The organism is Chromobacterium sp. W521 (genome assembly GCF_052805975.1).
The window spans coordinates 1-55,914 of the sequence record NZ_JBRBAF010000019.1; the positions used below are offsets into that span (position 1 = coordinate 1).

The following is a 55,914-nucleotide window of genomic DNA, read 5'->3' on the forward strand; positions in this document are numbered from 1 at the left end:
GATACCCACAATTGCTGCGGCTGGGCCGGCACCCTCCCCGCCTTGTGAGCGGGCCGGGACCGACACGGCCGCCATCTGCCACTCCGGCTTTCGCGTGAAGGCCGGTTCCTGCGTACTCCTTCCAGCCGGGACGGCGAAGACCATCCCGGCATGGCGGAGTTACATCTTGTAGCTGGCTTTCACGAAATAAGCGCGGCCCACCGCATCGGTGAAGCGCGGGTCATAGCCCTGGGGCGTGGTTTCGCCCTGATTGCTCCACGGCGGCAGCTGGTCGAACAGGTTCTTGATCCCGGCCGTCACGGTCAACTGCTTGTTCCAGGCGTAGGAACCGGACAGATTCCAGGTGGAGTAAGGCTTGACCATGTGGCTGGGGTCGGAATCGGTGTAACCCGATTTGTAATCCTGAGCCAGGATGCCGCTCCACGACCCGCGCACCCAGTTCAGCGCCAGATTATGCTGCCAGCGGAACGTGGGACTGCCGTTGACGTAAGCGCCCAGATCGCTGTGGTAGTCGCCGCCCTTCTCGTACTGGAAGCTGTGCTTGCTGATGTAGGTGCCGTCCAGGTTCACTGTGAAGTCGCCGATGGAGGTGCGCGGCAGACGGAAGGAGAAGCCCAGGTCGACGCCGGCGGCGCTGGTATTGCCCAGGTTGTCGGTGAGATCGGTCACGTACAGCAGATTGTTCTTCGAATCCCGGACGAACAGATTGGCGTATTTGCCCGGGTTGGCGAAGATGGTCTGCTCGTTCAGCGAACCAATGGAGTTCTGGATATTGGTCCACCAGAAGTCCACGCTGGTGGTCAGGTCCTTGACCGGCTCCAGCACCATGCCGAAGGAGATGGATGAGGATTTTTCCGGCTGCAGGCTCTTGTTGCCGCCGGAGAGCAGGTTTTGCTGAGTCTTGACGCAAGAGGTGGGGCCGGCGCCAGGCTGAGCCACGCCGCCCGGGCACAGTACCGGGTCGGTGTAGTTCTTGGCGGTCAGTTGCTGCTGGGCAGGCTGGTTGATGTCGTACAGCGACGGCGCGCGGAAACCGGTGCTGGCCGAGCTGCGCAGCAACAATTGCGGCACCGGCTGGTACTTCAGCGAAACCTTGGGGTTCACCGAGCTGCCGGAATCGCTGTAGTGGTCGTAACGCACCGCCAGGTTGGCGTCCAAGTGCTTGATCACCGGAATGTCCAGCTCGCCGTACAACGCCTGGGCGTTGCGCTGGCCGCTGCCGTCGTTGGTCTTGGTCAGGCCGGTGCTCATGGTGTCGGAGGACAGCGCATGGTTATAGGTGTGCTCGATGGTTTCGCGGCGTGCCTCGGCACCGATGGCCACCGCCAACATGCCGGCCGGCAGTTGCAGTACCTCCTTGCTCACCTTGAAGTCGGCGAGATCGAGCTTGGACTTGGCCTGCTCGATGCGGCCGGTTGACGAGAACGGCTTCCAGGCGGCCGGATCCGCGCTGCCCGGATCAAAACCGTTATTCAGCGCGTTCTGCAGCTTGCTCTGACTCAGGTAGCCGCCTTGCAGATCGTGGGTGACCTTGCTTTCCGAGTGGCCGAGGCCGGCGCGGTAGTCCCAGCCGGCGATCAGGCCCTCCAGGTTCATTTGCAGACGCTGGGTAGTGGCGGTGGTGCTGTCCACGCGCGCGCCGGCGGGCACCGAGCGGCCGTAAACCGGGAACGGACCGTCCGCCGGATTCTGACCCGGCGCCGTGGGCGAGCTAACGTCGCCGGAGAACGGGGTCGGAGCCACCCAGGTGGTGTTCTTGGTCTCGGTCACCAGGTATTGCAAGGACAACTCGTGGTCGCCGATGCGGGTGGTGCCCTTGAGCACGCCGGTCTGTTGTTCGATCTCAGGCTGGATCGACGGATACAGCGAATACAGCTGCGAACAAGCGCCGCTGCCATCCGGCGTCGAATACGGCGGCGCGCAGTTGGGCGAGCCATTGACCAGGTCGCCGTTGGCGTTCAGATAGTTTGGCGGAAAGCTGTTGACGCTGCGCTTGGTGCTGCTGGTGATCTGGGACGCGAAATCACGCTGGGTGGCCATGATTTTGTTGGTCTTGTGATACTCGTAAGCGCCGTAGATGTTGAAGCCGTCCTTGCCCAGGTCGCCGTAGCCGTAGGACAAGTTGACGCTGCGCTCCTGGCCGCCGGAACGCTGCGGGGACAGCAGTTCGCCGCCGATGGACAGGCCCTGCATGGTTTTCTTGGTGATGAAGTTGATCACGCCGCCGATAGCGTCGGTGCCGTAAATGGCGGAGGCGCCGTCACGCACGACTTCGATGCGGTCAATCACCGTCAGCGGAATGGCGTTGAGGTCGACCGAGGTGCCGTCCATAGGCTGGTTCACGATGCGGCGACCATCCAGCAAAATCAACGTGTACTGGTGACCCAAGCCGCGCAGGCTGGCGTAGGAAGCCCCGCCGGTGGAGGCGCCAACCGCGGCGTTGGCGCCCTGGGAAGACTGGTTGGAGGCCAGGCTGTTGATCACTTGCTCAACCGACGTCATGCCCTGTTTGACCAGATCATCGGTCTTGATGATGGTCATCGGGATCGCCTGCTCCTGCTTGATGGAGCGCTTGATATTGGAGCCGGTGACTTCCACACGGTCCAGGGTTCCGTTGTTCTCGTCCGCGTGAGCCAAAGACGCGGCGCCGACACCGAGCATGGCGAGCGCCAGCACGATTTTCTTCTTGCGACAATTCATGATTCTCCAATCCCTTGTAAGTTCATTTGGCCACTGACCTCGTCGGGTTTATGGCTCTATTGAGAGCATCGTCGTGCTCATTTTTTGATCTGAACCGAAGGCGATCCGAGTGTGCGAATTAATCATGACCAGCGTCAATAAACTTTTCCGCGGCCGCCCCCCTCCATCTTCAGAGCGAGTAGGCACTATGTTTGAAGCAATACTTCTTAACGACTCAAAATCTTTATTAAACAAGCGTCTAACCGAAAAACGAAATCCATCACCCCGCAAAACCAAATGCATATCTAGAGCAGAAACTACAAAAAATAGGCATGTTCAAATCCCATCGGCATGTTGCTTTTTTGCAATTGCGTTAAAACCTGCGCAGTGTAAATACTTCTTATTCTTTGTTTTTAATACTTGTTACATGTAAAAACCTTGCACCAGCCATGAGTTATTTGGATGCCGCTATCTAAACCCGCCACGCCCGTCGGGTTGAGCGCAAAAATGCCGAGTTCGACAAGCTACCGCGCCCCGGTCCCCGCATGAGCCGGGCTCATGCAAACCCTTCCGCCGCCCAGCCAGAGCAGGCGGCGCGACTTAAGAGCGGCTAACAAAAATCAGTTTCACGGCTGAGGCAAGTCGGCGTAAGGCAGCATCAGGCGTTTTGTTGGCCGCTCTAAACGCAGCAGCCGATCCGCCACAGTCCACCCCTGTCCTGATTGCCAATTTCAAAGTTTGTGATTGACCAGCTAAATGATAACGATTATCATTTCTAAAAATTCACCCAGGAGGGATGTCCAATGAATGCCATGCTTGTGGGAGCCGATACCCTCGGCAATATTCCGGATGTGCTGCGCGATTTCGGCATCAACATTCATCGTCACGTCAGCGGCCGCAACAGCTCGCACCAACGCAAGGTGGACCGCCTGCCGGCCGGCACCGACCTCTTGATCCTGTTCACCGATTTTCTCGGCCACAACGTGATGCGCCATTTCCGCGAACTGGCCTCGGAAAACCAGATTCGCTTCATCGCCTGCCGCCGATCGGTCTGTGCGCTCAAGCAATCGCTCACCGGAGCCGGCCTCAACGACAGCCAATGCGCCGCCTGCCCGCATCAATGCGCGGCGGCCAAGAGCAGCGGCGGCAAGCGCAAGCGCTGAGTTTTTTCTTACCACCCTTGAAATTAAAAGCCGGCTTTCGCCGGCTTCTTTTTATCCCGCGCCACGGGCAAGAAAAAACCGGCCAGAAGGCCGGTTGGTCGCTTTGCTTCAAATAAACGATTACTCGCCGCGCCCCGCCCTGCGCGCGGCCTCGCTCAACTGCTTGAGCTGCTGCGAGAAATTGCGGCAATTGCCGCACATGAACAGGTGCACGCGCAGACGCACGTATTCCCACTGACTCAAGGAACGGTCCTGCGAGGCCGAGATCAAACGGCTGGCCTGACGACAACTCAACTTCATACGCTAGCCTCCCGGCTCCAGCGGATCGAAAAACACTCCCGCAAGCTCATGCGGGCGCGATACAGCAATACAGAACAGTTGGTCGCGGTGATCTCCAGATTCTTACAAATCTCCGCAATCTCCATGCCCATCACCTCCCGCATCACGAACACCATCGCGGTGCGGCGCGGCATGACTTCCGAGCACTGCTCGAACACCTCCCAGAACTGGCGCGAGACCAGGGATTGCTCCGGCCCGCTCCAGGCCTTGACCGGCTCGCGCCAGTGGCCATCGCGGCTGAACAGACCGTCAAAATCGCTATCGTCAGCCTCGTCCTCCAGCGATTCGAACAGTTTTTCCTTGCCCTTGCGGCGCAAGGCGTCAATCAGTTTGAAACGCAGGATGGAGGTCAACCAGGTGCGCAGCGTGGATTTGCCGCTGAAGGAGGCCCTGGATTCCAGCGCCGCCAGCAGCGTTTCCTGCACCGCCTCGTCCGCGGCGTCTTTTTCGCGCAATTGCGCCAGCGCGTAGCGGAACAGGTAGGGCCGTTCCGCTTCTATGTCTCGGTCTTCTATCATTCGCTATCCGCTTTCTTAGAGTCTGTTTACGATCTCGCGAGCTAAAGCGAGACAAGGCGAAAACAGCTGAGAAAGCGGAGTGTACACACGGTACATGAGCATTTCGAAGCGGTTTTCAACGCCGTATCGCCGACGCGCAGCAGATCGTAAACAGGCTCTTACCGCTCACTCGCGGCAGAATTCCACCGCCTGATCCAGCCGCTCCACCGCAATTACCTGCAACCCCTCAATCGGCTGGCGCGGGCGGTTGGCCTGCGGCACGATGGCGCGGGTGAATCCGAGCTTGGCCGCTTCCTTCAAGCGCTCCTGGCCGCGCGCCACCGGGCGCACCTCGCCCGCCAGGCCCACTTCGCCGAACACCACCAGCTTTTCCGGCAACGCCCGGTTGCGCAAGGAGGACACCATGGCCAGGATGATGGCCAAGTCGGCCGCTGGCTCGTTGATCTTGACCCCGCCCACCGCGTTGAGGAACACGTCCTGGTCGAAGCAGGCGACGCCGCCGTGGCGGTGCAGCACCGCCAGCAGCATGGCCAGGCGGTTCTGTTCCAGACCCACGGTCAGGCGCTTGGGTTGGAAGCCGTGACAATCGTCCACCAGCGCCTGGATCTCCACCAGCAGCGGGCGGCTGCCCTCCTGGGTGACCAGCACGCAGGAGCCGGCCACGTCGTCCCGGTAGGAAGACAGAAAGATGGCGGAGGGGTTGGACACGCCCTTGAGGCCGCGGTCCGTCATCACGAACACGCCCAACTCGTTGACCGCGCCGAAACGGTTTTTGATCGCGCGTATCATCCGGTAATTGGAGTGGGAATCGCCCTCGAAATACAGCACGGTGTCCACCATATGCTCCAGCACGCGCGGGCCGGCCAGCGAACCTTCCTTGGTGACGTGTCCCACCAGCAAAATGGTGATGCCGGTCTGCTTGGCCATCCGCGTCAGTTGCGCCGCGCATTCGCGCACCTGGGACACCGAGCCCGGCGCCGACGTCACTTGGTCGGTGTACAGGGTCTGGATGGAGTCGATCACCGCCACTTCCGGCCGCTCGCGCTTCAGTGTTTCCAGGATGGCTTCCAGCCGGATTTCCGCCAGCAGGTTAACGCGCTCGGTGGCCACCGCCAGCCGGGTCGCGCGCAGCGCGATCTGCTGCGGCGATTCCTCGCCGGACACGTAGAGCACCTTGCGGCGCGCGCCAATCTCGGACAGCGCCTGCAACAACAGCGTGGATTTGCCGATGCCGGGATCGCCGCCAATCAGAATCACCGCGCCGCGCACCACGCCGCCGCCCAGCACCCGGTCCAGCTCGTCGATGCCGGACGGGTCCCGCGGCACTTCCTCGGTTTGCACATCGGACAGCTTCTGCACTTGGGTGGCGCTGTCGCTCCAGGACTGGAAACGGGCGTTGGCCGCCGGCGCGGCCTGCACCGCCTCGGTCAAGGTATTCCAGGCGTTGCAATGCGGGCACTGGCCCTGCCATTTGGGCGTTTGACCGCCGCACTCGGCGCAACTGAAAACGGTTTTGATTTTTGCCATCAGGACAACGGAAAGAAGTGGACGGGCTCAGCCGTGCGAACCAGGCGCAGGGCTGTTCTTATTGAGTTCATTGATGATGTTGAGCAGGCGTTTCTGCTCCGGCTCCCCGCCGGAGGCCGCCTTGGATTTTTCCCCGCCTTCGCCGGCGGGCTTGTTGCGAATGGCCGCCAGCACCGCTTCCACTTGCGGATCGGTGCGCGCGGCGCGTTCGGCCTCTTCGTTGCTCAGCGGCCTGGGGCCGGAGGGCGAGATATTGGCGCTGGATTTCTCCACCGGCGCGGACGCGGCGCCGTGGCTGCTGGCGGTGGGCGCCGGCATGCCGGCGGGGGTGGACGCTTCCTTGGGCGGTTCCATGGTGTCCAGCTTGTTTTTGGCCATGTACTCGTTCATCTCTCGCCAGCCGGCGTAGATCGCCGCCTTGTCGGCTTCGGGATTGCGCAAATAGCACTCTTCCAGCGAACGGCCGGTCTGACGGCAGGCCGCGCCTATCGCCTTATTGGCGTCCTTGGTCAAGCCGGTGACGTTGCCCACCCAGTTGCAGCCGGTCAACGCCAGCAGCAGCAGCGGCAACCATAGCCATCGCCCTATGCTCATGCCTCGCCCCTTCCCCTCAAGCGCGCCGGGCGCGCAAATCCAGTTCCACGATCTCGCCGCTGCGGCCCTGGCTGGCGGGCCCCAGCCAGTACAGCAAATGCGGCATCAGTTCGGACAGATTGCCGCGTTCGGACTTGTCCTCGCCCGGATGGGTGCGGTTGCGCTGAGGCGAATTCACCGGCCCCGGAATCAGCTGGTTGACGCGCAACTGCGGGTAAACATCCCATTCGTTGGCCGCCACCTGGGTGAGATAGTTGAGGCCGGCCTTGGACGCGCCGAAACCGCCCCAGTACGGCGCAGGGTGCAGCGCGTGGGTTTCGCCCACGAACAGCACCGCCGCGTCCGGAGAATCCTTCAACAACGGCAGACAAGCGCGGGTCAGCGCGAACGGCGCCACGGTATTGATCCGGTACTGGTCCATCCACTCTTCCACGGTCTGATTGGACAGCGGCGACAGCGCGTAAAAATGGGAAGCGCAATGCAAGATGCCGTCCAGGCGGCCCAACTCGCGCTTGATCATCATCGCCAGATTGTTGAAATCGCCCTCCGCCGCTTTCAGCAGGTCCAGCGGCACCGCCGCCGGGTCCGGCCCTCCCGCGGCCGCTATTTCATCGTAGACCTTCTCCAGGCCTTTGACGCTGCGAGCCAGCAACACCACGGTGGCGCCGTGCCGCGCCAAAGTGAGCGCGGCCTCGCGGCCTATGCCCTGGGTGGCGCCGGTGACCAGCACCACGCGGTCCTTGAATGCGTTAGAGGCGATATCTGTCGTCATTTTTTTCGCTATCTTGTAATCAGGGCCATCGGCGGCGCGCCTCTGCGGCCGCCGGATGGCTCACAGTCTTCCAATCACCGCGCGGGCGGCTGCGACGCCGCTTCGGACGGCCCCCTCCAAAGTGGCAGGATAATCAGCATGCGTCCAATCTCCCGCCAAATAAAGCGATTGTACCGGGCTTGGCTGCGCCGGTCGCCTCATATCGACCAAACTGGCAAAAGTGGCCCGCCGCTCCGCCAGCACCCGGAAATCAAGCCGCCGGCCGGCGCACGGATCAAGCCGGCGTACGTCGGCCTCCACCAGAGCAGCCAGTTCCTCTTGCGAAAGCGCGTCCAGATGCTCCGGCGCGCTCATCACCGCGGCCACCCAGCCGGTTTCGCCCATCAGCGCGCCGCGGTCGAACAGCCAGTCGCCGACGCCGCCGCTGCAGGCGCACATCGGCGCCGGCAAGCGGACCGCGCCCTCAAACTGCAGATAGACGGTGTAGATGGGCCAATAACGATAAGCATTGGTCAACTGGCGCAGCGTTGGATCCGCCGTCAGCTCCGCCGCATGATACGGCGCCACCGCGAGCACGGCGGCGTCGAAACGCTCGCCGTCCACGCTCACCCCCGTTGAATCCGCCGCCACGCCTCGCACGCGCCGGCCGGCGCGCAGATCCGCGCCGCGCTCGGCCAGCCACCGCCAGGCGGGCTCAGGGAACAAGGCGGACAAATCCACTCTGGGCAGCAAAAGATCGCTGGCGGCGCGGTCCGCGCCCAGGCTGTCGCGCAGCACCGCGGCCAGCACCCGCATCGACGCTTGTTCCGGCGGCGTGTTGAGGCCGGACAGCACCAGCGGCCGCCAGAATTCTCGGATCAGCGTTTCGGACTGCCCTTGCTGCGTCAGCCATTGCGTCACCGCGCAATCCGGCGCCACCCGCCAACCCTGTCCTTTCAAACGCTGCAAGGCCAGCGCCAGCCTCGCCTTGTCGCGCCAGCTTATGCCGCGCGCCGTCAGCAGGCCCGCCGCCAGGTGCAAGGGCGCCGGCAGACGCGGGCAGCTCAGGCTGATGCCGCCCTGGCGTCGCCAGTTCATCGGCAGGCGCAGCAAGGCCCGGCTCTCGTCCACGCCCACCGCGGCCATCAGCCGCAGGCATTCCCGGTACGCGCCAATCAGAATGTGCTGGCCATTGTCCAGCCGGCTGCCGCGCACGCCGATGCGGCGCGCGCGGCCTCCCGGCTCGCGCCCGGCTTCGAACACGGTCAGCTCCGCCCGGCCGGCCAGCTCCACCGCGGCGGCAAGCCCGGCCCAACCGGCGCCGATCACGGCAACGCGCGGCTTGCTCATCGTCGGCTCACGCCCGGTAGCCGAAAGTCCAGGTTTTCCATGCCAGCCACAGTTTGCGGATGGGCGTCAGCGACAGCCGCTGATTGAGCACCTTGGCCGGACCGTCCAGCTTGATTTCCTCCAATGTGGCGCGATAAATCGCCGCCATCAGCAAGCCGGGGCGCTGCGCCTTGCGGTCCGAGGCGGGCAGCATGTCCCAGGCCTGCCGGTAGTACTGCTGCGCGCGCTCTATCTGGAATTCCATCAAGGCCTTGAACGCCGCGCTTTCCTCATAGTGCAGGATGTCCATCGCCGGGCAGTTGAAGCGCTGCAGCTCCTCCATCGGCAGATAGATGCGGTCTCGGCGCGCATCCTCGCCCACGTCGCGGATGATGTTGGTCAGTTGGAAAGCGATGCCCAGCTCGTGCGCGTACTCCAGCGTCTTCTCGTCGCTGTAGCCGAAGATGCGCGCCGCCAGTTGCCCCACCACGCCGGCCACGCGATGGCAGTACAGCAACAGGTCCTGGAAGCGTTGATAGCGCACCATGCTCAGGTCCATCGCCATGCCGTCTATGATTTCCTCCAGCTCGCTCTGCGGCAGGCCGAAGGCCCGAGCGTGCGGCTGCAGCGCCTGCATCACAGGATGTTCCGGCGTGCCCTGATAGAGCTTGGCGACCTCGCCGCGCCACCAGGCCAGCTTGGCGCTGGCCACGTTGGGGTCGTGGCATTCGTCCACCACGTCGTCCACCTCTCGGCAGAAAGCGTACAGCGCGGTAATCGCGCGGCGGCGCGGCTCCGGCAAGAAACGGAAGCTGTAATAGAAGCTGGAGCCGCTGGCGGCAGCCTTGTCTTCGCAATACTGATCAGGCGTCACGCGCCACTCCTGTTCAAGCGGCGGCCGCGGAGGGCCGCCGTTCTCATAATATTCATCGTCATCGCGCCGCGGTTCTTACGAATGTGTTTACGATCTCGCGAGCTAGGGCGAGACAAGGCGAAAACGGCTGAAAAAGCCGAGTGTACACACGGTACATGAGCATTTTGAAGCCGTACTCACCGTGTAACGCTCCACGATGCGTAGTAGATCGTAAACAGGTTCTTATTTGGCGCGCGCCGCGCGCCACAACATATAGAGCCAGTCGCGCCAGTTCAGCACCGGGCGGCTGCGGAATACGTCGCCGCCGGAGTCGTGCAGTTTTTTCAGGATGCGCTCGCCGCCCAGAATGATCAGCCTCAGTTCCAGCCCCATCCTGCCCTTCAGCACTTTGCCCAGCGGCGCGCCGGCCTGCAACATCTTGCGCGCGCGTTCGATCTGGGCGCGCATCATCGGCTGCCACAGGCCGCCGGCGTCGCGCGCGGCGATCTGCTCCTCGGTCACCCGGAAGCGCTGCAAATCCTCCTGCGGCAGATAAACCCGGCCCTTGCGCCAGTCCAGCTCCATATCCTGTAGAAAATTGATCAGTTGCAGCGCGGTGCAGATGCCGTCCGACATCGCCAGCGAGCGCCTGTCGTTCTCGCCGTAGAGGGCCAGCATCAGCCTCCCCACCGGATTGGCGGAACGGCGGCAGTAATCCGCCAGTTCCGCGTAATCGCGGTAGCGGGTTTTTTCCACATCCTGACGGAAAGCCGCCAACAGGTCGTGAAACGGCTGCAAGTCCAGGCCGTGCTCGGCGATGGCCACCGCCAGATTGCGCATCATGGCGGTGTCCGGCGTGTGCCCGGCGCCGATGCGCTCCAGCTCCGCGCCCAGGCGGTCCAGTTCGGCCAGCCTCAGTTCGGGTGCGTCATCGCCCTCGTCGGCCACATCGTCGGCGTAGCGCGCGAAATGGTAGATCGCATGCACGGCGCGGCGCATCCTGCGCGGCAGCAGAATGGAGCCCACCGGGAAATTCTCGTAATGCCCCACCGACATTGGCTTGCTTCCTGTTGTATGGCTGGCGAATCCGGGATTATAACCGAGCGCCCCGGCCCCTCCTATGCCGCCGGTCGCGCGCCCCTCGTAAAAATATCCAAAAAAAATGGGGATAGCTATTTACAAGCACGGGACCCTGCCATATACTGCGCAGCACTGTGAAACGCAGCCGGTGCGGGGGTATAGCTCAGTTGGGAGAGCGCTTGCATGGCATGCAAGAGGTCAGCGGTTCGATCCCGCTTACCTCCACCAAAACTGCCTCACAGCAAGACGTATCGCATACAGCGACACGCATAGCGAAAGCCGATTCTGATGAATCGGCTTTTTGCATTTCTCTCCCGCTATTTTCCCGCTTGCCTTTTTTTGTTGCGGCGCAAATAACTAAAGCACGTTCACCCCGCCTCCCGTCGCGGAGCCCCGCATGCCTCGTGCCCGCCTGATCTTCCTGTTGCTGTCCTTATTCGCGCTCAGCGCCGCGGCCGAACAGCGCCCCGCCAGCCTGCGGCTGTGCACCGAAGACATGGACTCCCCGCCATGGCGCAGCCAGAACGGCCCCAGCCTGAGCCTGCAAATGCTGAAGACTTCCGCCCAAAAAACCAATATCAAGCTGGAAATCCGGGAAATGGCCTGGGTACGCTGCCTGAACGAGGTGCAGAACAATCAGATCGACGGCGTGTTCGAGATCAGCTTCAAGCCGGAGCGGCTGCGCATCGGCGTCTATCCGATGAAGGGCGACGCGCCAGACCCAAGCTTGCGCATGCATCTGGACGGTTACAGCCTGTACAGGCTGAAAGGCTCTAAACTGGAATGGGACGGCCAGAGCCTCAGTCATCTCGACGGCGCCGTCGGCGCGCAGACCGGCTTCTCGGTAATCGCCCAGCTTCAGGCGCTGGGCGCGCCGGTTGACGACAGCTCGCGCAACCCGGAGCAGAATCTGAACAAGCTGCTGGCGCACCGCATCGGCGCCCTGGCCCTGCCCACCTTGACCGGCGACAACCTGTTGGCGAGCAACCCTGTCTATAGGGACAGAGTAGAAAAAGTGGGGCCGGATCTGGTCGCCAAGCCTTACTACCTGATTTTTTCCCACAACTTCGCGGACAGCCACCCCAAGCTGACCCGCCAATTCTGGGAAGCCATCGCCCACACGCGGGAATCCCCCGAATACCACAAAGCCCTGCAAGACGCGCTGCGCCAACTCAACCGCTGACGCCGCCGTGTTGCGTCTCCGCTATCCCAAATCGGCAAAGCGCCGCCCGCCCGCTTGCACCTCCGCGCGATTCTTGCGAGCGTAAGCCTGGTTTACGACTCACGCCGCCGGGGGAAACATGACCGCTCGCCTGCCCGTCCATACCGCCGAGCCCGTCCGCGGCGGCCTGATCGCCCTGATCGCCTTCGCCGCCGTCGCGCCGCTAGTGCTAATGACCGCCCCGGCGCTGGCCAGCCAATTGGCCACCCAGTTTGGCCTGGGGCCCGAACGAATCGGCCGCCTTTTCTCAGTGGAGCTGGGCGCGATGAGCCTGGCGACGCTGCCGGCCTATCTATGGCTGCCGCGCGTGGACTGGCGCCGCGCCGCCGCCTGCGCTGGCGGGCTGTTCATCGCCGCCAATCTCGCCTCCTGTTTCGCCTCCACTTACGCCGAGCTTTTGCCGTTGCGGCTGCTCAGCGCGCTGGCCGGCGGCTCCTTGATGATTCTATGCCTGTCCACCGCCGCGGCCAGCCCCAATCCGGACCGCGCCTACGGCCTGTGGGTCTCCGGCCAGTTGGCCCTGGGCGCTTTGGGGCTGGTTCTGTTTCCGGCTTGGTTCGCCCGCTACGGCATCGCCGCCTGTTATCTGAGCCTGGCGGCGCTGATGGCTTTGTGCCTGCCCCTGGCCCGCTGGTTTCCGCCCTCTGCGGCCAAGCCAGGCGGGCCTGCCGGCGCGAAAACGCCGCCCTGGCGCCCGGTGGTGATCGGCGCGGCCGCCACCTTATGCTTTTACATCAGCCTGAGCGGCACCTGGACCTTCATCGGTAGCATCGCCGGCCAAGCGGGGCTGACGCCCGAACAAAGCGGCGACTGGCTGGCCCTCGCCACCTTGATGGGCATCGCCGGTTCCGTCTGCGCCGCGGCGATTGGCGGACGCGGTCAACGCCGCCGTCTGCTGATCGCCGGTTACGGGCTGATGCTGCTGGCGCTGGCGCTGCTACTGGGCGCGCCTCGCGTCGGGCGCTTCGCGGCGGCGGCGCTCGTCTTCAAATACGCGTGGACCTTCATCCTGCCCTTTATTCTGGCCACGCTGGCCGCACTGGATCACAGCGGCCGGCTGATGAACACCGTCAACCTGGCCATAGGCGGCGGCCTGGCGCTGGGGCCGTCGCTGGCCGGCGAATTAATGGCCGCCCACGGCCAAAACCCGCAAACCCTGCTGCTCGTCTCCATTGGGCTCGCCGCCTTGTCGCTGGCCCTGTTGCTGACGCTGCGGCCCGCAACGGCAAGGAGCCCGCAATGACCTCCCGCACCGCGTTTTTCTTCGACGAGCTCTGTCTGTGGCACAGCGTCGGCCCTCACGCGCAGATTCTGCCGGTGGGCGGCTGGGTGCAACCGCCATCCGGCAGCGGCCACGCGGAATCCCCGGACAGCAAACGCCGCCTGAAAAACCTGATGGACGTGTCCGGCCTCAGCGCCCGGCTGCAAGTGCGCAGCGCGCCGCCGCTGGGCGAAGACGACCTGCTGCGCGTGCACTCGGCCGCCTATCTGCAACGCTTCAAGGCGCTCAGCGACGCCGGAGGCGGCGAGTTGGGGCCGCAAGCGCCAATCGGTCCCGGCAGCTATGAAATCGCCAAGTTGTCCGCCGGCCTGGCCTGGGCCGCTGTGAACGCCGTGCTTGCCGGAGAGGCGGACAAGGCCTATGCCTTGTCGCGTCCGCCCGGCCACCATTGTTCGGCTGACGGCGCGATGGGCTTCTGCTTTCTGGCCAACGCCGCTCTAGCCGCGGAGCTGGCCATCGCCCGCCACGGCCTGAGCCGCGTCGCCATCGTCGACTGGGACGTGCACCACGGCAACGGCACTCAGTCTATTTTTTACCAACGCGGCGACGTGTTGACCCTCTCCCTGCATCAGGATGGCTGCTACCCGCCCGGTTCCGGCGGAGCCGAGGATCGCGGCGAGGGTGACGGCCTGGACGCTAATCTGAATATTCCGCTGCTGCCCGGCGGCGGCCACCAGGCCTATCTGGACGCAATGCGCTTGCTGGTCCTGCCGGCGCTGCGGCGTTTCCGGCCCGAGCTGATCATCGTGGCCTGCGGCTACGACGCCAACGCCGTCGACCCTCTGGCCAGGATGCAAGCGCACAGCGATACCTTCCGCTCCATGACGCGGCAGCTGGCCGACTACGCCGACGCCGAGGCGAACGGACGGTTGGTCCTGCTGCACGAAGGCGGTTATTCCGAAGCCTATGTGCCCTTTTGCGGCCTGGCCGCGCTGGAAGCGCTGTCCGGCGTCCGCACCGAGGTTGAGGATCCGCTGCTGGAACTGATCGTCGCTCAACAGCCGGGCGCGCCGATGCGCGAGCTGCAGACTCGCCTGCTGGAGGCGCAAGCCGAGCAACGCGGGTTTTGAACGCGCTCAATCATCTAAGGAGAAGCGATATGTCCAACGTCACCCCCGAATTCATCCAGGTCGGCGCATTGGCCGACGGCTTCGCGCCCGACAGCCTGGCCCTGCCCCGCTGCGCCGAACTCGACGGCCAAAGCCTGCGGCTGTGCTTCGACGACGACAGCGTAGCGGATTGTCGGCTTGAGTCCGACGGCGACGCTAGCGTCGCCATTGTCCAGCCGGGGCTGGCCTCGTCGCTGACGGACATGAACGGCTTCCACGCCAGTTCCTTGCGGCCAGGCGTCTATTTCGTCGACTTCCTCCACCAAGGCCCGGCCGCGCAGTCCCTCAGCCTGATCCTGGACTTGGCGCGCGGTCGCTTCACCTTGGTCCGGGGCCGGCTGCCCGACGCCGCCGCGACGCGGATTTGCGCCTTCGACCGAGTGGAGCGCCAGCTGGAACTGACCGGGGTGGAAGTCGAATTCCTCCACGGCGCCGTCAACCAGTCCGCCGCCGCGGTCCCGCCGCACGCGCCCAGCCGCGAACTGATCGGCATGCGCAACCGCTACCGCTACAGCCCCACCGAGTGCTACGAGCACATTTACCTGAATGACGGCCTCTACGCCTGGCACTGTCTGGAGGGCGTGGAGCACGGCCTGGCCGACGTCGACCGCTGCCACTACTATCAGGTGGCGGAGCGGCTGTATTTATTCGTCTGGCGCGAAAAAATCATTCCCACTCTGGGCGTGATCTTGATCGACCTGGAGCAAATGCGCACCGACGGCAAGATCTTCGGCTATCAGGACGGGGATTTCGGCGCCACCCGCAACTTCCGGGTGGGCGCGCGGGCCAGCATCGTCAACCACACTCGCGGTTAAAGGCCCGCGCCGGTCTTCATTCCCTTTCTAGCCGCGCATAAGCCAGCGTCGGCACATCCACCGCCGTCGCGCCCCCGTCGGCCGTCAGGCAAGCGCCGCTGACCATCGCGGCCTCGTCGGACAATAGAAAGCGGCAGATCGCGGCGATCTCCTCCGGCGTAGCCGGCCGCCGCAAAGGCACATCGGCGGTCACCCGCCGGTAGGCGGCCTCCAGATCTTCGCCATGAGCCGCCATCAGCGGCCGCATTTCCTCGTCCGCCATCGGCGTGCGCACCCAACCCGGACACAGCGCGTTCACCCGCACCGCCGGTCCGTAGTCGCGCGCCAGCGACCGAGCCAGCCCCAGCAAGGCGTGCTTGGCCACGACATAGCCGCATGCTTGCGGTCCGGCCGCCAGGCCGGCGATGGAGGACATCAACACCATGCCGCCGCCCTGTCGCATCAGGTCCGGCAGGCAGGCACGAGCGCTGACGAAGGCGGTGTCCAGATTAGCGCGCATGGCGGCGCGCCAGGCCTCGTCGTCGGTCTCCAGCGCCGCGCCCATGCCCAGACCGCCGGCGCAAGCCGCCAGACCGTCCACCCGCCCCCACCGCGCGTGGATGCGCGCGAGAAAATCCTCCCAAAGCGCGGAGTCGGCGGCGTCGCCCGCCAAGGCCAGGCCCCCGGTTTCCTCCGCCAGCGCCAACAGAGGCCCCGCCCGCCGCCCCACCAGGGCCACGCGCGCGCCTTCGGCGGCGAAACGCCGCGCGCAGGCCGCGCCGATGCCGGAACCCGCGCCGGTGATCACAATGGTTTTATCTCGCAAGGACATCGCAGCCTCCTTTGGCATAGTTTGCCGTCAAGCTCGTCGGAGGGGCTCGCCGGCATTATGTTAATATATTCATTTAATCGTCCGGCCATCCCCGCCCTTTTCACGAGACTTGAATCGAAGGAGCCGCCATGGATCCCACGCAACGCCCCTATCAATATCAACTGCCGCAACGCTTGCTGCGCGCCCGCGAAGCGGTGATGTCCTACTTTCGACCGGTGTTGAGCCGGCACGGGCTGTCAGAACAACAATGGCGCGTATTGCGCCTGCTGGCGGAGCGCGGTGAAATGGAAGCCGGCGAGATCGCCCAGCGCGCCGGCATCCACCCGCCCAGCCTCAGCGGCATCCTGACGCGCATGGAACGGGATGATCTGGTGTACCGCCACCGCGCCCGAAGCGACAACCGCCGCTTGATCGTCACACCCACACCGCACGCCAAGACGCTGACCCAACGCGTCATCCCGCTCTCCAATGACTGCTACCGGCGGATCGAGACGCATTTCTCCCCTGCCAAGCTGCAGACCTTGCTGGCATTGCTGGACGAGTTGGAAAACCTGCCCGCGCCGTAATGAGAAGCTGTTCACGATCCTGTTTCCGCGACGGACGAGGGTCCGCCCTCCGCGAGTCACCATGGATAGAGAGGATGAAACGCAGCCACGCCCGCTCATGCCTAGCTCCGCCCCGCCTCCTCGGCCAGCAGGGCGCGGCGGCAAGCGGCCAGGCTGGCCAACAATGCCAGGCCCTGCACCCCGCGCAGGCCGATGTAACGCCGCAACGGCGGCAGGCGGCAGGCCACCTCGCTGGCGCCATAAGGCTCCAGACGGACCTGCCAGCCGTCCTGACCGCCATGCAGCTCGCAACGCTTGAAGTCCAGCGGCGACAGGGCAACGCGCAAATCCGCGTCCGCGCGCAAGCGCTCCAGCAGGGGCGCCAGCGCCGCGGCGTCGCCGTCCAGCAAATCAACCACGATGCCGCTGCGGCGCCAGAAGCCGCCGTGGCGCAAGCGAATGCGCCCGCGGCCCGGCGCGCCGGGCACCGTCAGCCGGAACTCGCAGGCCACCAAATGCGCCAGCCAGCCCGCCTCCACCCGCTCACGCGCGGAAAAACTCCAGTCTCCATGCGGAAATCGAAAACACCGCTCCCCTTCCTCCTCCGCGGCCTGACTATCCAGCTCCGGCCAGTCTAGGCTAAGCCGCGTCAGCATCGCGCCCGGACAATAGCCGCCAGGCCTGCGCCAAGCCTCAGCCAGCCGCGGCCACACGTTCCAGCTCCCGCCGCAAAGCGTCGTCCTCGTCCAAAGGCTGCGCGTTCAAAATCTGCTCCAGCGGCACCGGCCGGAAAGGGTTGACCTTCTGCACCAGCAAGGTCCACAGCAGCGCGTACACCAGGGTCAACCCCAGCATCCAGCCAAAGGGCACGTAGATGTCGCGGGCCTGCATGCCCGGCGGGGTGATGAAACAGATCGCCAGCACGATGCCCAGCGCGGAACCGATCTGCGGCAGCGGAAACCACGGCGAGCGGTAAGCGCGCGGAAAATCCGGCCGCGTCAGTCTCAGCCGCACCACGGACAGCGTCACCAGCAGATAGGCCACGCCCCAGGAACAGACCGCGGCCAGCACCAAGGGCATGATGCGGTCCAGATCACCCTGAATCAGCCAGGCATGGATACAGGGAATCAGCACCGCGGCCGCGATGCCGCACCAAGGGGTATTGAAACGCGGATGCAGATAGGCGAAACAGCGCGGCAAAGCGCCGTCCTGAGCCATGCCGTACAGAATGCGCGGCAACGCCGCCATCAGGGTGTTGATCGTCGCCGCGCCGGCCAGCAGCAGGCCGACGCCCAGCCAGATTTTGCCGAACGGCCCCATCACCCGCTCGGCGAAGGCCGGCAGCGCCATCGGCGTATCCAGCAGCCTCGGTCCGTCCGGATGGGCCGGATCCAGCGGCGTATTGGCCACCTGCCGCACCATGGCCGCGCCGTACAACAGCATGGTGACGGCCACGCCACTAAGCCCTATCTTCAAGGCCCGCGGAATGGCGCGCCCGGAGTCGCGCAGCTCCGGCGCCAGCGGCGTCACCAGCTCCGCGCCGACGAACATGAACATCGCCATGCCCACCAGGCTAAGCAGCAAGCCTGGATCGTCCAAGCGCAGCGGCGCGCCGAACCAGCCGCCCAAATCCACCGCCGGCGCGCGCAGCAAGCCGGCCACGCCAAACACCGTCAGCGTCGCCCACATGCCGAAGGTCAGCGCCACCTCGGCCTTGCCGAACAGCGTCACCCCCAGCGCGTTGAGCGCGCCGAAAACAATGACCAGGCCCACGCCCACCATCCAGGCGCTGCCGCTTTTCTCCAGCATGGTGTTGAGATGATCAAAATTCACCAGCGCCATGATGCCGGACAGAATGGTCTCGGCGGTGCCGGCGAACACGTGCACCAAGAGATAGGCCGACAGGGTGCCGGCGATGGCCAGCCCCCGGCCCAGGCCGGCGCTGATGTAATCGTAAACCGCGCCGGAGGTCGGCAGCATCGCCGCCGCTTCGGCGAAAGTGGTGGCCTGCGCCTGCATCATCAGATAGGCGATCAGCATCGCCAAGGCGAAAGTGCCGCCGGCCATGCCAAAGCCGCTGGTGGCGGTCAGTATCACCGGGCTGGCCATCACTACGCCCACCGAACTGGCCAACGCCACCGGAAAGCCCACCACGCCGCGGTTCAGGCTGCGGGCCAGCCGTTCGTTTAGCGTCATGGCTGCTCCTCTTCGTTATTTGCGCCGGCCAAACCGTTGACGCGCAGTTCGGCCTGCATCGCGGCGAACCCGGCCACGGCGGCGGGAGTCGCCATCAATCGGGCCGCCAGCGCGGCCGCGGCCACTTGTCCGGCGGCCAGGTCGCTGGGGTAATGCACGCCGGCAATCACCCGGCTGGCCGCATGTTCCCGCGCTCGGGCAAACAGCGCGTCGCGTCTCTCCGGCACGGCCATGCCCAGCAAGGTGGCGGCCAGATAGCCGAACATCGCATGGCCGCTGGGATAAGCATCCCCTACCGGCGGCGGCAGCAGCGGCCGGAGCGAGGTGTCCTGCTCGTAGGGTCTGGGGCGGCCGTATTGTTTCTTGGCCGGCAACAGCGTCTGGACCAGATCATCCTGCGCCCGGCTGAAAAAGCGCTGTGTCAGCGGCAGCCGCCCGGCCTCGAAACCATCGGGCAAGATGCCTTGGCCAAATGAAAACACCGCATCCCGCCAGACATCGTCGCGACGCGCTCTGGCCTCCTGCTCCGGTGTGCGCCGGCGCTGGGCGTCCAGAACCGCGCGTCTATCCTCGGCTTGCGTCGCGGCGTCGGCCGGCGGCGATGCCAGATAGTCGGTGAGCCGCAATTCGCCCGCGGCCAGATACGGAGCGGCCTCCGCGCCGGCGAAACCAGACGCGCCGACGAATGCCATGCAGGCCATCAGTTGGAGCAAGCGCCCGCTCACACTCGCGGGGCGTGATGAAAAACAGGATGACATAGCGCCTCCTTATGAATTTGGCGTCAGCCCAGCCGCAGGCAGGCCGACGCATATAGGCAGCCAATGAAACGCCTCAGAACCTGTTCACGATCTGCTATGCGGCTGCGATACAGCCTTGCAAGCGTCTTCAACGAGATCATGAACACGTTCTTCAGGCCTCGGCCAGTCCGGCCTCCAAGGCCGTCGCAATCACATCGGCATGCTCGCGCTGCAACACCAGCGGCGGCGACAGAATGATCTTGCTGCCCACCGGCCGCACCAGCGCGCCGGCCCGGCGGGCGATTTCCGCCACCTTGTCGGCGTAACCGCTTTGCGGATCGATGGGTTCCCGGCTGGACTTGTCCTTGACCAGGTCCAGAGCCAACATCAGTCCCTTGCCGCGCACCTCTCCCACCGCCGGATAACGCTCGGCCAGCGGCCGCAGCCGCTCCAGCAGGTAGGCGCCGGTTTCCGCCGCCTTGGCCGGCAGGTCTTCCTCTTGCACGATGCGCAGATTGGCGAGAGCGGCGGCGCAGGCCACCGGGTGGCCGGCGTAGGTGTAGCCGTGCATGATGACGCCGCCGAAATCGCCGTTGGCGGCGAAGGCGTCCGCCACGCGCTGATTGACCACGGTGGCCCCCAGCGGCAGATAACCGGAGGAGATGCCCTTGGCCAGGCACATCATGTCCGGCTTCACTCCCCACAGCCGGCTGCCGAACATGGAGCCGGAGCGGCCGAAGCCGGTGACCACCTCGTCGGCGATCAACAACACGCCGTGGCGGTCGCACACCTCGCGTACCCTTGGCCAATAGCTGGCCGGCGGCACGATGACGCCGCCGGCGCCCTGGATGGGCTCGGCGATAAAGGCCGCCACCGTGTCCGGGCTCTGGAACAGGATTTCGCGCTCCAGCATCCGCGCGCAAATCTCGGCCAGTTCCTCCGGGTCCTCGGTGAACGGGTTGCGGTAAGGCCACGGGGTCTCCACGTGGAAGCAGCCGGGCAGCAGCGGCTCGTAATTGCGGCGGAACACCGTGTTGCCGTTGACCGAACCGCCGCCGAAGTGAGTACCGTGGTAACCCTGCTTCAACGAAATGAACTTGATGCGGTCCGGCTGGCCCTTGAGCCGCCAATACTGGCGCGCCAGCTTGAGCGCGGTTTCCACCGCGTCCGAACCGCCGGAGCTGAACACCACCCGCGCCATGTCCTCCTGCCGCAACATGTCGATCAGCAACGCGGACAGTTCCTCCGCCCGCGGATGGGAGATGCCGTCGAACAGTTGGAAATACTCCAGTTCGTCCAATTGCCGGGCGATCGCCTGCTTGATCTCGGCGCGGTTGTGGCCGACGTTGACGTTCCACAAGCCGGCTACGCCGTCCACCAGCTTGCGGCCTTGGTCGTCGAACACGTGGCAGCCGTCGCCGCGCACGATGCGGATGGGCGGCCGCTCTTTCATTGCGTTGGGATGCAGCATCGGGTGCCAGAAACGGGCAGTGTCGTAAGACATGTTTTTCTCCTGAATCTCTAAAGTGGAAACGCGTCCGCGCTCAATGGGCGATGCAGACCGATTTGATCTCGGTGAAACTCTCCACCGCGCCTTTGCCGAATTCGCGGCCAAGGCCGGATTCCTTGTAACCGCCGAAGGGCATGCCCGGGTCCAGCGGAATATGGCTGTTGACCCAGACCGTGCCGGCCTGCAACCGCGGCACGATGTCCAGCGCCGCCGACAAATCATTGGTCCACACGCTGGCGGCCAGGCCGTAGCGCGTGTCGTTGGCCAGCGTCACCGCCTCGTCCACCTCGTCGAAAGGGATCAGCGCCAGCACCGGACCGAAAACCTCCTCCCGCGCCACCGGGTTGTCCGGCGCCAGGTCCGTCATCACCGTCGGCTGCACAAAATAGCCGGGCAGATCGGCGGCGCCGCCGCCCGTCAACACTCGGGCGCCGGCGGCGCGGCCGCGCTCTATCAGCCGGCACACCGCCTGCTGTCGCCGCTGCGACACCAGCGGGTTGACCTGAGCATCCAGATCCATGCCTGGCCCCAAACGCATGCCGGCCACGGCGGCGGATAGCGCCTCCGCGAACATATTGAATTTGCTGCGATGCACGTACAGCCGCGAGGCGGCGGCGCAGACCTGGCCCTGATTGAGAAAACCGCCCAGCAAAGCGCCCTTCACCGCCTGGTCGATGTCGGCGTCGCCCAGCACCAGCATCGGATTCTTGCCGCCCAGCTCCAAAGCCAGCCGGGTCATATTGTCCAGCGCGGCGTGGCCGACGGCCTTGCCCACCTCGGTGGAGCCGGTAAAGCTGACCTTGCCGATCAACGGGTGCCCGGCCAGCGCGCGGCCCGCCACTTCGCCGCGCCCGGTCACCACGTTGAACACGCCCGGCGGCACGCCGGCCTCCAGCGCCAGCTCCGCCAAACGCAGCGCGCTCAGCGGTGTCTCGCTGGCCGGTTTCAACACCGCGGTGCAACCGGCCGCCAAGGCCGGCACCGTTTTCCACAAGGCAATCATCAATGGGAAATTCCACGGCGCGATGCCGGCGGCCACGCCCACCGGCTCGCGCCGGGTGAAGGCGGTAAAGCGCGCGCCCGGCGGCGCCGGAATCGACACGTCCAGGGTTTCGCCGGTGATCTTGGTGGCCCAGCCCGCCATATAGCGCACGTATTCGATGGAGCCGCCCACCTCGATGGCTCGGGCCAGGTGGATGGATTTGCCTTGGTTCAGCGTTTCCAGCTGCGCCAGCTCCTCGGCGTGCGCCTCCAGCAAATCCGCCAGCCTCAGCAACACGCGCTCGCGCTCGGCCGGCCGCAAGCCGGACCAGGCGCCCGACTCAAAGGCGCGCCGCGCGCTGGCCACCGCCGCGTCCACATCGGCGGCCTCGCCGTCCGCCACGCTGGCGATCACCCCGCCGCTGGCCGGATTGCGCACCTCGTTTCGCCGCCCGGACAGCGCCGCCCGCGGCTTGCCGTCTATCCACAGCCCATGTTCCCGCTCTAGAAAGGCCCGCACCGACTCCAGCACCGGCACCAGGTTTTGATCCATCCGCGTCTCCTTTTCAATCAAGCTTGCCGCCGCGTGAGCGCGGCCGGCGATGGCTCAATATACCCAGCGTCGCCGCCGCGGCTTATCCCAAATCGGCAAAGCGCGGACCGGCCCTTCGCGTTGCGGCGCAGCATGTCGCCAGATGGAAACATTCAGTAAAAACAACGGCTAACCATCCCACGGAAGACTGGACATTTCGATTTGAATAACATATTAATCATTTTGCGGCCCAGAACATGGGACCGAAAACAGGCGGACTCCACCCCCACCCACCGGAGAAAGCAGATGATTGCCGCAGCCCGTTGTTTTGACGACGCCCACCTGCACGCCGAGGCCCTGCCCGGCTGGGAGCAGCTATACAGCCAGATCAGCGGCGGGCGTTTCCGCAGCACCCTGAGCCGAGTGCGCACCTCGCGCCTGGACATCTTCCGCGAGAGCTTCAACCAGCGCGTGGTGCAGCAAGGGCGCGCGCCCGGCGGCATGATCCATTTCGCGCTGCCCATCCGCGCGCCGTCGCCGCTGAGCCTGCAAGGCGTCGCCGTGCCCGACAACGCCCTGATGGCGCTGCGCGGCGGCGAGGACTTCGTGTTTCACTTGCCGCCGGGCGCGGATTCGGTTCAGGTGTCGGTGCCCTACGAGGATTTGGCCGAATTGACGCCGGCGCTGTGCCGCCCGCTGCGCGAGGCGCGAGGCAAGACCCCGGTGTTCCCCGCCCGCCCGGCCGCGCTGGCGGCGCTGCGCGCGCTGCTGAACGGCGTGTTCGAACAGGCCTTGCTGGACCCGGCCCTGCTGTCCTACGCCGGCAACCAGAAAGTGATTCAGCACCAATTGCTGGACCTGCTGCAAGACGCGCTGGCGGACGTCGCGCTGGGCGAGCGCCTCGGCAACCTGACCTTCGCCACTCATTGCGACATCGTCAGGCGCAGCCAGGCGCTGGCGCTGGCCAAGCCGGACGAGCCGGTGACCGTGCTGGAGCTGTGCAGCCGTCTGCGCGTCAGCCGCCGCACGCTGCAAAACAGCTTCCAGCTGGTGGCGGACACCACCCCGGTCGATTATCTGCGCTCCATCCGCCTGAACGCGGTGCGCCGCATGCTGCTGAACCCCACGCAAGCCGGCCACGGCGTGCGAGACGCCGCCGGGGCCTGGGGCTTTTACCACTTGGGGCATTTCGCCGGCGATTACCGCAAGCTGTTCGGCGAAGCCCCGTCCCACACCCGCGCCCGCGCCCTGGCCCACCTGGGCGCGCCTCCCGGCGCGCGCGGTCTGGAATCGGCCCACGACGCGACGCACTAGGCCGCGCGGATTCAGGCCTGGCGGCGCGCGCGGTAGTCGCTGGGCGGGCAGCCCGCCAGGCGCTGAAAGAAGCGGGAAAAGTAAGCGGGGTCCTTGAAGCCCAATTCATAGGCGATGGCATGCACCGAGGCGGGGGAATAGATCAACAGACGCTTCGCCTCCTGCAACAGCCTGTCGTGCGCCAGCCGCTTGGACGGCAAGTCCGCCAACCGGCGGCACACGTCGTTGAGCCGCGCCTCGCTGACGCCCAGTTCGGCCGCGTAGCGGTCCAGGCTCCAGTGTTCACGGTAATGCGCCTCGATCAAGCCGTTGAAGCGATGGTAGAGCCGCCACTCGTCGCGACGCGGCCCCCGCCGCGGCCCCGGCAGGCCGGATAGCCGCAACACGTCCACCAATACCAGTTGGGCCAAGGCTTGCCGCGCCAGATCCGCGCCCGGCTCCGGGGCCTCGCTCTCCCGCTGCAACTGCGCCAGCCGCTCGGGCAGCCGCCGCGCCATATCGGCCCATTCCGCCGGCACCTCGCCCAGCTCCACGCAGAACGGCGCGCTCAAGGCATCCGGCCCCGCTTCCTCCAGCCAGCCGCGCGCCAGCTCCTGACGCAAGGTCAGCACATGGCCGTCGGCCTCCGGCCCGGTGATGAAGGCATGCGGCACCGTGGGCGGGGTCAGAAACAAAAGCGGCGCGCGCGCCTGGTAGTGATCCTCCTCCAGCTGCAGCCGGATATCGCCGCTGGCTAGGTAGTGCAATTGCAAAAAACGGTCGTGCCTGTGCACCGGCATATTGCGGCCGAAAAAGGCCGCCAGCCGTCCGAAGGATTCACAATGGATGTCGACGGACTCGTAAGGGCTGTCGTAAGCCTTGCCGATGTCGATATTCGGTATGCGCGCGCCTAGGCCGCGCGGGTTTCTGCTCATCGCCACCCCTCTCTTGTGACATTTTCGCCATAGTCGGCCGCACTTGCCGCATGTTCTCTGCAAAAGACCGCCGCTCTGGCCTCAGCGCCAAATCGACAAACAAGGCCGCAGCTGCCCAAGCGCGGTTTTCCGCGGCTTTCCCCGCAATGCAACATGGATAAACATTGACAGCAGCCCGCCGTTATCGTTATAAACTTTAACATGTTAATGAATATTTGAACAACGGCAACCCATTCAATAACAAGGAGTTAAGCATGAGCCTTGTCCTAGACGCCGCAACAGAGCGGCCGGCGGCCATCTACGGCGCGGCGCTCAACCACCGCCGTCTGCAGGCGGCGCTGGCGGCGGAGTTCGAACAGGCCCCCTACCAGCGTCCGCCGCAAGCGCCGGTGCTGTTCGTCAAGCCGCGCAACACCGTCAGCGCCTCCGGCGCGCCCATTCCCTTTCCCGCCGATGCCGACGCCGTCTACGCCGGCGGCGCGCTGGGCGTGCGCATCGCCCGCGACGCCTGCCGCGTGAGCGCGGCCGACGCCCTGTCCCACGTCGGCGGTTACGCGGTGGTCAACGAGGTCAGCCTGGCCGAAACCAGTTTCTACCGGCCGGCGATCCAGGCCAAATGCCGCGACGGATTCTGCCCCATCGGCCCCGAGGCCGGCCCTGACGCCATCAATCCGCAACGGGTGCAGGTGCGCACCTACGTCAACGGCGCGCTGGCCGAAACCAACGACAGCGCCGACTGGCTGCGCGGCGTCGCCCAGTTGATCGCCGACGTCAGCCAATTCCTCACCTTGTACGCCGGCGACCTGCTGATCGTGGCCACCCCGCCGCGCAGCGCCCGGCTGCGTCCGGGCGACACCGTGGCGGTGGAGATCGACGGCATCGGCCGCCTGGAAAACATCGTCGCGGCCGAGGAGGATATCCAATGAGACACGCCCGCATCCGTTACCAGGGCCAAACCTGGCGCGCGCAGGCCGACGCCGACGGCGCCATCGTGCTGCCGGACGGCCGCCGCCTGGGCGAAACCGAGGTGGAATGGCTGCCGCCGTGCCAAGGCACGCTGTTCGCGCTGGGCCTCAACTACGCCGACCACGCCGCCGAACTGGACTTCAAACCGCCCAGCGAACCGCTGGTGTTCCTCAAGACGCCCGCCACTCTGACCGGCCACCGCCAACAATCAATGCGGCCGGACAATGTTGAATATATGCACTACGAGTGCGAACTGGTGGCGGTGATTGGCAAGACCGCGCGCAAGGTGAAGCGCGCGCGGGCGATGGACTATGTCGCCGGCTACACCGTATGCAACGACTACGCGGTGCGCGACTATCTGGAAAACTACTACCGGCCCAATCTGCGGGTGAAAAACCGCGACGGCCTCACCCCCATCGGCCCATGGATGGCGGACCGCGACGACGTGCCCGACCCGCATTGCCTGGAGCTGGCCACCTATGTCAACGGCCTCCGCGTCCAAAGCGGCAATACCCGCGACATGGTGTTCGACATCCCCTTCCTGATCGAATATCTGTCCGCCTTCATGACGCTGCAGCCGGGCGACATGATCGCCACCGGCACGCCTCAAGGCCTGTCCGACGTGCGCCCCGGCGACGAAGTCGTCGTGGAAGTCGCGGGCGTCGGCCGGCTGCTCAATCACATCATAAGCGAAACGGACTGGCTTGCGCGCCGGAACGCGAAAAAGGAAACCCCATGATCAAACACTGGATAAACGGCCGCGAAGTGGCCAGCCAAGACAGCTTCGTCAACTACAACCCGGCCACCGGCGAAGCGCTGGGCGAAGTGGCCGCGGGCGGCGCCGAGGAAATCAACCTGGCGGTGGCCGCCGCCAAGGCGGCCTTTCCCAAGTGGGCGGCCACGCCGGCCAAGGAGCGCGCGCGGCTGATGCGCAAACTGGGCGAGCTGATTCAGCGCGAAGTCCCGCGGCTGGCTGAACTGGAAACCCTGGACACCGGCCTGCCCATCCACCAGACCCGCAATGTGCTGATCCCCCGCGCCTCGCACAACTTCGACTTTTTCGCTGAAGTCTGCACCCGCATGAACGGCCACAGCTATCCCGTGGACGAGCAGATGCTCAACTACACGCTGTACCAGCCGGTGGGCGTGTGCGCGCTGGTATCGCCGTGGAACGTGCCCTTCATGACCGCCACCTGGAAGACCGCGCCCTGCCTGGCGCTGGGCAACACCGCGGTGCTGAAGATGTCCGAACTGTCGCCGCTGACCGCCAACGAGCTGGGCCGGCTGGCGCTGGAGGCCGGCATCCCGCCCGGCGTGTTCAATGTGGTGCAGGGCTACGGCGCCAGCGCCGGCGAAGCCCTGGTCAGCCATCCGGACGTGCGCGCGGTGTCCTTCACCGGCGGCACCGCCACCGGACGCCGCATCATGCAAAACGCCGGGCTGAAGAAGTACTCGATGGAGCTGGGCGGCAAATCGCCGGTGCTGGTCTTCGACGACGCCGACTTCGATCGCGCGCTGGACGCCGCGCTGTTCACCATCTTCTCCCTCAACGGCGAACGCTGCACCGCCGGCAGCCGCATCTTCGTCCAGAACGGCATCTACGATCGCTTCGTCGCGGAATTCTCCGCCCGCGCTCAACGCTTGATCGTCGGCGACCCGCAGGACCCCAATACCCAGGTGGGTTCGATGATCACCCGCCAGCATTACGACAAAGTCACCGGCTATATCCGCATCGGCCTGGAGGAAGGCGCACGGCTGACGGCCGGCGGCCTGGAGCGTCCGGCCGGCTTGCCCGAAGCGCTGGCCGCCGGTCACTTCATCCGCCCCACCGTATTCGCCGATGTCGATAACCGCATGCGCATCGCCCAGGAGGAAATCTTCGGCCCGGTGGCTTGCCTGCTGCGCTTTAGCGACGAGGCCGAGGCGCTGCGGCTGGCCAACGACGTCGACTACGGCCTGGCTTCCTACATCTGGACGCAGGACATCGGCAAGGCTCACCGTCTGGCGCGCGGCATCGAGGCCGGCATGGTCTTCGTCAATAGCCAGAACGTGCGAGACCTGCGCCAGCCCTTCGGCGGCGTCAAGGCGTCCGGCGTTGGGCGCGAGGGCGGCGAATACAGCTTCGAAGCCTTCGCCGAGGTGAAAAACGTCTGCGTCTCCATGGGCAGCCACTTCATCCCGCGCTGGGGCGTGGAAACCCGCTGACACGCAAGCCAAGGCCGCCCAGACGGCCGCTTCCACAAACGGAACGACGCGCGGGCGCAGCGCCCGCGCAGCACAAAGGAGAACGCAATGGGAACCCTAGCCCTGGCGGCCAAGATCACGCACGTGCCGTCCATGTATCTGTCGGAACTGCCCGGCCCGCATCAAGGCTGCCGCCAGGCGGCCATAGACGGCCACAAGGAGATCAGCCGCCGCTGCCGCGAACTGGGCGTGGACACCATCGTGGTGTTCGACACCCACTGGCTGGTCAACTCCGGCTACCACGTCAACTGCGCGCCGGCCTTCGAAGGCGTGTACACCAGCAATGAGCTGCCGCACTTCATCAAGAACATGCCCTACGCCTACCCGGGCAATCCCGTTCTGGGCAAGCTACTGGCGGAAGCCGCCACCGCCGCCGGGGTACATACCCGCGCCCACGACGCCACCACGCTGCCGCTGGAGTACGGCACCCTGGTGCCGATGCGCTATATGAACGCCGACCAGCACTTCAAGGTGGTATCCGTGGCCGCGCTGTGTACGGTGCACGATCTGGCCGACAGCGCGCGGCTGGGCGCGGCGATGCGCGAGGCGGTGGAGCGCGATTACGACGGCCGCGTGGCCTTCTTCGCCAGCGGCTCGCTGTCGCACCGCTTCGCCCAGAACGGCACCGCGGAGCAATACCTGCACAAAGCCTGGAGCCCCTTCCTGGAAAGCATGGACCAAGAAGTCATTTCCATGTGGCTGGACGGCGATTGGAAAACCTTCTGCGACATGCTGCCGGAGTACGCCGAAAAGTGCCACGGCGAGGGCTTCATGCACGACACCGCCATGCTGCTGGGCGCGCTGGGCTGGGACAACTACCAAGGCCGCGCGGAAATCATCACCCCCTACTTCGGCAGCTCCGGCACCGGCCAGATCAACGCGGTGCTGCCGGTGGAACCTCAGGGAGAGCGCCATGCCGCACTTCATCGCTGAATGCACCGACAATATTCGCGAGCAGGCCAACCTGCCGGAGCTCTTCCGCCAGGTGCACGACTGCCTGGCCGCCAGCGGCCTGTTTCCCCTCGCCGGCATCCGCAGCCGCGCCCATTGGCTGGACACCTGGCGCATGGCCGACGGGGAAGCCGACTACGCCTTCGTCCACTGCACCTTGCAGATAGGCAGCGGGCGCACCGAGGCGCAGCGCAGCGCCACCGCCGAGCAGGTGTTCGCGCTGATCCAACGCCACTTCGAACCGCTGTTCGACCAGCGCTACCTGGCGCTCAGCTTCGAGCTGACCGAACTGTCCGCCACGCTCAACTTCAAGCACAACAATGTGCACCAACGTTTCCGTCAGCCCTCCTGAGGAGCCCGCATGCTGAGCCAAGACCAGATCCGCGCCGCCGCGCGCCGCTTGCACGACGCCGAGCGCGAACGCAGGCAGATCCGCCAGCTCTCGCTGGAACACCCCGAGATCACCATAGAGGACGCCTACGCCATACAACGCTGCTGGGTGGAAATGAAGCTGGCGGAAGGCCGCAAGCTCAAGGGCCACAAGATAGGCCTGACTTCCCGCGCCATGCAGATGTCCTCTCAGATAGACGAGCCCGACTACGGGGCGCTGCTGGACGATATGTTTTTCAACGACGGCGCCGATATTCCGGTGTCCCGCTTCATTGTGCCGCGGGTGGAAGTGGAGCTGGCCTTCATCCTGGGCCGGCCGCTGTCCGGCCCCGGCGCCACGCTGTTCGACGTCTACGACGCGGCCGAGTACGTGATTCCGGCGCTGGAAATCATCGACGCGCGCAGCCAGTCCATAGACCCGGACAGCCAGCGCCCGCGCAAGGTGTTCGACACCATCGCCGACAACGCCGCCAACGCCGGCGTGGTGCTGGGCGGCCGGCCCATCCGCCCGCGCGAGCTGGACCTGCGCTGGGTGGCGGCGCTGATGTACCGCAACGGCGTGATCGAGGAATCCGGCGTCGCCGCCGCGGTGCTCAACCACCCGGCCAACGGCGTGGCCTGGCTGGCCAACAAACTGGCGCCGTTCGACGTCGAGCTCAAGGCCGGCCAGGTGATTCTGGCAGGCTCCTTCACCCGGCCTGTGCCGGCGCGCGCCGGCGACACCTTCCATGTCGACTACGGCCCGCTGGGCGCGATCAGCTGCCGCTTCGTCTGACCCCTCAAGAGGAACCGCCATGCAACTCCCCGCCAACCCATTCAAAACCGCGCTGCGGGACGGCCGCAGCCAGATCGGCCTGTGGCTGGGCCTGGCCAGCCCCTATAGCGCCGAACTGCTGGCCGGCGCCGGTTTCGACTGGTTGTTGATAGACGGCGAACACGCGCCCAATGAACTGAACGACGTGCTGCTGCAACTGCAGGCCATCGCCCCCTACCCCTGCCACCCCATTGTGCGCGCCGCCAGCAACGACCCGGTGCGCATCAAGCGCTTGCTGGACATCGGCGCGCAAACGCTGATGCTGCCCATGGTGCAAAACGCCGACGAAGCGGCGCGGGCGGTGGCGGCCACCCGCTACCCGCCGCGCGGCATTCGCGGCGTGGGCAGCGCGCTGGCGCGCGCCTCGCGCTGGAACCGCGTGCCGGATTACCTGACGCGGGCCGACAGCGAAATCTGCGTGCTGGTTCAGGTGGAAACCCGGCAGGCTCTGGCCGCGCTGGAAGGCATCGCCGCCACCGACGGCGTGGACGGTGTCTTCATCGGCCCTGCCGACCTGGCCGCTGACATGGGGCATCCGGGCCGGCCGGACCACCCGGACGTGCGCGCGGCGATGGACGACGCCATCCGCCGCGTCCGCGCCCAAGGCAAGGCCGCCGGCATCCTGATGGCCGACGAAGCCGAAGCGCGCCGTCTGCTGGAACTGGGAGCCCGTTTCGTCGCCGTCGGCGTCGACACCACCTTGCTGGCGCGCCGCGCCGAAGCGCTGGCCGCGGCCTTCCGCAGCCAAACGCCCAACCTGCCGGCATCCCCATCCGCCTACTGACCCACGGCGGGCCGCACGGCCCGCCACACCCAAAGCGGCGACCACACAAGAACAAGGCGCCGCCCGGAGCCGGCTCCGGCTCCGCCCCCGAGGAGAACAAAGATGAGTCACACCCCCGCTCGCTCAAGCGCGAACGCGCGCAAAGTCGCCTACGCCACCGTGATCGGCACCGCCATCGAATGGTACGACTTCTTCATCTACGCCAGCGCCGCCGGCCTGGTGTTCAATAAGCTGTTCTTCGCTCCGGCCGGCGAGCGCTCCGCCACGCTGATCGCTTTCGCCTCGGTCGGCGTCAGCTTCCTATTCCGGCCGCTGGGCGCCTTTCTCGCCGGTCACTACGGCGACCGGCTTGGCCGGCGCGCGATGCTGGTGCTGACCCTGGTGCTGATGGGCGCCTCCACCGCGCTGATCGGCCTGCTGCCCACCTATGAATCCGCCGGCCTGCTGGCACCGCTCGCGCTGATCCTGCTGCGCATCCTGCAAGGCATCTCCGCCGGCGGCGAATGGGGCGGCGCGGTGCTGATGGCGGTGGAACACGCGCCGCGCGGTCAGCGCGGCCGCTACGGCGCCTTCCCGCAGATAGGCGTGCCGCTGGGCTTGCTGCTGGCTTCCGGCGTGTTCGCCCTGATGAGCGGGGTGATCTCCCCCGGCGACGCCTTCCTGGAATGGGGCTGGCGCGTGCCCTTCCTGTTCAGCGTCGTGTTGCTGTTCATAGGCCAATGGGTGCGCCGCTCAGTGGAGGAAAGCCCGGTCTTCGAGGAGATCAAGGCGCGCAAAGCCGGCTCGCGCACTCCGGTGCTGGACCTGTTCCGCCGCCACGCGTCGCTGGTGCTGCTGGCCGCGCTGGTGTTCGCCGGCAACAGCGCCGTCGGTTACATGACCACAGGCGGCTTCATCCAAAACTACACCACTGACCCCGCCGGCGCGCTGCGCATGGAGCGCACCCCGGTGCTGCTGGCCGTCGCCTTCGCTTCCGCCTGCTGGATGGCCTTCACCTGGCTGGCCGGCGTCTGGTCGGACCGCATCGGCCGCCGCCGCATCTACATCATAGGCTTCGGCGTGCAGCTGGCCGGCGTGCTGATGCTGTTCCCGCTGGTCAACAGCGCCGGCTTGCCGGCGGTGCTGCTGGCGCTGTGCCTGTTGTCCGTGGGCACCGGCCTGACCTACGGCGCGCAATCGGCCTTCTACGCGGAGCTGTTCCCCGCCTCGGTGCGCTTTTCCGGCGTATCCATCTCCTACGCGCTGGGCGCCATTCTCGGCGGCGCCTTCGCGCCGATGATAGCCAAGGCTCTGATAGCCCAGACCGGCTCCACCGCCGCGGTGACCGCCTATCTGAGCGGCATGACGCTGATCGGCCTCGCCGCCACGCTGCTGCTGCGCGACCGTCGCGACATCCCGCTGGGACCGGAGCACGAAGCCGAACAGGCCGCCTCCCCGATATGCTGGCGTGGATCCGCCCCCTCAGCCATGCGCGCAAATTCTATGAAAAGTACCTAAGACAGCTTGGAAGGTGCATTCCAGTGCGTGGTATCGCTATCCATAATGCAAATTCGATGAAGGTATTCATTATTGTCCAGCGCCACCACGCACCCAGGAGACCGCCATGCGCCACCCCAATCCCTTGCTGGAAACCCTGCTCCCCATTCTGCCCGCCATCGCCGCCAATGCGGAGCAGGCGGAACGCGAACGCACCGTGCCGGCGGAAAACATCGCGCTGTTGAAAAGCATAGGCTTTCACCGCGCCTTCCAGCCCAAGCCTTACGGCGGCAAGGAAATCAGCCTGCCGGAATTCGCGGACTGCGTGGCGGCGCTGGCCGGCGCCTGCGCCAGCACCGCTTGGGCGGCCAGCCTGCTGGCCACCCACAGTCACCAGATCGCGCTGTTCTCCGCCCGGCTGCAAGAGGAGGTCTGGGGCAAGGACCGCGACGCCACCGCCAGTAGCAGCATCGCGCCGCTGGGCCGGGCCGAAGCCGTGGACGGCGGCGTGCTGCTCAGCGGTGAAATGGGCTGGAGCAGCGGCTGCGACCACGCTGAGTGGGCGATACTGGGCTTTCGCCGCCCCGGCCCGGACGGCGAACCGCAATACTGCTTTGGCGTGGTGCCGCGCGCCGATTACCAGATACGCGACGACTGGCACGCCGCCGGCATGCAAGGCAGCGGCACCAAGACGCTGCTGGTGGACAAGGTCTTCGTGCCGGAACACCGGATAGAAGCCGCCAAGGACATGATGGAAGGCCGCTCCGCCGGCTTCGGCCTGTACCCGGACAGCAAGATTTTCTACGCGCCCTACCGGCCCTACTTCGCCAGCGGCTTCGCCGCCATCAGCCTGGGCGTGGCCGAGCGCATGTTGCAAGTCTTCAAGGAACGCAGCCGCAACCGCATCCGCGCCTACACCGGCGCCCAAGTGGGCGCCGCGCTGCCAGCCTATATGAGGCTGGCCGAATCCACTCACCAAGTGCTGGCCGCGCGCGCCTTGCTGGAAGCCAGCTGGCGCGATCACGCCGAGCACGGCGCGGCCCAGCGCTACCCCACGGCGGAAACGCTGGCCTTCTGGCGCACCAACCAAGCCTATGCGGTGAAGATGTGCATCCAGGCGGTGGACCGTTTGTTCGAATCCATGGGCGGCAACTGTTGGCGGCTGGAAAACGAGGCGCAGCGGCTGTTCCGCGACGCCCATATGACCGGCGCCCACGCCTATACCGACTACGACGTCTGCGCCCAGATCCTGGGACGTTCGCTGCTGGGGCTGGAGCCGGACCCCTCCATGGTCTAAGAGCTTGTTTAAAGTCTGCTGCGCCTCGCGCGATACGGCGTTAAAAACGGCTTCGAAAGGCTCATGTACCACTTGCACACTCCGCTTTCTCAACCGTTTTCGCCTTGTCTCGCTCTAGCTCGCAAGACCTTGAACAGGTTCTACCGTCCCTCTAGCCTCTCCCACCCGCGCCGTTCCGGCCCCGCGCCGGGCGGCCTTGAGGATACGCCATGAACGCACCCGCCCCTGCCCACGACGCGCGCGCGCTGCGCCGCGCGCTCGGCAACTTCGCCACCGGCGTCACCGTCGTCACCGCCTCCACGCCGGACGGCGAACGCGCCGGCGTCACCGCCAACAGCTTCAACTCCGTCTCGCTGGACCCGCCGCTAGTGCTGTGGAGCCTGGACAAGCGCTCCGCCAGCAACGCGGTGTTCAACCAGGCAGGCCACTTCGCCGTTCACGTGCTGGCCGCCGACCAGATTGAGCTGTCCAACCGCTTCGCCCGCGCCGCCTCGGACAAATTCGCCGGCCTGGAACCGGAAACCGGCCTAGGCGGCGCACCGCTGCTGGACGGCTGCGCCGCCCGCTTCCATTGCCGGCTGCATCAGCGGCTGGACGGCGGCGACCACTGGATTCTGCTGGGTTTGGTCGAGGCCTTCGACGACTGCGGCGCCGCGCCGCTGCTCTACCACCAGGGCATGTACGCCGCCGCGCTCCCGCGCGCTCGGCCGGCCGCGGCCGCGGAACCCCAGCCCGGCTGGCTGGGCGACAACCTGCTCTATCTGCTGACCCAGGCGCTGCAAGCCTACCAGGCCAGTTACCGGCCGCGCCAACTCGCCACCGGCCTGGGCGGCGGCGAGGCGCGCCTGCTGCTGGTGCTGGAACAGCAAGCGGGGCTGGATGGCTGCGCGCTGCAGCGCGAGGCGGCAATGCCGCCGGAGGCGATAGAACTGGCCGAGGCCGAGTTGCGCCGCAAGGGATTGCTGACCCGCGACGCCGCCGGCTATCGGCTCAGCGAGGCCGGCCGCGAACAAGCCGCCACGCTGTGGCGCATCGCCGGGCAACAACAGCGGGAGATCCTGGCTGGGCTGGGCGAACAGGATCTGGCCGCCTGCAAGCGCGTTCTGCGCGCGCTGATCCGCCAAGGCTGAATCTCCCGGCCGGCGCGTCCGCGGCGGTCAAGACCGCGGGCGCGCCCGGTCAAGGCCGCCGCGCGCGGCCGCCCTATGCTGGAGCAGCCGCCCATCCTCAAACAGAAGAAGGCCGGCGCTACAACAAGGGAGACTTCATGCGCGACTACGACTACATCCTCATCGGAGCCGGCTCCGCCGGCTGCGTGCTGACCCATAGGCTGATCGAAGCCGGCAAGCGCGTGCTGCTGCTGGAAGACGGCCCGCCGGACAACAGTCCCTACATCCACATGCCGGCGGCCTTCATCAAGGTGCTGGGCAGCGAACGCACCGTCACCTACCGCAGCGAGCCGCAGCCGGAAGCCGCCGGCAGGCGCATCTTCGTGCCTCAGGGACGCACTCTGGGCGGCGGCAGTTCGGTCAACGCCATGGTCTACATCCGCGGCCAGGCCGCCGACTACGACGACTGGGCCGCTCAGGGCTGCGAGGGTTGGGACTGGGCGCGGGTGCTGCCCGCCTTCAAGAAGGCGGAAAGCCATATGCGCTTGTCCGAGCCCTACCACGGCGTGGACGGGCCGCTGAAAGTCAGCGACACCCGCTACCGTCATCCGCTGAGCCTGGCCTTCGTCCAGGGCGCTCAGGAAATCGGCCTGACCTACAACGACGACTTCAACGGCCGCGAACAGGCCGGCGTCGGCTTCTACCACACCACCACTTTCGACGGACAGCGCGGCAGCACCGCCGCCACCTATCTGGCAGCGGTCCGGCAACGGTCCGAACTGGACCTGCGCACCGGTTGCTATGTGCAAAAAATCGGGTTCGACGGCCGCCGAGCCTGTCAGGTGGAATGGCGCGACGCCGGCGGCCTCCAGCGCGCGCGCGCCACGGCGGAGATCGTGCTGTGCGCCGGCGCGCTGTCCAGCCCCAAACTGCTGATGCTGTCCGGCATCGGCCCCGCCGCGCAGCTGCGCGAACACGGCGTCGCCGTGCTGCGCGACGCGCCGGAAGTGGGCGCCAACTACCAGGACCATCTGGAAGTGTCGGTCTACGGCCGCGCCCGAGCGCCCATCAGCCTGTTGGGCCAGGACCGCGGCCTGACCGCGCTGCGCCACGGCCTGCAATGGCAGTTGTTCCGCACCGGTTTGCTGAGCTCCAACGTGGTGGAATCCGGCGGTTTCGTCGACACCGGCGGCGGCGGCCGGCCGGACATTCAGTTTCATGTGCTGCCCACCTTGGTGGGCGACGCGGATCGCGAGCCGCTGCCCGGCCACGGCATTTCCATCAATCCCTGCCTGCTGCGCCCCAAGTCGCGCGGCAGCGTCGCGCTGGCCGGCGCCGACCAGGCCGCGCCGCTGCGCTTCGACAGCGGCGCGCTGCGCGAGGCGGAGGATATCGCCGGCCTGCTTCGCGGCGTCAAACTGGCGCGTCGCATTCTGCGGGCGCCGTCGATGCGCCGGCTGATCTCCGAAGAACTGCTGCCCTCGCCGGCGGAGCACGCCGACGACGCGAGGCTGGAGCAGCACATCCGCCAATTCGCCAAAACCGTCTATCACCCGGTCGGCACCTGCCGCATGGGCGGCGACGCCGACGCGGTGGTGGACCCTCGGCTGCGCGTCAAGGGCGTGACCGGTCTGCGGGTTTGCGACGCCTCGGTGATGCCCTCCATCGTCTCCGGCAACACCAATGCGCCGGTGGTGATGATCGCCGAGCGCTGCGCGGAATTCATGCTCTCCGGCCAGTAAGCCGCCACCGTAAGCCCCTGTTCCGACAGGGGCGGCCGGCAGCGAAGCCGCCTCCGACACAAACCGTGCTGCGCCGGCTAGATTGAGCCGTGGCTTCGCCTCCCAGACCTTGCAAAAAAATCATTAGAACTTGTTCATGATCTATTCTGATTTCTCAGAACCTGTTTTCGCCTTGGCTCGAGAGAGCGTAAACAGGTTCTTAAGCTTCGCATAAGCTTTGCATTCCATGCTGCACGCATTACCCCATGCAAGGACATTCCTCATGCTGCGCAATACTTCTCAACGCTATGGCGCGGTTTCCCGCGCGCTACACTGGCTAGGCGCTTTAGGCGTCATTGCCGCGCTGATTTTCATTGAAGCCAAAGGGATTTTCCCCAAGGGCACGCCGCTGCGCGACAGCGTCAAATACGCCCATGTTCAGGCCGGACTACTCATCTTGTTATTGCTGTTTCCTCGCCTGATCTGGCGTGCGGGCAATCCGTCGCCCGCCATCACCCCCCAGCCGGGCCGGCTGGCGGCTTTGGCCACCAAGGCAGGCCACTGGTCGCTCTACACGCTGATGCTGGCATTGCCGCTGCTGGGCATCGCCTTTATCCAAGCCGCCGGCAAGAATATAGACTTCTTTGGTTTTCCCCTGCCCTTGCTGCTCCCCCCCATGCCGGATATCTCGCACGATCTCAAGGAAGCTCACGAATGGCTGGGCAACGCTCTGATGTGGCTGGCCATCCTGCATGCGGCCGCGGCGTTATGGCACCACTTCATCGTCAAGGACAACACTCTGACCCGGCTAATCGGGCCACTGCGCGTCTCCAAATAAAAAGTGCCGGGCGCACGCGCCCGGCACTTCCTCCCGCATCAATCCCTTCCGCTACAAAGGCAACACCAGCTTGAGCCACAAGGCATCGCCCTCCGGCCGGTTTCGCACTTCGAACTCCTTCAGCCACCTCAGCTCCAAGCCGGCCTTGTCGAACTGATAGCGCAGCGCCGGGCCGATGGCGAAAGCCTGGCCGCGAAAGCCGTTGCCCGCCACCGCCTGACCATGCTGGGTATCATCCGTGGTCTGCTTGATGAAATAGCCGTTCAGCCCCAGCCGCCAGGCCGGGCCGGCCGCATAGCTCAGCGAGTAGTCGAAATGGAACTGCTGGCCGGACTGGTAATCGATGTCCCGGTTCTTGCCGGTGAAGGTGTAGCTGATCTTGGACGAGAGCTCCCAGCCGGACGCCGGCAGATAGGAAAAGGCGAACACCGGCCGCAGCGAGTAATGATTGGCCCCCAGGTTCAACATCCGATCGCGATCATAACTGCCGGTGGGCAGCACGATGTCGGCCGCCAAGACCGTATGCAGCGGCCCGGCGTCGCCCCAGGCCAGCACCGGCCCCAGCACCGCGTCGCCCAGACCGCTGCGGCGCTCATGCCCACCGCCCGCGTCCAGGCTCAAGCTGGGCAGCGGCGCCAGCGCGAAACCGCCCAAGCGCCCGCCCCACAAGGTCCGGTCGGACATATACAGCAGCCGCGGCACCAACACGTCGGCCTGCAGTTTGAAGCCCGGCACGGAAGCGTTGCCGGCATCGTCGTTGAAACGCTTAGCCTGATAATGGGTGTAATAGAACACGCCGTACCAGCCGGCCGGCGGCAGCGCGCCGGCAAGAAAACCCTCGGCGCCGGCGCCGATGGTGTCCGCGCCGGACTGGGTGGCCTGAGCCGTTACACAGGCCAACGCCGCCGACAGCCCGGCCAGCGTATTGATCAAAGTCTTGTGCATGATGTTCTCCGTCAGGGAGTGCGGCGTCCCGGCGCAGCGGGACGCGCAATGAGAATGGCGCTCAGGTCTGCGCCCGGTCGGCTTCCGGCACGGCTCCGCTCGGCTTCAGCCGCAGCGGCGCGGTTTCGCGCAGGCCCAAGGACAGCAGCGCCGGCAACAGGGCGCCCGCCATGGCGATCCACATCACGATGGACAGGCCGTAGCGGTCCGCGGCGAAGCCGGCCACCGTGGGCGCGACAAAGCCTCCGGCCAGTTCGCCCACTCCCATGATCATGCCCAGCGCGGTGGCGATGCGCCGCGGCGACACCGTTTCCGCCGGAATCGTGGCCATGAACAGGGTGAAGCAGCCCAAGCCGGTGTAGCTGAGAAACACCAGCGGCAGCAGCCAGGCCATGCGGTCCACGTTGAGCAACACCAAGGGGCAGCAGGCGGCGATCAAGGAAAACCCCACCATCGCCGGCTTGCGGCCGATGCGGTCGGAAATCGCCGGCACCAGCGCGCCCCACGCCACCCAGGCGAAGCCCAGGCTGCTCATCACCGCTCCCATCGCCTGCGGGCTCATGCCCTTGACCTGAATCAGAAAGGTGGGCGTGAAGGAGATCAGGATGATGAACCAGGTGATGTAGCTGCAGGCGATCAGCACGCACAGCAGAATGTTGCGCTCGCCCAGCAACGAGACGAAGCCGCCGCCCCGGCCTGCCGGCATCGGCGCGGGCGCCGGCTCGCGCACATGCCGCCAAACCAGCCAGGCGATCAGCAGCCCGGGCAGACAGGACAGGTAGAAGGCGGCGCGCCAGCCGTGGGTCTCGGCCAGCGCCACCAGCAGCGGCGGGCCCAGCACAGCGCCCAGCAGGCCCGGCGCCGAGCCGTTGACGATGCCCATATTGAAACCGCGCCTCGCCGGCGTGGATGCCGCCGCCAGCAGCGATTGGGAAATGGGCAGCACCGGCCCTTCCGCCACCCCCATCAGCGCGCGGAACAGCAGCAAGGACAGGAAACCGGCCACCAGGCCGGAAGCAGCGGAAAACAACGAGAACGCCAGCACCGCGGCCACCAGCATCGGCTTTTTCACGCCGCGCCGGTCCGACCAGGCCCCCAGACCCAGCCCGGACAAGGACCAGGTCAGCGCCAAGGCCGACGCCAGCATGCCCAGATGCGCGGGAGTCAAGCGCAGTTCGGCCGCCATGAAGGGAAAGAGAAAGGACAGCGCCAGCCGATCGAAAAACACGAAACCGAAGCTTAGCGCCAGGATGGCCAGCAATTTGTTTTCATAGGAGAGGCGCATGGCGGGCCTCTCTTTCGCCAGCGGCGCGCGCGCGGCCGCCCGGCGGCGAACCGCCCATTCGTGTGTGCATGATGATGTCTCCTCTTTATTAGGTGGGCGTCAGCCATGCCCGGAAGCGCGGCGGACCCGTCCACTCTAACGATGGGGAGAGCGTGAAATTTGCCTAATGAGGACAGTCTTGTTGTCTGGAAAGGACGCGCGCGGCCAAGGCTTCGGCCCGGGTCTGGCTCGGCGTTTCACCGTAGCGGCGTTTATAGCTTCGACAGAAATGGGCAATGTGGTTGAAGCCCCAACGGAAAGCCAGTTCGCTGACCGATAGGTGGCGCAAGGCCGGATCGGCCAGGTCGACCCGGCAACGTTCCAGCCGACGGCCCCACAGATGGCGCGTCACCGATTCGCCTTCCTGTTCGAAGATGCGGGCCAATTGGCGCGCGGACACCCCCACCGCGCGGCTGATGCGTTCGCAGTCCAGATCGTCCTCGGCCAGATGCCGTTCGATATAGGCCTTTGCCCGCCACAGACTGCACAAGGTGGATCGGGAAGCAGGCAAACCCTGACGCGCGCTCCACAAGGAGTGCAGCCACTCCAGCAACTGGCTGGCCAAATGCCGCCGCGCGGCCGCGCCGCCGCTCAGCAAGCGGTGGGCCGCCAAGGCGTCCATGCCTGCGGCGCGTTCAATGCGCACCAGACCGCGCTCGTTCCACACCCCCACCTGCTCCTGGAACAAGGGCCGCGGAATGTCCAGCACCGCCATCGCCATATCGGCCGGAAAGCCGTGGCCGTAAGGGCGCGCGGTATCGTACAACACCACGTCGCCCGGGCCGTGGCGGGCGCACTCCACGCCCTGATGGCTGAAGCCCTCGCCCTGCAGCATCAGGCAGGCAAAGATGGAGTCCCGGCCGTCCCGGCTCAGGCTATGCCCGCTGCGCGTCACCGCGTGCTGGTTGGCGCGTATCGTGGCCATGCGCAGCAAGCCGAAGTCCTGCCAGTCCAGCGAAGCCTCCAGCCGCTCTTCCGGGCGGCGGTCGCACTCCACCCGGACCAGTAAGCGGTCCACCTCGCTCAGCCAAAAATCCAGCTTGTCGCCGTCCGCCGCCTGGCGGGTGGAAAGGTGAATGTCGCCGGTGAAACGCGTATCCATGACAGGCCTCCTCCTAGCGGCCGCCCGGCTGGGCGGCGATGGCTGAAACGGCATCGGCAAATCATGGCACAACATTTAATACATTAAAAATCAAACCCGCGGCCCTCGGCCGGGCCGGGCGCGCCCCTGTCTCGCCTCCGCCACAGCGGCTGAAGCCAGCGCTAGGCCAAGCTGGAGCCCCGGACCACTAGCCGGCCGGTCAGCACCACTTTGCGCGTTGAGCGCTGCGGCTGCTCCAGGCGCTCCAGCAACATCGCCATCGCCGCGCGGCCGATCTCGTCCACCGGCTGCTCTATCACCGTCAGCCCCGGTCCGGCCAGCTCCGTCCAGCTGTCGTTGTCGAAACCGGCCAGCGCCAGCTGCCGCGGCAGTTCCAGGCCCAGCGCGCGCACCGCGCGCATCGCGCCCAGCAGCAGCAGGCCGTTGCTGATCACCAGCGCCCGTGGCGCCTCGGCCTCGGCCAGCCAGGCGGACACCGCCTGCTGCGCCGCCTCGGCCGTGGGCGCGACGAAACGCGCCGGCGCGGCCAGCCCGACCTCCGCCAACGCGGCGGCGAAACCCGCGTGTCGTTCCGCTCCGGTGCTGCTGGTATTGCCGAACAACCCGCCGATGCGACTATGGCCCTGCTCACGCAAATGGCTGACCAACAGGCCGGCGGCGGCGGCGTTGTCCAGCACCACCGCGTCGGCCGCGCCGCCGGGCGCGGCCCGGTCGATCAACACCACGGGAAAACCCAGCGCCTCGGCGTCCAGCGTCTCAGCCGTGGCGCGGGTGGCCGCGAAGATCACCCCGGTGACGCGCTCCTCCTGCATCAACCTGAGGTACATCGCCTCCTTGTCCGGGTTCTCGTCGGTGTTGCACAGAATCACCCGCATGCCGGCCTGGTAGGCCACATCCTCCACCGCGCGGCTGACCGCGGTGAAGAAGGGGTTGCGGATATCGGACACGATCAGGCCGATGGTGTCGCTGTGCCGCGAGCGCAAGCGCCGCGCCGACAGATTGGGGCGATAACCGGTGGCGGCGATAGCCGCCTCCACCTTGGCCTTCAACGCCGCGCTGACCGGGCCCTTGGCCAGAGCCCGCGACACGGTGGCCACCGACACGCCGGCTGCCTGCGCCACATCTTTGATGCTGACCGTCATATGAAATCGTTTTCTCTCGCCATAATCGGAAATACGTTTACGCAAGCATACCCCCAAAGCGTAATTTTACAACACTGTCGCTTGAGACAGCACAAAGATGTAGCGCCATTGCTACGAGCATGTTGACAGTAAAAATGTAATCGTTTTCAATTCACTCAACACACGAACGGCCACCCCTCCGCAAAGACAGCTGGCGGGCGCGAGCCGATCCGCTATACAGAGCCTGTTCGACTCCGCGCCGGCCCCCGGCCGCGCGGCGGAACGTGAAGAGGTTACAAACACCCCGCAGCCACCTGAACCGACAGAAGAGACCGACATGCACGATACCGGATCGCCCTCCTCCCTGATCCAGCCAGAACTGATCCGGCTGGGCTGTCAGCCCGCCGACAAAGAGGCGGCCATCCGCCTGGCCGGGCAGTTGCTGGCCGACGCCGGCTGCATAGACCCTGCCTACATCGACAGCCTGCTGCGACGCGAAGCGGTGGCCAACACCTTTCTGGGCAACGGCCTGGCCATCCCTCACGGCATGGTGGAAGACCGCCAGTTGATCCGCCGCACCGGCATCGCCATCGTGCAGATTCCGGACGGTCTGGAATGGAACCCCGGCCAGCGCACCCGGCTGCTGTTCGCCATCGCCGCCCAATCCGACGAACACATCACCCTGCTGCGCCGTTTGACCCGGCTGCTGCAAGACGAAGTCCGGCTCGAACAACTATTCAACGCAAGGGACGCCGCCCAGGTGCAGGCCTTGCTGGAAGAGACGCCGCCGGCCGCTGCCGGCGAAGCCGCCGCGGCTGATCTGGCCGAGCGCGCGCAATGGATAGTCGACTACCCCAACGGCCTGCACGCGCGCCCTGCCGCGCAATGGGTGGAGGCCGCGCGCCGCCACGCCGCCCAGCTGCAAGTGCGCCACGGCCAGGACGCCGCCGACGCCAAGAACCTGATCAGCCTGTTGCAACTGGGCCTGCGCCACGGCGACACCGTCACCGTATCCGCCCAAGGACCCGACGCCGCCGCCGCCCTGGCCGCCCTGTTGTCCGCGATGCGCGACGCCTCGGCCCAGGAGCAGACCGACGCCGCGCTCGCCGCGCAAAAAGCGCAACTGCTGGCGGCGCAACAGGGCTGGATCCCGCCCGGCCATCCCTTGTCCATCGCCGGCGTCGCCGCCAGCCCCGGCCTCGCCATCGGCGTGGTGCGCGTGCTGCACGCCGGCCAGCTCAAAGTGCCGGACCGCCCGGTGGCGCTGGGAGAAGGCGGCGACCGCCTGCACGAGGCGCTAAGCGCCACCCGCGCCGAACTATCCGAGCTGGCCGCGGCCACCGCCAGCAGGCTGGGCAAGGCCGAAGCCGGCATTTTCCACGCCCAGGCCGAACTGTTGTCCGACACCGATCTGATCACCCTGACCTGCCAGCTGATGGTGGGCGGCCACGGCGTGGAATGGGCCTGGCACCAAGCGGTGGAACGCATGGCGGAACGGCTGGCCGCGCTGGGCAACCCGCTGCTGGCGGCGCGCGCAGCCGACCTCCGCGACGTGGGCCGCCGCGTGCTGCGCCAGCTGGACCCGGCGCTGAACAGCGCCACCCTGGCCGACATCGACGGCGACGACTGCATTCTGCTGGCCGCCGACCTCACCCCCTCCGACACCGCCACCCTGGACACCGGCCGCATCCGCGCGCTGGCCACCGCCCAAGGCGGCCCCACTTCGCACACCGCCATCCTGGCCCGCACCCTGGGGCTGCCGGCGCTGGTGGCCGGCGGCCCGGCCTTGCTGGACATCGCCGACGGCACGCCGGCCATCCTGGACGGCGTAGGCGGCCGGCTCTATCTGAACCCCGGCGAGCAGGACCTGGCCTCGGCCCGCGATTGGCTGCAGGCCCAGCAGCGCACCCAGCAGCAACAGGCGGAACAGCGGCAGCGCCCGGCCATCACCCCGGACGGCCACCGCGTGGAAATCGCCGCCAACATCAACCGCCCTGACCAGGTGGCCGCCGCGCTGGACGCCGGCGCCGAGGGCGTGGGCCTGATGCGCACCGAATTCCTGTTTCTGGAACGCGAACAGTCGCCAAGCGAAGACGAGCAGTTTCACACCTACAGCGCCATGCTGGACGCGCTGGACGGACGGCCGCTGATCGTGCGCGCACTGGACATCGGCGGCGACAAACAGGTGGATTACCTGAAGCTGCCAGCCGAAGAAAACCCCTTCCTCGGCATGCGCGGCTCACGCCTGCTGCTGCGCCGCCGCGATCTGCTGGAACCTCAACTGCGCGCGCTCTACCGCGCCGCCCGCGGCGGCCAGCCGCTGTCCATCATGTTCCCGATGATCACCTCGCTGAAGGAAATCACCCGGCTCAAGGGCTGGTGCGAAGGCATACGCCGCGAGCTGGACGCCCCGGCGGTGCCTCTCGGCATCATGGTGGAAGTGCCCGCCGCGGCCCTGCTGGCCGATCAACTGGCTGAATACGTGGATTTCTTCTCCATCGGCACCAACGACCTCACCCAGTACACGCTGGCGATGGACCGCCAGCACCCGGAACTGGCCGCCGAGGCCGACAGCCTGCATCCCGCCGTGCTGCGCCTGATCCAGCACACCGTGGCCGGTGCCGGCCGCCATCAACGCTGGGTGGGCGTGTGCGGCGGCATCGCCGGAGATCCCTTCGGCGCCGCGCTGCTGACCGGCCTGGGCGTGGGCGAGCTGTCGATGAGCCCCCGCGACGTGGCCGCGGTCAAAGCCAAGCTGTGCGCCAACGGCCACGGTCGGCTGCGCGACCTGGCTCAGCAGGCGCTGGCCTGCGACAGCGCCGATGAAGTGCGCATGCTGGCGCGGGAGCTGACATGAGCGCCCGCGTCCACACCGTTACCCTCAATCCGGCGCTGGACCAAACCATCGCCCTGGCCCGGCTGACTCCCGGCGCGGTCAACCTGGCGCAAAGCGCCAGCGGCAACGCCGGCGGCAAGGGCGTCAACGTGGCCAGCTGCTTGGCTGACTGGGGCGCGCCGGTTAGCGTTTTCGGCCTGCTGGGCCGCAACAACAGCGAAGCCTTCGAACAATTGTTCCTGGACAAGCGCATCGCCGACCACATGCTGCGCCTGCCCGGCGACACCCGGGTCAACATCAAGCTGGCCGACCTCTCCAGCGGCGACACCACCGACATCAACCTGCCCGGCATCGCCGCCGGCGAAGCGCAGCTGGAGCAAGTGGGCGCCGAGCTGGCCGCCCGGCTGAACCCCGGCGACATCGTGGCGCTGTGCGGCAGCTTGCCGCCCGGCCTGCCCGCCAACAGCTATCTGCGGCTATGCCGGTTGCTGCGGCCTCTGGGCGCGCGGCTGCTGCTGGACAGCAGCGGAGAAGCGCTGAGCCAGGCTCTGGATGGAGACGCTCCGCCTCACTGCGTCAAACCCAATCGTCACGAACTGGAGCTCTGGGCCGGCCGCGCCCTGCCCGACACCGCCGCGGTGCTGGCCTGCGCGCGCGGGCTGCTGCAACGCGGCGTGGAACAAGTGGTGGTATCGCTGGGCGCGGACGGCGCGCTGTTCGCCAGCCGCGACCGCTCGCTGCTGGCCTCCTTGCCGGCGCAACAGCCGCTGAGCACCGTGGGAGCCGGCGACGCCTTGGTGGCCGGCCTGGCCGCGGCGCGGCTGGATGGGCTGGAGCTTGAGGCGGAAGCCCGGCTGGCGGTTGCCTTCGCCGCCGCCAAACTGGCGCGCGTCGGCCCCCACCTGCCGCCGCCGGAACAGGTGCGCGCATTGGCGGCGCAAGTCCGGCTGCAAAGCCTGGATTAAGAGGCCGCTTACGATCCGCCTCGCGTAGGCGGATGAGCCGAGGCGACGCGGCATCACAGGCTTGCTCGCGGCTCCAAACCAATAACACAAGGGAAACAACGCCATGAACCTAATTGCCATCATCGACGCCGGCGAGCGCAGCACCCAGGGCCGGCTGGCCGCGGAAGCGCTGCGCCAGGCCGCCCAGCGGCACGGACATGCCCTTAAGCTGGAACTGGACGGCGCGCCGCCGCTGACCTCAATCGAACTCGCCGCGGCCCAGGCCGCGCTCTTGATCGGCGCCGCCGCCGATCCGCGCCTGGACAGCCTGCCCGCGCTCCGCCTGAGCCTGGACCAGGCCTTGGCCGATCCGGCCGAGGCCGTCCGCCGGGCCGCGGCGCTGAACGCGCCCCAAACCGACGCCTTGCGCATCGTCGCCGTCACCTCCTGCCCCACCGGCATCGCCCACACCTTCATGGCGGCGGAAGGCCTGAGCCAGGCGGCTCAGGCGCTGGGCCACGCCATCCGCGTGGAAACCCAGGGTTCGGTGGGCGCGCAAAGCGCGCTCAGCGCCGGCGAGATCGCCGAAGCCGACCTGGTGCTGATCGCCGCCGACACCCAGGTGGAGCTCAGCCGCTTCAAGGGCAAGCGCCTGTTCCAAAGCGGAACCAAGGCCGCCATCAACGACGGCCAGGCGCTGCTGCGCCGCGCCATCGCCGAAGCCGCCCCCCACCAGCCGGACACCGCCGACGCCGCGCCGGAAAAACCGGCCAGCGAGCGCAACGGTCCGTACAAGCACCTGATGACCGGCGTCTCCTTCATGCTGCCCTTCGTCACCGCCGGCGGCATCATGATCGCGCTGGCCTTCGCTCTGGGCGGCATCTACGCCTTCGACGACGCCCACAAGGGCACGTTGGCCTGGGCGCTGTTTCAGATCGGCGCCAAATCCGCCTTCGCGCTGATGGTGCCCATCCTCGCCGGCTACATCGCTTACTCCATCGCCAACCGTCCCGGCATCGCGCCCGGCATGGTGGGCGGCATGCTGGCCGCCAGCCTGGGCTCGGGCTTCCTCGGCGGCATCATCGCCGGCTTCATCGCCGGCTACGCCACAGACTGGCTGAACCGAAAAATCCGGCTGGGCCGCAATCTGGACGGTCTTAAACCAGTACTGATCCTGCCGGTATTGGGTTCGCTGCTGGTGGGCCTGCTGATGATCTACGTGATCGGCGGCCCGGTGGCCGCCTTGCTGGGCATGCTGACCGAGGCGCTAAAAAGCCTGCAAGGCAGCAGCGCGCTGCTGCTGGGCGCCATCATCGGTTCGATGATGGCCTTCGACATGGGCGGCCCGGTCAACAAAGCCGCCTACGCCTTTTCCACCGGCTTGATCGCCAGCCAGGTGTATACGCCGATGGCCGCGGCCATGGCCGCCGGCATGACGCCGCCGCTGGGCATCGCGCTGGCCACCAAGCTGTTCGCCGACCGCTTCAGCGCAGACGAACGCGAGGCCGGCAAGGCCGCCGGCGTGCTGGGCCTGGCCTTCATCAGCGAAGGCGCCATTCCCTTCGCCGCGCGCGATCCGCTGCGAGTCATCCCGGCGCTGATGCTGGGCTCCGCCGTGGCCGGCGCCATCTCCATGCTGGCCGGAGTTGAGCTGAAAGTGCCGCACGGCGGCGTCTTCGTGCTGCCCATTCCCAACGCCGTCAGCCATCTGGGCCTCTACCTGCTGGCGCTGTTGGCCGGCACCGCCGTCACCGCGGTTGCGCTGCGCGCCTTGAAGAAACCCGCCCAGGCCGCCGCGGCCTGAGCCTCTCCCGCTATCTAGCAAACAAGAGCCCCTCCCGGTCATCGCCGGGAGGGGCTTTGCTATTCGGGTTTCAATGGCGTTGCGCCAATGCAAGGCGAATCACGAACCAGCACAGAGACGCCCCCGACTGCGGACGCGCCAACCCGGCCAAAGCCCTCTACACCGAGGCCGAGGCGCGCTCGAACGCCTGATCAATGCGCAGTTCGTCCCCCGGCTCCGCCATCGGCATGGCCGCCACGGGACGCTTGCCAAAACCGCCCGGCTTGCCGCCCCGCCCCGCTCTGGCTATACCGACGAAAGGCGCTACGCGGGGGAAACCATGAGGCGTGTGTTGAGCATGCTGCTGTTTTGCGGGACGGCCTGGGCGGCCCAGCCAGAGGCTTGGCGCATTGTCGGCGACATTCAATTCGCGCCCTACAGCTACCAGAACGAAGCCAGCGCCAAACCTCAGGGGCTGGACGTGGAGATTGTCCAGGCGGTCATGGCCGAGGCCAGAATTCCCTACCAACTGCACCTCTACCCCTGGGAACGCGTCAAGCAAATGCTGGGCAACGGGGATGTGGACATGGCTTTCCAGTTCGCAGGCACCGCCGAGCGGCGCGCCCAGTACGAACTTGCCGGTCCGATACGCACTGGCCGCACCATCTTCATGGTATTGAAACAAAACAGCCTGCAAAGCTGGAGCACCCTGGCAGACCTGGCCCCGCTGACCATAGGACAGGTTCACGGCTATGCCTACGAATCCACCTTTGATAAAGCGCCGCTCAAGCGCGACACCAGCGCCAGCAACCCCGAACAACTGCTGCTGATGCTGCTGGCCGGCCGCATCGACCTGATCGTCGGCGATCGCGGTCAACTGCTCTACTACGCCCGCCAGCTGCGCGCGCTGCCGCATGTGCGCGTCCTGCCCAAACCGCTGGTGGAAATGCCGCGCTTCGTCGCCTTCGCCAAGGGCGACAGCCGCGCCGCTCAATTCAACGCCGCGCTGGCCCGGCTGCAGCAAAACGGAAAACTGCAAACGATTTACAACCACTGGCCGCAATGAGCGGCGGCGGACGCGAAAAAGCCCGGCCGTCTCCCGCGGGAAACGAGCCGGGCCTGGGCCCTGATCTTGTCTACAAGCAGCCGGCGGTGCCGCCGCCCACGTTCAGCCTGGCCGCCACATTGCCGCGCAAGGACATCACATTGTCCTTCAAGGACTGCAAGCGGCGGCCGTTGAACTCGTGCGCCAGCTCGCGCGCCGCGCTGCCCTCCGCCTCCTCCGCCGCCTTGGGCAGATAGGATATCTTGATGTCGGACACGTAATCGGTCTGATTGGCCAACTGCTGGCGGATCACATTGTCGCAAGACGCGCACGGCGCCTGCGAGATATAACCCACCATGCGCCCGCCACGCGGCACCGCGCCATCCAGAATGTCCTTCTCAAAGGTTTTCAGCGCCTTGAGCTCCGCATCCGTGGCCTGCTGGCCTATGGTGGCGGACAGCTTGCCATTGGGCACGTTCACATTGGTGGCCGCTTTCTCCACGCTGCTCTGCCGCAGGAAGCCGGGATAGGCCCGATGGCCGGCAGAATTGGCCTCGTAAAGCAAATCCGCCGTGTCCTGGCCGGACATCGCGTTATAGACGCGAGTGCCGCCGTTGTAGCTGTACTCGAAACGGGCTACCGTGGCCCCGCGCCATTTGGCCGCCAGGTTCTTCAACTTGGACGAGGACGGCGGGTTGGCCTTGGCCGCGCCGCTGACGCCATTGACGTGGTACTCCATCGCGTTGACCAGTTCGCCCGGCACCAGGCTGTTCTTGTCAGTCACCTTGCTGATGTCCACCGTCGCGCCGGCCAGCGCCGCCTGGGACAGCGCCAACGCCAGAACCGTCCAGGCCGCCGCGCGCGCTTGCTTGAATATACGCATAGTCATGTCTTCATTCCTGTTCGCATTGTTCGAACATCATGCTCAAATCCGGCAGAAGCGGCTGAGGTAACCGGACTCGGTCGCCGCCACTTCTTCTTCGGTCAAGGCCGCCTCGGCCCCCAACTCGGACGCTTCCAAGGTGGAGAAAAACTCCGCCGCCGCCATGCCTTCCATCAGCAGGGCAATCGGCAACAGCAGTTTGGCCAGGCGTTGGAAGCCGCTGCTCTCCTGCTCGGACGGCGGATGCGGCTTCATTTGCTGCTGATAAAGCTGGCGATACCAGCCGCTCAGCTTCTGGTCGGTCATATTGGCGTAGCACAGCTTGCCGCTGCTCTCCGGGTAGAGATTCTTGCCGTCCTTGGCGCAGGGGAAGTCGAACAGATAGCCCTTGCGGTCCTGGTAGGCCGCCGCCAGCCGCGCCACGCGGAACTGGGCGGCGGGCTGAAACTGACCGCTTTTGAAACCGGCGGAGTTGAAGCGGGTGCGCCGCACCTCGTTGTGCAGCAAGTTCATCAAGTAATGCTTGTCGTATTCGGACAGGCTGTTCACGCCGGTGGTGGCGCTGCTCAGGTAGCGGTCCAGCACCTCCTTGCGAATGCCGTTCTGCAATTGTTTGGCAGCCGGCACTTTCTGCGTCGCGTCGCGCAGCAACTGCGCCGCCACCGCGAACTTGGCGGCGATGGTGCTGTAAGCGTAGCCGAACACATCCAGGCTCTTGTAGAAGATGTCTCCGTCCACCCCGGCCTTGAAGGCATTGGCCAGCACCAGCCTGTCCTCGTCCTGGCGGTAGCCGGCGCGACGACGATTGAGGTCCACGTCCGTGCCCGGCAAGGCTTTGTTCAGGCCCATCTCGCTGGCGAACAGTTTCACCGAATCGTCCAGCGTCAGATTGACGCGGTGGTAGCGATTGAAATCGCTGAGCGCGTTATTCCACTCTATGGAATTGATGATGGGCGGCAGGGGGTTGAGTTCGGAATAAACCGAGCCCGGCGTTTTCAGAAACGCCCCGGCGATCTTGTCGCCGCTGAGATCGGCTTGGCCATGGTTCTTGGTCTTGTGGTACAGCACCGACTTCAACAGGGTGTCGGGCACGAAGGTTTCGGCCATCGCCGGCGGCGTCAGCAGCAAGCCGGCGGCTGCCAGGCCGCATAGCCAGCGCGAACGCCGAACTGAGGTTTGGGTCATCACGGACTCCAATGAGGGTTAGAAACAGGAGGGATACATGTCGTTCTTTCAGAGCCGGTTTACGCGCTGCCGCGCCTCGGCGATACGGCCGTGAAAACCGTATCGAAAATACGCGTGTCGCGTATCCGAGCCACGCTGTTGCAGGGGCGGAAACATCAGGCGCGGGCCGGGCTGCCACCCGTCCGCAAAAAATAAGAGAACAATGAAATTCTAATAGATTAGAGCCTAAGCTCAAGGTTCCCCATTGAATTGCAAAAATCGCTCATTAAGCATAAAGCCAGCCCTCACCTCATGCCGAAGGCAATAAAAAAGCCGCCTCGCGGCGGCTATCGCTTCACCCTCAACCTCAAACCTCGCGCGCCGCGGCGCGCCACTCCGCTTCCGACAACAGATACAGACAGTGTCGCCGCAGCGGATGCCCGGCCTCCAAGGCGGGATGATCGAAGTCCCGGCCGCTATCGCGCATGCCCAGCCTCCGCATCACGCCTTGCGACGGCAGATTGGGCAAGGCGGTGAAGGACACGATTTCGTCCAGCCCCAAGATCTCGAAACCAAAAGCCAGCGCCCGGCGCGCCGCCTCGGTGGCGTAGCCCCGGCCCCAGGATGCTCGCCGCAGGCGCCAGCCCGTCTCCACGCAGGGCATGCACGGCAACTCCGCTCGCGGCACCGCCAACCCTACGAAACCGACGAAGTCGCCGGACGCTTTCTCCTCCAGCGCCCATAGCCCCCAGCCCCGCTCCGCTATCAACCCGCGCTGGCGCTCCATGCTGTCCGCGCTCTCTTCCTCGCTCAACAACGCCGGGAAATAACGCATCACTTCCGGATCCCTCCCCATGGCGGCGAAGGGCGCCAGATCCTCGTCCCTCCATTGGCGCAGCAATAAACGCCCCGTCTCCATATCCATCGTTTCCCCTTTCCACTCACCGCGGACTCGTCCCGAACCCGCCATTATCACGGAATCGTAACCGCCGGCTGAGTAAAATCTGCAAGGCAAGCCGTCCGCCTCCCATTAGCATCCGGCGATCAACCTTCACCCGCGTCCGCCCACCATGCTCATTCAATCTTCCCGCGCCGCCGCGCCTCAATCGATGGCGATAGACGAGCCCGTCCGCTCCAGTGTCGCGCCAAACGCGATGTCGACACGGCTCAAACAAACAGAAAACCGCGCGGACGCCCCGGCCTCCTCGCGCGCCGCGCCGCGCGCCAATCCTCTGGACGGCCTCTGCGTGCAGCAGCCGCTGGAAAACCTCAACCCCGAAGCGGCCCGTCAAAGGCTCAAGGACAGCGCGCTGCTCGCCAACTTCCCCTACAGCCGGGACCTGGACAGCCTGCGCGCCACCCAGTGGAGCCCGGACGCAGAACTGGCGCGTCTGCTGGCCAAGGGCGGCAAGCTGGAGTTTCAACCGCAGCAGGCGCGCTTGATGGACCCGGAAAGCGGCTTGGTGGCCTATGTGTTCCGCAACAAGGCGGCGGGGGAAATCCGCCTGGTGTTCGGCGGCACCACCAGCGGCCGCGATGTGGGCGGCTTGGCTCAACGCAACCTGAAAAATCTGGCCAGCGTAGCGCGGCAATGGCGCGCCAATATCGACAACGCCGCTTTCGGCGGCCGCCCCGCTTGCTACGCCCAAGCCGCCCAACTCACCGCCAAGTTGCAAACGCTGGCCGCCGGCCTGCCGCTGATGCGCAGCGGCGAACCCGGCTATATCGTCAGCACCGGCGGTCATTCGCTGGGCGGCGGCATGGCCGCCTATGCGGCGATGAAATTGTCCACTCCGCAGCGCCCGGTCCACGCGGAATGCTTCAGCAGCGCCCAGTTCGGCCGCGGCCTGCAAAACGAACTGCTAACGCGCCACGGCAACGATCTGGAGCAAGCGCGCGCGGCCTCTGCCCATATCCGTCATTACTGCGTTCAGGGCGATCCAGTGCCGGCGTTGGACGGCCTGCTGCCCGTGCGTCACGTCGGCCAGCTTTACCTGCTGCCGGCAAACCGCCAGGCCGACGACAGCCGCCTGGGCCGCCACGACAAGTTCCTGGACCATGTGCAAGACTTCGTCGCCAGCGCCTGGCAAGGACAATCGAGGTTTTACGCCTAGAGCGCCGGATCACCGCCTGGACCTGACCGGGAGATGCGACCTTGCGCCGTTGGCGGCCGATGTCGCCTTGACCCCCTCATCCCCGCTAGGCACAATCGCAAACGCGCAGCCCCAACCGGCTGCGCCCAGATTGGAGTCTGGCCCCGCCGCCTCGGACCCCGCGCCGCAAACGCCCGGTCCGTGCCCTTGCACCATCCGTCATGCCAACTACGGGCAGGCCATGGTGGGAGGGTGTTCGCACCCGCCGGTCCGTGGCGCCGGAACTCCAATCCTGCCATGCGCCTGCCATAAGCCTGCCGCCTCGCCGGCAGCCTCGAATCAACAGGAGCGCACGCATGTCCGTCAAATACCCAAGCCGTCGCCATTACCGTCCCAACCTCCAGCCGGTTCCCTATCAGGAGCTGCCGTTCGCCGCGCGCATGCCTGGCAGTCCGCGCGTGCATTGCTGGCAAGTGCCGCCAGCCGACGACTATCGCCAGGCCTATCTGCTGGGGCGCGAATACGCCGGCCACTTCATCCAATACGTGCAGGACAATCCCGATGTCCCGAAACACACGCTGCTGGCGCGCATCGCCAGCGATGTCGACTTCTCCGCGGAAGGCCCTGAGCAGGGCTACTGGGCCGGTTTCTTCGCCCTGATCGAACAGGTGCTGATCTTTCCTATCGATATCTTCGGCTACATCGACCGCATCCAGCTTAGGGAGGAAACATTGCGCCGGCCGATGAGAAAACAGCCGACAGATATTGAATAACTGCATTGTTTTCTCCGGCAAGCCCTGAGCCGGTTTTGGCACAAGCAAGGCCGGCACAGGCCGAATCCGGCCACGCCCCGCCAACCCACTCCATAAAAATCAACAACTTGAGCAAAAAACATCCTGGCACGCGCTTTGCCTAATAAGAACCACTACAAAGCAGCGAACCGCATCGCCGCGCCAAAAAATGCAAACGTCGTATAAATAAAAGGTCGCCGCGCTCCGCCCGGCCCCTATCCACAAAGGAGAAACACCATGCAACGCATCCGAACCTGGCTCTGTCTCGCCGCACTGGGCGGCGGCCTCTCGCTGCCCGCCCTCGCCGCCGACGTGGTGAGATTGGGCAACCTCAAGTTCGCCCATTACGGCGCCATCAGCTACATGAAGGAAATCGCGCCCAAATACGACCTGAAGATTGAAGAACGCATGTTCGCCAAAGGCATCGACATCATGCCCGCCATCGTGGCCGGCGAGGTGGACGTCGCCGCCAGCGCGGCGGACGCGGCGGTGGCCGGCCGCGCCGGCGGCGCGCCTATCTTCGCGGTGGCCGGCTTCGCCAAGGGCGGCGCGCGCATCGTGGCGGCCAAAGACAGCGGCATCAAGAGCGTCAAGGACCTGAAGGGCAAGAAGGTAGGCGTGGCGCGCGGCGGCGCGCAGGAGTTGCTGCTGGCGGCGGAGCTGGCCAAGTACAAGCTCAGCTGGTCCGACAAGCCGGGCAAGGATGTGCAGGTGATTTACATGCCTTTCGCCGACCTGAACCAGGCTTTGATGGGCAAGCAGATCGACGCGATGAGCCAATCCGAACCGCAATCGTCCCAGGCCATCAACAAGGGCTTCGGCGTGGAAGTGCTGAAGCCCTATGACACCCCGCTGGGCGAACCCATTCGCACCCTGGTGATGACGGAGAAGATGTACAAGGAACGCCGCGGCGTGGCGGAGCGCCTGATCAAATGTTTCGTGGAGGCCACCAACACCTTCATCAAAAATCCCAAGCTGGCGGAAAAATACGTGCGTGAGAACATGTTCAAGAACCAGATCAGCGCCGACGACTTCCAGGACGCCATTTCCAACTCCCCGTACAGCTACGATCTGAGCGTGGCCCACATCCAGACCACCACCGACATGATGCAGCAGTACGGCATCGGCAAGATGTCCAAGCCGCCCAAAGCGGCGGACTGGGTGAAGCTGGACTTGCTGAGCAAGGCCAAGCAGGACCTCAAGGTTAATTGACGGCGGCGGGAGCAATCATGCAGCAGACTGTGTTTTCCCGGCTGGGCCAAGCCTGGTCCAGCCTGGCGGTGCCCATCGCCATCGTATTGATCTGGCAGGCCAGTTCCAGCCTGGGTTGGATCAACCCGCAAATCCTGCCCTCGCCGCTGGCGGTGTTGCAGAAGTGGCTGGCTTACTGGCAGCCGCTGGAAGCCTACGACCCCTCGTCCGGCGCCTACTTGTCCTGGCTGCTGTCCGGCGAACTGATCCACGACGTGGCGGCCAGCCTGTGGCGTGTGGTGCTCGGTTTCGCGCTGGGCGGCGGCCTGGGCTTGCTGCTGGGGCTGTTCATGGGCGTCAGCGACCCGGTGTACCGGGCGTTCAATCCCTTGATCCAGTTCCTGCGGCCGATTCCGCCCATCGCCTGGACCCCGCTCTCCATCCTGTGGTTTGGCCTGGGCAACCCGCCGGCGGTGTTCCTCATCACTATCGGGGCTTTCTTCCCCATCCTGATGAACACCATCTCCGGCGTGCGCAATGTGGACGGCATCTATATCCGCGCCGCGCGCAACCTGGGCGCCAGCCGCGCAACCCTGTTCCGCCGGGTGATCCTGCCTGCGGCCACGCCCTTCATCTTCACCGGCGCGCGCGTGGGCATGGGCACCGCCTTCATCGTGGTGATCGTGGCGGAGATGATCGCCGTGAACAGCGGCGTCGGCTACCGCATCATGGAAGCCCGCGAGTATTTCTGGACCGACAAGGTCATCGCCGGCATGGTCACGATTGGCATTCTCGGGCTGTTGATCGACATGCTGATGCAGGGCTTGAACAACCGCTTGCTGAAGTGGCATCGCGGCATCGACCAATAAGAACCGCTAACAACACCCCTGACCCTGCGTTGCGCCTCCTTGTCGTACCACTGGTACGACCTGCGTCGGCGCGCCTTGGCCCAGGTACGCTGCTCGGTTTTGTTAGCGGCGCCAAACACACCGCCGCGCTGCGCGGCATGGAAGGATGAAGGCATGAGCGCCCAGATCGAAGTGCAACAGGTGCAAAAAGTATTCAAGACGCCGGGCGGCGACGTGATCGCCCTGCGGGACATCCAGCTGGACATCCAGCCCGGCGAGTTCGTCTGCCTGCTGGGCCCCTCCGGCTGCGGCAAATCCACCTTGCTCAATGCCATCGCCGGCTTCGCGCCGCCCAGCGGCGGCGAGATCCTGGTGGCCGGCCAACGCGTCGCCGCGCCGGGACCGGACCGCGGCATGGTATTCCAGGAATACGCGCTGTTCCCGTGGATGACG

Annotated in this window: 51 protein-coding genes and 1 tRNA gene (1 of these 52 only partly in view); 29 read left to right on the plus strand and 23 right to left on the minus strand. The window is 65.9% G+C overall.

Features of this window, described 5'->3' with window-relative positions; translation table 11 throughout:
- Positions 1-159: 159 nt before the first annotated feature.
- The gene (locus ACUXV1_RS21495; RefSeq protein WP_446016490.1) at positions 160-2,700 is read right to left on the minus strand and encodes a TonB-dependent receptor; all 2,541 of its coding nucleotides are present in this window, start codon (positions 2,698-2,700) and stop codon (positions 160-162) included.
- A gap of 782 nt (positions 2,701-3,482) precedes the next feature.
- Here ACUXV1_RS21495 and ACUXV1_RS21500 point away from each other — a divergent pair.
- Positions 3,483-3,842 (plus strand): DUF2325 domain-containing protein, encoded by a 360-nt coding sequence (locus ACUXV1_RS21500; RefSeq protein ID WP_081557136.1) that lies wholly within the window; start codon positions 3,483-3,485, stop codon positions 3,840-3,842.
- A gap of 120 nt (positions 3,843-3,962) precedes the next feature.
- Here the strand turns inward: ACUXV1_RS21500 and ACUXV1_RS21505 are convergent, their stop codons facing one another.
- From ACUXV1_RS21505 to hpnC, 8 genes are all read right to left on the minus strand, one after another.
- Positions 3,963-4,142: a zf-HC2 domain-containing protein gene (locus ACUXV1_RS21505; RefSeq protein WP_043639667.1), complete on the minus strand. Its 180-nt coding sequence runs from the start codon at positions 4,140-4,142 to the stop codon at positions 3,963-3,965.
- On the minus strand, positions 4,139-4,699 hold the full coding sequence (locus tag ACUXV1_RS21510) for a sigma-70 family RNA polymerase sigma factor (protein WP_043590021.1): 561 nt from the start codon (positions 4,697-4,699) through the stop codon (positions 4,139-4,141). Before ACUXV1_RS21510 ends, ACUXV1_RS21505 begins: the two co-directional genes overlap by 4 nt.
- Before the next feature lie 165 nt (positions 4,700-4,864).
- The gene (gene radA / locus ACUXV1_RS21515) at positions 4,865-6,226 is read right to left on the minus strand and encodes a DNA repair protein RadA (RefSeq protein ID WP_081556537.1); all 1,362 of its coding nucleotides are present in this window, start codon (positions 6,224-6,226) and stop codon (positions 4,865-4,867) included.
- Between the two features lie 27 nt (positions 6,227-6,253).
- Entirely contained in the window at positions 6,254-6,820 is a 567-nt protein-coding gene (locus tag ACUXV1_RS21520) for a hypothetical protein (RefSeq protein WP_043639660.1), read from the minus strand.
- 16 nt (positions 6,821-6,836) lie between these two features.
- On the minus strand, positions 6,837-7,592 hold the full coding sequence (locus ACUXV1_RS21525; RefSeq protein WP_043639657.1) for an SDR family oxidoreductase: 756 nt from the start codon (positions 7,590-7,592) through the stop codon (positions 6,837-6,839).
- A gap of 60 nt (positions 7,593-7,652) precedes the next feature.
- On the minus strand, positions 7,653-8,921 hold the full coding sequence (gene hpnE / locus ACUXV1_RS21530) for a hydroxysqualene dehydroxylase HpnE (RefSeq protein ID WP_446016491.1): 1,269 nt from the start codon (positions 8,919-8,921) through the stop codon (positions 7,653-7,655).
- Positions 8,922-8,928: 7 nt separating this feature from the next.
- The gene (hpnD, locus tag ACUXV1_RS21535) at positions 8,929-9,774 is read right to left on the minus strand and encodes a presqualene diphosphate synthase HpnD (protein WP_446016492.1); all 846 of its coding nucleotides are present in this window, start codon (positions 9,772-9,774) and stop codon (positions 8,929-8,931) included.
- A gap of 222 nt (positions 9,775-9,996) precedes the next feature.
- Positions 9,997-10,809, minus strand: a complete 813-nt coding sequence (gene hpnC / locus ACUXV1_RS21540) for a squalene synthase HpnC (RefSeq protein WP_446016493.1) — start codon at positions 10,807-10,809, stop codon at positions 9,997-9,999.
- 176 nt (positions 10,810-10,985) lie between these two features.
- On the opposite strand from hpnC, the gene ACUXV1_RS21545 reads away from it, so the two are divergent.
- The 5 genes from ACUXV1_RS21545 to ACUXV1_RS21565 all read left to right on the plus strand — a co-directional run bounded on the left by ACUXV1_RS21545 (position 10,986) and on the right by ACUXV1_RS21565 (position 15,261).
- Positions 10,986-11,061, plus strand: a tRNA-Ala gene (locus ACUXV1_RS21545).
- Between the two features lie 169 nt (positions 11,062-11,230).
- The gene (locus ACUXV1_RS21550; RefSeq protein ID WP_052370686.1) at positions 11,231-12,016 is read left to right on the plus strand and encodes a substrate-binding periplasmic protein; all 786 of its coding nucleotides are present in this window, start codon (positions 11,231-11,233) and stop codon (positions 12,014-12,016) included.
- Positions 12,017-12,134: 118 nt separating this feature from the next.
- Positions 12,135-13,298 carry an MFS transporter gene (locus ACUXV1_RS21555; protein WP_446016494.1) on the plus strand — a complete coding sequence of 388 codons (1,164 nt, stop codon included), beginning with the start codon at positions 12,135-12,137 and terminating at the stop codon, positions 13,296-13,298.
- Entirely contained in the window at positions 13,295-14,407 is a 1,113-nt protein-coding gene (locus tag ACUXV1_RS21560) for a class II histone deacetylase (protein ID WP_446016495.1), read from the plus strand. The genes ACUXV1_RS21555 and ACUXV1_RS21560 overlap by 4 nt, the downstream gene beginning before the upstream one ends.
- Before the next feature lie 29 nt (positions 14,408-14,436).
- Positions 14,437-15,261 (plus strand): MoaF C-terminal domain-containing protein, encoded by an 825-nt coding sequence (locus tag ACUXV1_RS21565; protein ID WP_446016496.1) that lies wholly within the window; start codon positions 14,437-14,439, stop codon positions 15,259-15,261.
- 16 nt (positions 15,262-15,277) lie between these two features.
- Here the strand turns inward: ACUXV1_RS21565 and ACUXV1_RS21570 are convergent, their stop codons facing one another.
- Positions 15,278-16,072, minus strand: a complete 795-nt coding sequence (locus ACUXV1_RS21570; RefSeq protein WP_107732427.1) for an SDR family NAD(P)-dependent oxidoreductase — start codon at positions 16,070-16,072, stop codon at positions 15,278-15,280.
- Positions 16,073-16,200: 128 nt separating this feature from the next.
- On the opposite strand from ACUXV1_RS21570, the gene hpaR reads away from it, so the two are divergent.
- The gene (gene hpaR / locus ACUXV1_RS21575) at positions 16,201-16,638 is read left to right on the plus strand and encodes a homoprotocatechuate degradation operon regulator HpaR (protein ID WP_081556527.1); all 438 of its coding nucleotides are present in this window, start codon (positions 16,201-16,203) and stop codon (positions 16,636-16,638) included.
- Between the two features lie 101 nt (positions 16,639-16,739).
- Here the strand turns inward: hpaR and ACUXV1_RS21580 are convergent, their stop codons facing one another.
- The 5 genes from ACUXV1_RS21580 to ACUXV1_RS21600 all read right to left on the minus strand — a co-directional run bounded on the left by ACUXV1_RS21580 (position 16,740) and on the right by ACUXV1_RS21600 (position 22,594).
- A complete protein-coding gene (locus ACUXV1_RS21580; protein ID WP_446016497.1) occupies positions 16,740-17,330 on the minus strand; it encodes a DUF3156 family protein in 591 nt (196 codons plus the stop codon).
- Positions 17,311-18,813, minus strand: a complete 1,503-nt coding sequence (locus ACUXV1_RS21585) for an APC family permease (protein ID WP_043639629.1) — start codon at positions 18,811-18,813, stop codon at positions 17,311-17,313. Before ACUXV1_RS21585 ends, ACUXV1_RS21580 begins: the two co-directional genes overlap by 20 nt.
- Positions 18,810-19,505 carry a phosphatase PAP2 family protein gene (locus ACUXV1_RS21590; RefSeq protein ID WP_446020096.1) on the minus strand — a complete coding sequence of 232 codons (696 nt, stop codon included), beginning with the start codon at positions 19,503-19,505 and terminating at the stop codon, positions 18,810-18,812. Before ACUXV1_RS21590 ends, ACUXV1_RS21585 begins: the two co-directional genes overlap by 4 nt.
- A 217-nt stretch (positions 19,506-19,722) precedes the next feature.
- On the minus strand, positions 19,723-21,054 hold the full coding sequence (locus tag ACUXV1_RS21595) for an aminotransferase class III-fold pyridoxal phosphate-dependent enzyme (protein ID WP_446016498.1): 1,332 nt from the start codon (positions 21,052-21,054) through the stop codon (positions 19,723-19,725).
- A 40-nt stretch (positions 21,055-21,094) separates the two neighbouring features.
- Entirely contained in the window at positions 21,095-22,594 is a 1,500-nt protein-coding gene (locus ACUXV1_RS21600) for an aldehyde dehydrogenase family protein (protein WP_446016499.1), read from the minus strand.
- A gap of 285 nt (positions 22,595-22,879) precedes the next feature.
- On the opposite strand from ACUXV1_RS21600, the gene ACUXV1_RS21605 reads away from it, so the two are divergent.
- On the plus strand, positions 22,880-23,887 hold the full coding sequence (locus ACUXV1_RS21605; protein ID WP_194426037.1) for a helix-turn-helix domain-containing protein: 1,008 nt from the start codon (positions 22,880-22,882) through the stop codon (positions 23,885-23,887).
- Between the two features lie 11 nt (positions 23,888-23,898).
- Here the strand turns inward: ACUXV1_RS21605 and hpaA are convergent, their stop codons facing one another.
- Positions 23,899-24,801 carry a 4-hydroxyphenylacetate catabolism regulatory protein HpaA gene (gene hpaA / locus ACUXV1_RS21610; RefSeq protein ID WP_114154311.1) on the minus strand — a complete coding sequence of 301 codons (903 nt, stop codon included), beginning with the start codon at positions 24,799-24,801 and terminating at the stop codon, positions 23,899-23,901.
- 254 nt (positions 24,802-25,055) lie between these two features.
- Between hpaA and ACUXV1_RS21615 the strand changes: the two genes are divergently transcribed.
- The 12 genes from ACUXV1_RS21615 to ACUXV1_RS21670 all read left to right on the plus strand — a co-directional run bounded on the left by ACUXV1_RS21615 (position 25,056) and on the right by ACUXV1_RS21670 (position 37,391).
- On the plus strand, positions 25,056-25,727 hold the full coding sequence (locus tag ACUXV1_RS21615) for a fumarylacetoacetate hydrolase family protein (RefSeq protein ID WP_043639618.1): 672 nt from the start codon (positions 25,056-25,058) through the stop codon (positions 25,725-25,727).
- A complete protein-coding gene (locus tag ACUXV1_RS21620; RefSeq protein ID WP_194426036.1) occupies positions 25,724-26,506 on the plus strand; it encodes a fumarylacetoacetate hydrolase family protein in 783 nt (260 codons plus the stop codon). Before ACUXV1_RS21615 ends, ACUXV1_RS21620 begins: the two co-directional genes overlap by 4 nt.
- Positions 26,503-27,972 carry a 5-carboxymethyl-2-hydroxymuconate semialdehyde dehydrogenase gene (gene hpaE / locus ACUXV1_RS21625; protein ID WP_019101019.1) on the plus strand — a complete coding sequence of 490 codons (1,470 nt, stop codon included), beginning with the start codon at positions 26,503-26,505 and terminating at the stop codon, positions 27,970-27,972. Before ACUXV1_RS21620 ends, hpaE begins: the two co-directional genes overlap by 4 nt.
- A gap of 87 nt (positions 27,973-28,059) precedes the next feature.
- Positions 28,060-28,944, plus strand: a complete 885-nt coding sequence (gene hpaD, locus ACUXV1_RS21630; RefSeq protein WP_446016500.1) for a 3,4-dihydroxyphenylacetate 2,3-dioxygenase — start codon at positions 28,060-28,062, stop codon at positions 28,942-28,944.
- Positions 28,925-29,314 (plus strand): 5-carboxymethyl-2-hydroxymuconate Delta-isomerase, encoded by a 390-nt coding sequence (locus ACUXV1_RS21635; RefSeq protein ID WP_043639611.1) that lies wholly within the window; start codon positions 28,925-28,927, stop codon positions 29,312-29,314. Before hpaD ends, ACUXV1_RS21635 begins: the two co-directional genes overlap by 20 nt.
- A 9-nt stretch (positions 29,315-29,323) precedes the next feature.
- Complete coding sequence (hpaH, locus tag ACUXV1_RS21640; protein ID WP_114154307.1) at positions 29,324-30,127, plus strand: 2-oxo-hept-4-ene-1,7-dioate hydratase; 804 nt, start codon at positions 29,324-29,326, stop codon at positions 30,125-30,127.
- Between the two features lie 19 nt (positions 30,128-30,146).
- Positions 30,147-30,950 (plus strand): 4-hydroxy-2-oxoheptanedioate aldolase, encoded by an 804-nt coding sequence (hpaI, locus tag ACUXV1_RS21645; RefSeq protein ID WP_446016501.1) that lies wholly within the window; start codon positions 30,147-30,149, stop codon positions 30,948-30,950.
- Positions 30,951-31,052: 102 nt separating this feature from the next.
- A complete protein-coding gene (locus tag ACUXV1_RS21650) occupies positions 31,053-32,447 on the plus strand; it encodes an MFS transporter (RefSeq protein ID WP_446016502.1) in 1,395 nt (464 codons plus the stop codon).
- A gap of 106 nt (positions 32,448-32,553) precedes the next feature.
- Positions 32,554-33,723, plus strand: a complete 1,170-nt coding sequence (locus tag ACUXV1_RS21655; protein ID WP_446016503.1) for a p-hydroxyphenylacetate 3-hydroxylase oxygenase component — start codon at positions 32,554-32,556, stop codon at positions 33,721-33,723.
- Between the two features lie 209 nt (positions 33,724-33,932).
- Positions 33,933-34,853: a p-hydroxyphenylacetate 3-hydroxylase reductase component gene (locus ACUXV1_RS21660; protein ID WP_446016504.1), complete on the plus strand. Its 921-nt coding sequence runs from the start codon at positions 33,933-33,935 to the stop codon at positions 34,851-34,853.
- 137 nt (positions 34,854-34,990) lie between these two features.
- On the plus strand, positions 34,991-36,574 hold the full coding sequence (locus tag ACUXV1_RS21665; protein WP_446016505.1) for a GMC family oxidoreductase: 1,584 nt from the start codon (positions 34,991-34,993) through the stop codon (positions 36,572-36,574).
- A 262-nt stretch (positions 36,575-36,836) separates the two neighbouring features.
- Positions 36,837-37,391 carry a cytochrome b gene (locus tag ACUXV1_RS21670; protein WP_446016506.1) on the plus strand — a complete coding sequence of 185 codons (555 nt, stop codon included), beginning with the start codon at positions 36,837-36,839 and terminating at the stop codon, positions 37,389-37,391.
- Between the two features lie 51 nt (positions 37,392-37,442).
- On the opposite strand, the gene ACUXV1_RS21675 is transcribed toward ACUXV1_RS21670, so the two are convergent.
- From ACUXV1_RS21675 to ACUXV1_RS21690, 4 genes are all read right to left on the minus strand, one after another.
- On the minus strand, positions 37,443-38,336 hold the full coding sequence (locus ACUXV1_RS21675; RefSeq protein ID WP_446016507.1) for a SphA family protein: 894 nt from the start codon (positions 38,334-38,336) through the stop codon (positions 37,443-37,445).
- Positions 38,337-38,397: 61 nt separating this feature from the next.
- Complete coding sequence (locus ACUXV1_RS21680) at positions 38,398-39,621, minus strand: MFS transporter (protein ID WP_446016508.1); 1,224 nt, start codon at positions 39,619-39,621, stop codon at positions 38,398-38,400.
- Positions 39,622-39,784: 163 nt separating this feature from the next.
- On the minus strand, positions 39,785-40,762 hold the full coding sequence (locus ACUXV1_RS21685; protein ID WP_043639582.1) for a helix-turn-helix domain-containing protein: 978 nt from the start codon (positions 40,760-40,762) through the stop codon (positions 39,785-39,787).
- A gap of 161 nt (positions 40,763-40,923) precedes the next feature.
- Complete coding sequence (locus ACUXV1_RS21690; protein WP_446016509.1) at positions 40,924-41,904, minus strand: LacI family DNA-binding transcriptional regulator; 981 nt, start codon at positions 41,902-41,904, stop codon at positions 40,924-40,926.
- A gap of 316 nt (positions 41,905-42,220) precedes the next feature.
- Between ACUXV1_RS21690 and ptsP the strand changes: the two genes are divergently transcribed.
- The 4 genes from ptsP to ACUXV1_RS21710 all read left to right on the plus strand — a co-directional run bounded on the left by ptsP (position 42,221) and on the right by ACUXV1_RS21710 (position 48,512).
- On the plus strand, positions 42,221-44,740 hold the full coding sequence (gene ptsP, locus ACUXV1_RS21695; protein WP_446016510.1) for a phosphoenolpyruvate--protein phosphotransferase: 2,520 nt from the start codon (positions 42,221-42,223) through the stop codon (positions 44,738-44,740).
- Complete coding sequence (pfkB, locus tag ACUXV1_RS21700; protein WP_043639576.1) at positions 44,737-45,684, plus strand: 1-phosphofructokinase; 948 nt, start codon at positions 44,737-44,739, stop codon at positions 45,682-45,684. Before ptsP ends, pfkB begins: the two co-directional genes overlap by 4 nt.
- 103 nt (positions 45,685-45,787) lie before the next feature.
- Complete coding sequence (locus ACUXV1_RS21705) at positions 45,788-47,467, plus strand: PTS fructose transporter subunit IIC (protein ID WP_446016511.1); 1,680 nt, start codon at positions 45,788-45,790, stop codon at positions 47,465-47,467.
- Between the two features lie 319 nt (positions 47,468-47,786).
- A complete protein-coding gene (locus ACUXV1_RS21710) occupies positions 47,787-48,512 on the plus strand; it encodes a substrate-binding periplasmic protein (RefSeq protein WP_194426029.1) in 726 nt (241 codons plus the stop codon).
- Between the two features lie 70 nt (positions 48,513-48,582).
- On the opposite strand, the gene ACUXV1_RS21715 is transcribed toward ACUXV1_RS21710, so the two are convergent.
- The 3 genes from ACUXV1_RS21715 to ACUXV1_RS21725 all read right to left on the minus strand — a co-directional run bounded on the left by ACUXV1_RS21715 (position 48,583) and on the right by ACUXV1_RS21725 (position 51,463).
- Positions 48,583-49,380: a hypothetical protein gene (locus ACUXV1_RS21715; protein WP_052370678.1), complete on the minus strand. Its 798-nt coding sequence runs from the start codon at positions 49,378-49,380 to the stop codon at positions 48,583-48,585.
- A 36-nt stretch (positions 49,381-49,416) separates the two neighbouring features.
- Entirely contained in the window at positions 49,417-50,559 is a 1,143-nt protein-coding gene (locus ACUXV1_RS21720) for a hypothetical protein (protein ID WP_446016512.1), read from the minus strand.
- 346 nt (positions 50,560-50,905) lie between these two features.
- Complete coding sequence (locus tag ACUXV1_RS21725) at positions 50,906-51,463, minus strand: GNAT family N-acetyltransferase (RefSeq protein ID WP_081556506.1); 558 nt, start codon at positions 51,461-51,463, stop codon at positions 50,906-50,908.
- A 145-nt stretch (positions 51,464-51,608) separates the two neighbouring features.
- Between ACUXV1_RS21725 and ACUXV1_RS21730 the strand changes: the two genes are divergently transcribed.
- The 5 genes from ACUXV1_RS21730 to ACUXV1_RS21750 all read left to right on the plus strand — a co-directional run.
- On the plus strand, positions 51,609-52,652 hold the full coding sequence (locus ACUXV1_RS21730; protein ID WP_143330337.1) for a hypothetical protein: 1,044 nt from the start codon (positions 51,609-51,611) through the stop codon (positions 52,650-52,652).
- A gap of 335 nt (positions 52,653-52,987) precedes the next feature.
- On the plus strand, positions 52,988-53,404 hold the full coding sequence (locus tag ACUXV1_RS21735; RefSeq protein ID WP_446016513.1) for a hypothetical protein: 417 nt from the start codon (positions 52,988-52,990) through the stop codon (positions 53,402-53,404).
- 255 nt (positions 53,405-53,659) lie between these two features.
- Positions 53,660-54,634, plus strand: coding sequence for an ABC transporter substrate-binding protein (locus ACUXV1_RS21740; protein ID WP_043639545.1), 975 nt, complete (start codon positions 53,660-53,662; stop codon positions 54,632-54,634).
- A 17-nt stretch (positions 54,635-54,651) separates the two neighbouring features.
- Positions 54,652-55,482: an ABC transporter permease gene (locus ACUXV1_RS21745; RefSeq protein WP_019101663.1), complete on the plus strand. Its 831-nt coding sequence runs from the start codon at positions 54,652-54,654 to the stop codon at positions 55,480-55,482.
- Positions 55,483-55,635: 153 nt separating this feature from the next.
- Positions 55,636-55,914, plus strand: partial view of an ABC transporter ATP-binding protein gene (locus tag ACUXV1_RS21750; RefSeq protein WP_043590041.1) — the 5' portion only. Its footprint extends 513 nt past the window's final position; 279 of the gene's 792 nt are visible here — the first part of the coding sequence; the start codon lies at positions 55,636-55,638; its stop codon lies beyond the right edge, outside the window.

Excerpts from the sequence above, each read along its gene's own strand:
- ACUXV1_RS21495 (WP_446016490.1), bottom strand. The coding sequence starts at position 2,700 with ATGAATTGTCGCAAGAAGAAAATCGTGCTGGCGCTCGCCATGCTCGGT.
- ACUXV1_RS21500 (WP_081557136.1), top strand. The coding sequence starts at position 3,483 with ATGAATGCCATGCTTGTGGGAGCCGATACCCTCGGCAATATTCCGGAT.
- ACUXV1_RS21505 (WP_043639667.1), bottom strand. The coding sequence starts at position 4,142 with ATGAAGTTGAGTTGTCGTCAGGCCAGCCGTTTGATCTCGGCCTCGCAG.
- ACUXV1_RS21510 (WP_043590021.1), bottom strand. The coding sequence starts at position 4,699 with ATGATAGAAGACCGAGACATAGAAGCGGAACGGCCCTACCTGTTCCGC.
- radA (WP_081556537.1), bottom strand. The coding sequence starts at position 6,226 with ATGGCAAAAATCAAAACCGTTTTCAGTTGCGCCGAGTGCGGCGGTCAA.
- ACUXV1_RS21520 (WP_043639660.1), bottom strand. The coding sequence starts at position 6,820 with ATGAGCATAGGGCGATGGCTATGGTTGCCGCTGCTGCTGCTGGCGTTG.
- ACUXV1_RS21525 (WP_043639657.1), bottom strand. The coding sequence starts at position 7,592 with ATGACGACAGATATCGCCTCTAACGCATTCAAGGACCGCGTGGTGCTG.
- hpnE (WP_446016491.1), bottom strand. The coding sequence starts at position 8,921 with ATGAGCAAGCCGCGCGTTGCCGTGATCGGCGCCGGTTGGGCCGGGCTT.
- hpnC (WP_446016493.1), bottom strand. The coding sequence starts at position 10,809 with ATGTCGGTGGGGCATTACGAGAATTTCCCGGTGGGCTCCATTCTGCTG.
- ACUXV1_RS21550 (WP_052370686.1), top strand. The coding sequence starts at position 11,231 with ATGCCTCGTGCCCGCCTGATCTTCCTGTTGCTGTCCTTATTCGCGCTC.
- ACUXV1_RS21555 (WP_446016494.1), top strand. The coding sequence starts at position 12,135 with ATGACCGCTCGCCTGCCCGTCCATACCGCCGAGCCCGTCCGCGGCGGC.
- ACUXV1_RS21560 (WP_446016495.1), top strand. The coding sequence starts at position 13,295 with ATGACCTCCCGCACCGCGTTTTTCTTCGACGAGCTCTGTCTGTGGCAC.
- ACUXV1_RS21565 (WP_446016496.1), top strand. The coding sequence starts at position 14,437 with ATGTCCAACGTCACCCCCGAATTCATCCAGGTCGGCGCATTGGCCGAC.
- ACUXV1_RS21570 (WP_107732427.1), bottom strand. The coding sequence starts at position 16,072 with ATGTCCTTGCGAGATAAAACCATTGTGATCACCGGCGCGGGTTCCGGC.
- hpaR (WP_081556527.1), top strand. The coding sequence starts at position 16,201 with ATGGATCCCACGCAACGCCCCTATCAATATCAACTGCCGCAACGCTTG.
- ACUXV1_RS21585 (WP_043639629.1), bottom strand. The coding sequence starts at position 18,813 with ATGACGCTAAACGAACGGCTGGCCCGCAGCCTGAACCGCGGCGTGGTG.
- ACUXV1_RS21590 (WP_446020096.1), bottom strand. The coding sequence starts at position 19,505 with ATGGCATTCGTCGGCGCGTCTGGTTTCGCCGGCGCGGAGGCCGCTCCG.
- ACUXV1_RS21595 (WP_446016498.1), bottom strand. The coding sequence starts at position 21,054 with ATGTCTTACGACACTGCCCGTTTCTGGCACCCGATGCTGCATCCCAAC.
- ACUXV1_RS21600 (WP_446016499.1), bottom strand. The coding sequence starts at position 22,594 with ATGGATCAAAACCTGGTGCCGGTGCTGGAGTCGGTGCGGGCCTTTCTA.
- ACUXV1_RS21605 (WP_194426037.1), top strand. The coding sequence starts at position 22,880 with ATGATTGCCGCAGCCCGTTGTTTTGACGACGCCCACCTGCACGCCGAG.
- hpaA (WP_114154311.1), bottom strand. The coding sequence starts at position 24,801 with ATGAGCAGAAACCCGCGCGGCCTAGGCGCGCGCATACCGAATATCGAC.
- ACUXV1_RS21615 (WP_043639618.1), top strand. The coding sequence starts at position 25,056 with ATGAGCCTTGTCCTAGACGCCGCAACAGAGCGGCCGGCGGCCATCTAC.
- ACUXV1_RS21620 (WP_194426036.1), top strand. The coding sequence starts at position 25,724 with ATGAGACACGCCCGCATCCGTTACCAGGGCCAAACCTGGCGCGCGCAG.
- hpaE (WP_019101019.1), top strand. The coding sequence starts at position 26,503 with ATGATCAAACACTGGATAAACGGCCGCGAAGTGGCCAGCCAAGACAGC.
- hpaD (WP_446016500.1), top strand. The coding sequence starts at position 28,060 with ATGGGAACCCTAGCCCTGGCGGCCAAGATCACGCACGTGCCGTCCATG.
- ACUXV1_RS21635 (WP_043639611.1), top strand. The coding sequence starts at position 28,925 with ATGCCGCACTTCATCGCTGAATGCACCGACAATATTCGCGAGCAGGCC.
- hpaH (WP_114154307.1), top strand. The coding sequence starts at position 29,324 with ATGCTGAGCCAAGACCAGATCCGCGCCGCCGCGCGCCGCTTGCACGAC.
- hpaI (WP_446016501.1), top strand. The coding sequence starts at position 30,147 with ATGCAACTCCCCGCCAACCCATTCAAAACCGCGCTGCGGGACGGCCGC.
- ACUXV1_RS21650 (WP_446016502.1), top strand. The coding sequence starts at position 31,053 with ATGAGTCACACCCCCGCTCGCTCAAGCGCGAACGCGCGCAAAGTCGCC.
- ACUXV1_RS21655 (WP_446016503.1), top strand. The coding sequence starts at position 32,554 with ATGCGCCACCCCAATCCCTTGCTGGAAACCCTGCTCCCCATTCTGCCC.
- ACUXV1_RS21660 (WP_446016504.1), top strand. The coding sequence starts at position 33,933 with ATGAACGCACCCGCCCCTGCCCACGACGCGCGCGCGCTGCGCCGCGCG.
- ACUXV1_RS21665 (WP_446016505.1), top strand. The coding sequence starts at position 34,991 with ATGCGCGACTACGACTACATCCTCATCGGAGCCGGCTCCGCCGGCTGC.
- ACUXV1_RS21670 (WP_446016506.1), top strand. The coding sequence starts at position 36,837 with ATGCTGCGCAATACTTCTCAACGCTATGGCGCGGTTTCCCGCGCGCTA.
- ACUXV1_RS21675 (WP_446016507.1), bottom strand. The coding sequence starts at position 38,336 with ATGCACAAGACTTTGATCAATACGCTGGCCGGGCTGTCGGCGGCGTTG.
- ACUXV1_RS21680 (WP_446016508.1), bottom strand. The coding sequence starts at position 39,621 with ATGCGCCTCTCCTATGAAAACAAATTGCTGGCCATCCTGGCGCTAAGC.
- ACUXV1_RS21685 (WP_043639582.1), bottom strand. The coding sequence starts at position 40,762 with ATGGATACGCGTTTCACCGGCGACATTCACCTTTCCACCCGCCAGGCG.
- ACUXV1_RS21690 (WP_446016509.1), bottom strand. The coding sequence starts at position 41,904 with ATGACGGTCAGCATCAAAGATGTGGCGCAGGCAGCCGGCGTGTCGGTG.
- ptsP (WP_446016510.1), top strand. The coding sequence starts at position 42,221 with ATGCACGATACCGGATCGCCCTCCTCCCTGATCCAGCCAGAACTGATC.
- pfkB (WP_043639576.1), top strand. The coding sequence starts at position 44,737 with ATGAGCGCCCGCGTCCACACCGTTACCCTCAATCCGGCGCTGGACCAA.
- ACUXV1_RS21705 (WP_446016511.1), top strand. The coding sequence starts at position 45,788 with ATGAACCTAATTGCCATCATCGACGCCGGCGAGCGCAGCACCCAGGGC.
- ACUXV1_RS21710 (WP_194426029.1), top strand. The coding sequence starts at position 47,787 with ATGAGGCGTGTGTTGAGCATGCTGCTGTTTTGCGGGACGGCCTGGGCG.
- ACUXV1_RS21715 (WP_052370678.1), bottom strand. The coding sequence starts at position 49,380 with ATGACTATGCGTATATTCAAGCAAGCGCGCGCGGCGGCCTGGACGGTT.
- ACUXV1_RS21720 (WP_446016512.1), bottom strand. The coding sequence starts at position 50,559 with ATGACCCAAACCTCAGTTCGGCGTTCGCGCTGGCTATGCGGCCTGGCA.
- ACUXV1_RS21725 (WP_081556506.1), bottom strand. The coding sequence starts at position 51,463 with ATGGATATGGAGACGGGGCGTTTATTGCTGCGCCAATGGAGGGACGAG.
- ACUXV1_RS21730 (WP_143330337.1), top strand. The coding sequence starts at position 51,609 with ATGCTCATTCAATCTTCCCGCGCCGCCGCGCCTCAATCGATGGCGATA.
- ACUXV1_RS21735 (WP_446016513.1), top strand. The coding sequence starts at position 52,988 with ATGTCCGTCAAATACCCAAGCCGTCGCCATTACCGTCCCAACCTCCAG.
- ACUXV1_RS21740 (WP_043639545.1), top strand. The coding sequence starts at position 53,660 with ATGCAACGCATCCGAACCTGGCTCTGTCTCGCCGCACTGGGCGGCGGC.
- ACUXV1_RS21745 (WP_019101663.1), top strand. The coding sequence starts at position 54,652 with ATGCAGCAGACTGTGTTTTCCCGGCTGGGCCAAGCCTGGTCCAGCCTG.